At 48.8% G+C, this 55733-nt stretch carries 60 protein-coding genes and 1 riboswitch (1 of these 61 running past the window's edge); of the genes, 32 read left to right on the top strand and 28 right to left on the bottom strand.

The features are described 5' to 3' along the window. The 4 genes from argJ to AC1RRX_RS04425 form a co-directional block, all read right to left on the bottom strand. Positions 1-231: the start of a bifunctional ornithine acetyltransferase/N-acetylglutamate synthase gene (argJ, locus tag AC1RRX_RS04440; protein ID WP_053104213.1), read on the bottom strand. It extends 987 nt beyond the left edge of the window; only the first 231 of its 1218 coding nucleotides appear in the window; its start codon is at positions 229-231; its stop codon lies beyond the left edge, outside the window. Between the two features lie 22 nt (positions 232-253). Next, on the bottom strand, positions 254-1291 hold the full coding sequence (argC, locus tag AC1RRX_RS04435; RefSeq protein ID WP_042635047.1) for an N-acetyl-gamma-glutamyl-phosphate reductase: 1038 nt from the start codon (positions 1289-1291) through the stop codon (positions 254-256). 165 nt (positions 1292-1456) lie between these two features. Next, entirely contained in the window at positions 1457-1999 is a 543-nt protein-coding gene (locus tag AC1RRX_RS04430; protein ID WP_144464046.1) for an MFS transporter, read from the bottom strand. Further along, a complete protein-coding gene (locus tag AC1RRX_RS04425) occupies positions 1996-3432 on the bottom strand; it encodes an FAD-binding oxidoreductase (protein ID WP_042635046.1) in 1437 nt (478 codons plus the stop codon). Before AC1RRX_RS04425 ends, AC1RRX_RS04430 begins: the two co-directional genes overlap by 4 nt. A 320-nt stretch (positions 3433-3752) precedes the next feature. Between AC1RRX_RS04425 and fosM the strand changes: the two genes are divergently transcribed. Beyond that, positions 3753-4196 (top strand): FosM family fosfomycin resistance protein, encoded by a 444-nt coding sequence (fosM, locus tag AC1RRX_RS04420; RefSeq protein ID WP_080130442.1) that lies wholly within the window; start codon positions 3753-3755, stop codon positions 4194-4196. A 131-nt stretch (positions 4197-4327) separates the two neighbouring features. Here the strand turns inward: fosM and AC1RRX_RS04415 are convergent, their stop codons facing one another. Continuing rightward, positions 4328-4636: a metal-sulfur cluster assembly factor gene (locus tag AC1RRX_RS04415; protein ID WP_003155088.1), complete on the bottom strand. Its 309-nt coding sequence runs from the start codon at positions 4634-4636 to the stop codon at positions 4328-4330. A 62-nt stretch (positions 4637-4698) separates the two neighbouring features. After that, positions 4699-5466, bottom strand: a complete 768-nt coding sequence (locus AC1RRX_RS04410; RefSeq protein WP_007409140.1) for a prolyl oligopeptidase family serine peptidase — start codon at positions 5464-5466, stop codon at positions 4699-4701. Between the two features lie 120 nt (positions 5467-5586). On the opposite strand from AC1RRX_RS04410, the gene AC1RRX_RS04405 reads away from it, so the two are divergent. The 3 genes from AC1RRX_RS04405 to AC1RRX_RS04395 all read left to right on the top strand — a co-directional run bounded on the left by AC1RRX_RS04405 (position 5587) and on the right by AC1RRX_RS04395 (position 6831). Beyond that, positions 5587-6399, top strand: a complete 813-nt coding sequence (locus AC1RRX_RS04405; RefSeq protein ID WP_007409141.1) for a Cof-type HAD-IIB family hydrolase — start codon at positions 5587-5589, stop codon at positions 6397-6399. A gap of 85 nt (positions 6400-6484) precedes the next feature. After that, the gene (locus tag AC1RRX_RS04400; protein WP_003155094.1) at positions 6485-6634 is read left to right on the top strand and encodes a hypothetical protein; all 150 of its coding nucleotides are present in this window, start codon (positions 6485-6487) and stop codon (positions 6632-6634) included. Then, positions 6634-6831: a DUF3813 domain-containing protein gene (locus tag AC1RRX_RS04395; RefSeq protein ID WP_003155097.1), complete on the top strand. Its 198-nt coding sequence runs from the start codon at positions 6634-6636 to the stop codon at positions 6829-6831. The genes AC1RRX_RS04400 and AC1RRX_RS04395 overlap by 1 nt, the downstream gene beginning before the upstream one ends. A gap of 36 nt (positions 6832-6867) precedes the next feature. Here the strand turns inward: AC1RRX_RS04395 and AC1RRX_RS04390 are convergent, their stop codons facing one another. Together AC1RRX_RS04390 and AC1RRX_RS04385 are read right to left on the bottom strand one after the other, a co-directional pair. Next, a complete protein-coding gene (locus tag AC1RRX_RS04390) occupies positions 6868-7329 on the bottom strand; it encodes a BsuPI-related putative proteinase inhibitor (RefSeq protein WP_007409142.1) in 462 nt (153 codons plus the stop codon). A gap of 14 nt (positions 7330-7343) precedes the next feature. Then, complete coding sequence (locus AC1RRX_RS04385) at positions 7344-8186, bottom strand: YitT family protein (RefSeq protein ID WP_007409143.1); 843 nt, start codon at positions 8184-8186, stop codon at positions 7344-7346. A gap of 125 nt (positions 8187-8311) precedes the next feature. Between AC1RRX_RS04385 and AC1RRX_RS04380 the strand changes: the two genes are divergently transcribed. Together AC1RRX_RS04380 and AC1RRX_RS04375 are read left to right on the top strand one after the other, a co-directional pair. Beyond that, on the top strand, positions 8312-9163 hold the full coding sequence (locus tag AC1RRX_RS04380; RefSeq protein ID WP_020955621.1) for a DegV family protein: 852 nt from the start codon (positions 8312-8314) through the stop codon (positions 9161-9163). Between the two features lie 48 nt (positions 9164-9211). Continuing rightward, complete coding sequence (locus AC1RRX_RS04375) at positions 9212-9334, top strand: DUF3941 domain-containing protein (protein WP_003155105.1); 123 nt, start codon at positions 9212-9214, stop codon at positions 9332-9334. A gap of 48 nt (positions 9335-9382) precedes the next feature. Here the strand turns inward: AC1RRX_RS04375 and cypC are convergent, their stop codons facing one another. From cypC to AC1RRX_RS04355, 4 genes are all read right to left on the bottom strand, one after another. After that, positions 9383-10633, bottom strand: coding sequence for a CYP152 family fatty-acid peroxygenase CypC (gene cypC / locus AC1RRX_RS04370; protein ID WP_032866207.1), 1251 nt, complete (start codon positions 10631-10633; stop codon positions 9383-9385). A 131-nt stretch (positions 10634-10764) separates the two neighbouring features. Further along, positions 10765-12414, bottom strand: a complete 1650-nt coding sequence (locus AC1RRX_RS04365; RefSeq protein ID WP_032866154.1) for a methyl-accepting chemotaxis protein — start codon at positions 12412-12414, stop codon at positions 10765-10767. Then, on the bottom strand, positions 12411-13388 hold the full coding sequence (locus AC1RRX_RS04360; protein ID WP_144464048.1) for a BMP family lipoprotein: 978 nt from the start codon (positions 13386-13388) through the stop codon (positions 12411-12413). Before AC1RRX_RS04360 ends, AC1RRX_RS04365 begins: the two co-directional genes overlap by 4 nt. A gap of 170 nt (positions 13389-13558) precedes the next feature. Next, on the bottom strand, positions 13559-14455 hold the full coding sequence (locus tag AC1RRX_RS04355) for a CvfB family protein (protein ID WP_172615145.1): 897 nt from the start codon (positions 14453-14455) through the stop codon (positions 13559-13561). A 99-nt stretch (positions 14456-14554) separates the two neighbouring features. On the opposite strand from AC1RRX_RS04355, the gene AC1RRX_RS04350 reads away from it, so the two are divergent. The 4 genes from AC1RRX_RS04350 (at position 14555) to AC1RRX_RS04335 (ending at position 18544) form a co-directional block, all read left to right on the top strand. Continuing rightward, on the top strand, positions 14555-15046 hold the full coding sequence (locus AC1RRX_RS04350; protein WP_012117263.1) for a YajQ family cyclic di-GMP-binding protein: 492 nt from the start codon (positions 14555-14557) through the stop codon (positions 15044-15046). A 100-nt stretch (positions 15047-15146) separates the two neighbouring features. Then, positions 15147-15268: riboswitch (SAM riboswitch) on the top strand. 89 nt (positions 15269-15357) lie between these two features. Beyond that, positions 15358-17199 (top strand): bifunctional homocysteine S-methyltransferase/methylenetetrahydrofolate reductase, encoded by a 1842-nt coding sequence (locus AC1RRX_RS04345; protein WP_020955616.1) that lies wholly within the window; start codon positions 15358-15360, stop codon positions 17197-17199. 82 nt (positions 17200-17281) lie between these two features. After that, positions 17282-17722, top strand: a complete 441-nt coding sequence (locus AC1RRX_RS04340; RefSeq protein WP_007409151.1) for a GNAT family N-acetyltransferase — start codon at positions 17282-17284, stop codon at positions 17720-17722. 195 nt (positions 17723-17917) lie between these two features. Next, positions 17918-18544 carry a pentapeptide repeat-containing protein gene (locus AC1RRX_RS04335; RefSeq protein ID WP_040238296.1) on the top strand — a complete coding sequence of 209 codons (627 nt, stop codon included), beginning with the start codon at positions 17918-17920 and terminating at the stop codon, positions 18542-18544. A gap of 14 nt (positions 18545-18558) precedes the next feature. On the opposite strand, the gene pdxR is transcribed toward AC1RRX_RS04335, so the two are convergent. Further along, positions 18559-20001, bottom strand: a complete 1443-nt coding sequence (gene pdxR / locus AC1RRX_RS04330; protein ID WP_144464050.1) for a MocR-like pyridoxine biosynthesis transcription factor PdxR — start codon at positions 19999-20001, stop codon at positions 18559-18561. Between the two features lie 125 nt (positions 20002-20126). On the opposite strand from pdxR, the gene AC1RRX_RS04325 reads away from it, so the two are divergent. Both AC1RRX_RS04325 and AC1RRX_RS04320 read left to right on the top strand, forming a co-directional pair. Beyond that, complete coding sequence (locus tag AC1RRX_RS04325; RefSeq protein ID WP_040238301.1) at positions 20127-20735, top strand: LysE/ArgO family amino acid transporter; 609 nt, start codon at positions 20127-20129, stop codon at positions 20733-20735. A gap of 53 nt (positions 20736-20788) precedes the next feature. Then, positions 20789-21283, top strand: a complete 495-nt coding sequence (locus AC1RRX_RS04320) for a DinB family protein (RefSeq protein ID WP_015239546.1) — start codon at positions 20789-20791, stop codon at positions 21281-21283. Between the two features lie 143 nt (positions 21284-21426). Here the strand turns inward: AC1RRX_RS04320 and AC1RRX_RS04315 are convergent, their stop codons facing one another. Further along, positions 21427-22290, bottom strand: a complete 864-nt coding sequence (locus AC1RRX_RS04315) for an AraC family transcriptional regulator (RefSeq protein ID WP_007409155.1) — start codon at positions 22288-22290, stop codon at positions 21427-21429. A 122-nt stretch (positions 22291-22412) separates the two neighbouring features. Between AC1RRX_RS04315 and AC1RRX_RS04310 the strand changes: the two genes are divergently transcribed. Then, complete coding sequence (locus AC1RRX_RS04310) at positions 22413-23780, top strand: MATE family efflux transporter (protein ID WP_144464052.1); 1368 nt, start codon at positions 22413-22415, stop codon at positions 23778-23780. Between the two features lie 35 nt (positions 23781-23815). Here AC1RRX_RS04310 and AC1RRX_RS04305 read toward each other — a convergent pair whose 3' ends face one another. Next, positions 23816-24556 carry a squalene/phytoene synthase family protein gene (locus tag AC1RRX_RS04305; protein WP_108725057.1) on the bottom strand — a complete coding sequence of 247 codons (741 nt, stop codon included), beginning with the start codon at positions 24554-24556 and terminating at the stop codon, positions 23816-23818. Positions 24557-24641: 85 nt separating this feature from the next. Next, a complete protein-coding gene (asnB, locus tag AC1RRX_RS04300; protein ID WP_144464054.1) occupies positions 24642-26483 on the bottom strand; it encodes an asparagine synthase (glutamine-hydrolyzing) in 1842 nt (613 codons plus the stop codon). A 175-nt stretch (positions 26484-26658) separates the two neighbouring features. On the opposite strand from asnB, the gene AC1RRX_RS04295 reads away from it, so the two are divergent. Both AC1RRX_RS04295 and AC1RRX_RS04290 read left to right on the top strand, forming a co-directional pair. Next, positions 26659-27201 carry a DUF2777 family protein gene (locus AC1RRX_RS04295; RefSeq protein ID WP_061046965.1) on the top strand — a complete coding sequence of 181 codons (543 nt, stop codon included), beginning with the start codon at positions 26659-26661 and terminating at the stop codon, positions 27199-27201. 35 nt (positions 27202-27236) lie between these two features. Further along, on the top strand, positions 27237-27470 hold the full coding sequence (locus AC1RRX_RS04290; protein ID WP_186302953.1) for a hypothetical protein: 234 nt from the start codon (positions 27237-27239) through the stop codon (positions 27468-27470). On the opposite strand, the gene AC1RRX_RS04285 is transcribed toward AC1RRX_RS04290, so the two are convergent. After that, positions 27467-27823 carry a YisL family protein gene (locus AC1RRX_RS04285; RefSeq protein WP_007409161.1) on the bottom strand — a complete coding sequence of 119 codons (357 nt, stop codon included), beginning with the start codon at positions 27821-27823 and terminating at the stop codon, positions 27467-27469. The two genes, AC1RRX_RS04290 and AC1RRX_RS04285, sit on opposite strands and share 4 nt — an antisense overlap. A 93-nt stretch (positions 27824-27916) precedes the next feature. Continuing rightward, complete coding sequence (locus AC1RRX_RS04280) at positions 27917-28822, bottom strand: fumarylacetoacetate hydrolase family protein (RefSeq protein ID WP_007409162.1); 906 nt, start codon at positions 28820-28822, stop codon at positions 27917-27919. Positions 28823-29039: 217 nt separating this feature from the next. On the opposite strand from AC1RRX_RS04280, the gene AC1RRX_RS04275 reads away from it, so the two are divergent. The 7 genes from AC1RRX_RS04275 (at position 29040) to AC1RRX_RS04245 (ending at position 31394) form a co-directional block, all read left to right on the top strand. Next, positions 29040-29255, top strand: coding sequence for an aspartyl-phosphate phosphatase Spo0E family protein (locus AC1RRX_RS04275; protein WP_007409163.1), 216 nt, complete (start codon positions 29040-29042; stop codon positions 29253-29255). 189 nt (positions 29256-29444) lie between these two features. Then, positions 29445-29666, top strand: a complete 222-nt coding sequence (locus tag AC1RRX_RS04270) for a spore germination protein (protein WP_003155135.1) — start codon at positions 29445-29447, stop codon at positions 29664-29666. A 12-nt stretch (positions 29667-29678) separates the two neighbouring features. Next, the gene (locus AC1RRX_RS04265) at positions 29679-29915 is read left to right on the top strand and encodes a spore germination protein GerPB (RefSeq protein ID WP_007409164.1); all 237 of its coding nucleotides are present in this window, start codon (positions 29679-29681) and stop codon (positions 29913-29915) included. 35 nt (positions 29916-29950) lie between these two features. Beyond that, a complete protein-coding gene (locus AC1RRX_RS04260; protein ID WP_003155139.1) occupies positions 29951-30568 on the top strand; it encodes a spore germination protein GerPC in 618 nt (205 codons plus the stop codon). Further along, on the top strand, positions 30565-30741 hold the full coding sequence (locus AC1RRX_RS04255) for a spore germination protein GerPD (protein ID WP_003155141.1): 177 nt from the start codon (positions 30565-30567) through the stop codon (positions 30739-30741). The genes AC1RRX_RS04260 and AC1RRX_RS04255 overlap by 4 nt, the downstream gene beginning before the upstream one ends. Next, entirely contained in the window at positions 30741-31136 is a 396-nt protein-coding gene (locus AC1RRX_RS04250) for a spore germination protein GerPE (RefSeq protein ID WP_007409166.1), read from the top strand. The genes AC1RRX_RS04255 and AC1RRX_RS04250 overlap by 1 nt, the downstream gene beginning before the upstream one ends. 39 nt (positions 31137-31175) lie before the next feature. Further along, on the top strand, positions 31176-31394 hold the full coding sequence (locus AC1RRX_RS04245; RefSeq protein ID WP_003155143.1) for a spore germination protein: 219 nt from the start codon (positions 31176-31178) through the stop codon (positions 31392-31394). A 43-nt stretch (positions 31395-31437) separates the two neighbouring features. Here the strand turns inward: AC1RRX_RS04245 and hlpB are convergent, their stop codons facing one another. The 5 genes from hlpB to addB all read right to left on the bottom strand — a co-directional run bounded on the left by hlpB (position 31438) and on the right by addB (position 43564). Next, positions 31438-31731 carry an HNH nuclease-like protein HlpB gene (gene hlpB, locus AC1RRX_RS04240; protein WP_061046912.1) on the bottom strand — a complete coding sequence of 98 codons (294 nt, stop codon included), beginning with the start codon at positions 31729-31731 and terminating at the stop codon, positions 31438-31440. Between the two features lie 15 nt (positions 31732-31746). Continuing rightward, a complete protein-coding gene (sbcC, locus tag AC1RRX_RS04235; RefSeq protein WP_144464056.1) occupies positions 31747-35139 on the bottom strand; it encodes an exonuclease subunit SbcC in 3393 nt (1130 codons plus the stop codon). Beyond that, the gene (gene sbcD, locus AC1RRX_RS04230) at positions 35136-36308 is read right to left on the bottom strand and encodes an exonuclease subunit SbcD (protein WP_007409169.1); all 1173 of its coding nucleotides are present in this window, start codon (positions 36306-36308) and stop codon (positions 35136-35138) included. Before sbcD ends, sbcC begins: the two co-directional genes overlap by 4 nt. 64 nt (positions 36309-36372) lie before the next feature. Further along, positions 36373-40077 carry a helicase-exonuclease AddAB subunit AddA gene (gene addA / locus AC1RRX_RS04225; protein ID WP_144464120.1) on the bottom strand — a complete coding sequence of 1235 codons (3705 nt, stop codon included), beginning with the start codon at positions 40075-40077 and terminating at the stop codon, positions 36373-36375. Then, the gene (gene addB, locus AC1RRX_RS04220; protein ID WP_144464058.1) at positions 40064-43564 is read right to left on the bottom strand and encodes a helicase-exonuclease AddAB subunit AddB; all 3501 of its coding nucleotides are present in this window, start codon (positions 43562-43564) and stop codon (positions 40064-40066) included. Before addB ends, addA begins: the two co-directional genes overlap by 14 nt. Before the next feature lie 140 nt (positions 43565-43704). On the opposite strand from addB, the gene AC1RRX_RS04215 reads away from it, so the two are divergent. The 5 genes from AC1RRX_RS04215 (at position 43705) to AC1RRX_RS04195 (ending at position 48381) form a co-directional block, all read left to right on the top strand. Further along, positions 43705-44418 carry a DUF421 domain-containing protein gene (locus AC1RRX_RS04215; RefSeq protein ID WP_144464060.1) on the top strand — a complete coding sequence of 238 codons (714 nt, stop codon included), beginning with the start codon at positions 43705-43707 and terminating at the stop codon, positions 44416-44418. Positions 44419-44486: 68 nt separating this feature from the next. After that, positions 44487-44996, top strand: coding sequence for a ferritin-like domain-containing protein (locus tag AC1RRX_RS04210; protein WP_007610501.1), 510 nt, complete (start codon positions 44487-44489; stop codon positions 44994-44996). Positions 44997-45223: 227 nt separating this feature from the next. Further along, positions 45224-45844, top strand: coding sequence for a TetR/AcrR family transcriptional regulator (locus AC1RRX_RS04205; RefSeq protein WP_144464062.1), 621 nt, complete (start codon positions 45224-45226; stop codon positions 45842-45844). Positions 45845-45859: 15 nt separating this feature from the next. Then, positions 45860-47056, top strand: coding sequence for an MFS transporter (locus tag AC1RRX_RS04200; protein ID WP_007409175.1), 1197 nt, complete (start codon positions 45860-45862; stop codon positions 47054-47056). 167 nt (positions 47057-47223) lie between these two features. Further along, entirely contained in the window at positions 47224-48381 is a 1158-nt protein-coding gene (locus AC1RRX_RS04195; protein ID WP_025284526.1) for an AbrB family transcriptional regulator, read from the top strand. A gap of 36 nt (positions 48382-48417) precedes the next feature. Here AC1RRX_RS04195 and AC1RRX_RS04190 read toward each other — a convergent pair whose 3' ends face one another. The 4 genes from AC1RRX_RS04190 to AC1RRX_RS04175 form a co-directional block, all read right to left on the bottom strand. Further along, complete coding sequence (locus AC1RRX_RS04190; protein ID WP_012117244.1) at positions 48418-48939, bottom strand: MarR family transcriptional regulator; 522 nt, start codon at positions 48937-48939, stop codon at positions 48418-48420. An 88-nt stretch (positions 48940-49027) separates the two neighbouring features. After that, on the bottom strand, positions 49028-50506 hold the full coding sequence (locus AC1RRX_RS04185) for a monooxygenase (protein ID WP_061046916.1): 1479 nt from the start codon (positions 50504-50506) through the stop codon (positions 49028-49030). A gap of 147 nt (positions 50507-50653) precedes the next feature. Next, on the bottom strand, positions 50654-51169 hold the full coding sequence (lepB, locus tag AC1RRX_RS04180) for a signal peptidase I (RefSeq protein WP_003155158.1): 516 nt from the start codon (positions 51167-51169) through the stop codon (positions 50654-50656). After that, positions 51166-51792 (bottom strand): TVP38/TMEM64 family protein, encoded by a 627-nt coding sequence (locus AC1RRX_RS04175; RefSeq protein ID WP_144464064.1) that lies wholly within the window; start codon positions 51790-51792, stop codon positions 51166-51168. Before AC1RRX_RS04175 ends, lepB begins: the two co-directional genes overlap by 4 nt. A 152-nt stretch (positions 51793-51944) precedes the next feature. Here AC1RRX_RS04175 and AC1RRX_RS04170 point away from each other — a divergent pair, with 152 nt between their 5' ends. The 4 genes from AC1RRX_RS04170 (at position 51945) to AC1RRX_RS04155 (ending at position 54450) form a co-directional block, all read left to right on the top strand. Beyond that, positions 51945-52304 carry a YhjD family protein gene (locus tag AC1RRX_RS04170; RefSeq protein WP_012117241.1) on the top strand — a complete coding sequence of 120 codons (360 nt, stop codon included), beginning with the start codon at positions 51945-51947 and terminating at the stop codon, positions 52302-52304. Between the two features lie 120 nt (positions 52305-52424). After that, positions 52425-52625, top strand: a complete 201-nt coding sequence (locus AC1RRX_RS04165) for a DUF3311 domain-containing protein (protein ID WP_007409181.1) — start codon at positions 52425-52427, stop codon at positions 52623-52625. Next, positions 52622-54091 carry a sodium:solute symporter family protein gene (locus AC1RRX_RS04160; RefSeq protein ID WP_144464066.1) on the top strand — a complete coding sequence of 490 codons (1470 nt, stop codon included), beginning with the start codon at positions 52622-52624 and terminating at the stop codon, positions 54089-54091. The genes AC1RRX_RS04165 and AC1RRX_RS04160 overlap by 4 nt, the downstream gene beginning before the upstream one ends. A 41-nt stretch (positions 54092-54132) precedes the next feature. Beyond that, positions 54133-54450: a YbjQ family protein gene (locus tag AC1RRX_RS04155; RefSeq protein ID WP_003155166.1), complete on the top strand. Its 318-nt coding sequence runs from the start codon at positions 54133-54135 to the stop codon at positions 54448-54450. Positions 54451-54481: 31 nt separating this feature from the next. Here the strand turns inward: AC1RRX_RS04155 and AC1RRX_RS04150 are convergent, their stop codons facing one another. After that, positions 54482-54748, bottom strand: coding sequence for an excalibur calcium-binding domain-containing protein (locus AC1RRX_RS04150; protein ID WP_144464068.1), 267 nt, complete (start codon positions 54746-54748; stop codon positions 54482-54484). 195 nt (positions 54749-54943) lie between these two features. Between AC1RRX_RS04150 and AC1RRX_RS04145 the strand changes: the two genes are divergently transcribed. Next, positions 54944-55654 carry a YrpD family protein gene (locus AC1RRX_RS04145; protein WP_039252080.1) on the top strand — a complete coding sequence of 237 codons (711 nt, stop codon included), beginning with the start codon at positions 54944-54946 and terminating at the stop codon, positions 55652-55654. Positions 55655-55733: the final 79 nt, after the last annotated feature.

Genomic DNA, 55733 nt, shown 5'->3' with positions numbered 1-55733 from the left:
CGCCTGAAGCATACCCTCTTTTTTCAGGCTGGCTTGCGTCACTTTCAGCGGCGCTGCCTGAAAATGGCTCTGCGTATATACCGCTGCACTGACTGCAGGCGCTTCGCTGATAATCGCTCCGAGATCTTTTTTTGAATAGCGCAGACCGCAATGCACGCCCTTTGCCTCAAACCCTTTCGGCGAGGATACGCCGCCTTTTATTTTCGTGATTTCCTCACTCAGCTGAATCATATTTTTGAATCCCTCTTTCGTTCTATGGATAGACTGGCGTCATCGTAAGTCCCGTTTCTTCCTGCCAGCCATTCATGATATTTAAATTTTGAACCGCCTGCCCTGCGGCGCCTTTCATCAGATTATCTATGACAGAAACGATGGTGGCACGGTTTGTTCTTTCATCCACGGTGACACTGATATCACAAAAATTGCTGCCGTATACCTCTTTCGTCGCCGGAAATTCACCTTCCGGCCTGATTCTGACAAAATATGAATCTTTGTAGAATTCGGAATACAATTCTCTTACCTGTGCAGCAGACATACCCGGGGGAGCCTCCGTATACATCGTCGCCATAATGCCCCTTGTCATCGGCGCCAAATGTGCGGAAAACGTGATCGGGCCTGTGCCGGGCTGCCAAGCCGCTAATTGCTGTTCAATTTCCGGAGTATGCTGATGCTCATTAACCTTATAAATTTTGAAATTATCATTCAGCTCAGAATAATGAGTGCCCATGGATGCTTTTCGGCCGGCGCCGGATACGCCCGTTTTCGCATCAACAATCAGAAATGAATCTTGTAAAAGCTTATTCTTCGCCAGCGGGGCGAGCCCGAGCAGCACAGCCGTCGGAAAACATCCCGGATTGGCAATCAGCTTTGCAGTCTGAATCTCTTCTTTTTGCAGTTCAGCTAAACCGTAAACCGCGCTTTGAATCGTTCCTTTCGGAGCGGCCTTCCGCTTATACCACTTTTCATACACGGCCGGGTTTTGAATCCGCAGATCGCCGGATAGATCAATGACCGGAATGCCCGCCTCCGCCAGCTTGGGCGACCACTCTCCGGAAACGCCGGGCGGCGCGGCTATAAACATGACATCAATTTCGTTTCGGATCGTTTCTATATGAAGCGGCCGAAGTGATTGTGACGCTATATTCCTCAAATGCGGATATGAAGCGGCATATTCTTTTCCTTCGTCGCTCGATGAATATAATATACAATCTTCTGCATAAGGGTGATGGTTAAGAATCCTGACAAGTTCGGCGCCTCCATAACCAGTCGCGCCTATAATACCTATTTTCAACGGGTTCACCTTCTTGGTTTTTGTGAAATTATTTAACATTATAACATGAATAAAAATTAATTCAATTGTATATTTAATATTTTTTCATTCATTTTCCATCTGTTTTCGCTGACAAAAAATCCCCTCTCGATCGAGGGGGGCATAAGAAAAAACAGGCTGCTCGGATCAGCCTGTTTTTTTCAGCATCATCAGCCCGCTTATAAAAAACAGCACGGAGCTGGCGTAAAAAATAATATAAACCGTAAAGAAATCAGCGAGAAACCCGCCGAGAATAATGGCGGCAGCTGAAAATACAGCCGTCCAGAAATGATAGCTGCCGACTTTTTTCCCCCGCTCCCCGCCGTCGGTGTAATCGGCGATCATGATTTTCTCGCCGTGTTTTTGCATCGCGCCGAACAGGCCCAGAAGCACCTGCACAACATAAACCTGGTGCACGCTGGTAATGTGCGGGAGCGTCAGAAGAAGCACCGCCATCCCCCACGAATTTGCCATAAGGAACCAGCGGGAATCCAGTCTTGCCGACAGCCGGCCGAGCAGCGGATGAATCAATGCGCCGCTCAAGCCGAACAAGCCGTATGAGAGACCGAATTGCGTGTAGCTGGAACCGATGTTTTTAATAAATAAAATATAAAACGGAAAGATCAGGCTGCCGGCAAAAAAGACACTGCTCTGTGACAGGATCAGCCATTTTAAATGGTTGTGTTTCATGATTTGTACCTCTGATAAAAATAATTCATAAACAAGTCATCCGGATCATATTTGTGTTTTTTCTGAAAGAACATATCGCTTTTCGGATATGCCTCACGCATCTGCTCTTTCGTTTGATACAGCATATACGGGAGATAATAACTGCCGCGGTGGCGCAATGCCGTATCCGTCATTTTTCTGACAATCCGCGCCGCACTCGCCTGGCTGTCTGTTGAAAACCCTTCATTGATTAAAAGAACGAGTGAAAACATGTCTTCCTTTGCGTATGACAGATCGGCTTTTTCATTTTTTTGCACGTAGCGGATCGTAATATTTACGAGGTTGAGATCTTCATGTGACAGCGTCTTGCGTAAATCATGAATGTACGGCGCAAATTCGCCGACGGGCACGAAGTATTCTTGCAGCACATCGGTGTTGTCCGTGTTTTCATATTCCAAAAATTTCGATTCTGACCGCATGACATTGTTCCTGGAGACTTTCACACCGTTTTGTCTGAGAAAATAAGACTGCTGGGTTGACCAGAACCAATTTCTTCCCCAGTCATACCGGCGGGAGAGGCCGAGCGCGAATTTCGTCAGCGCCGGATGCTCATCTTCTTTCAGTTCATTGTGCCGCTTTAATTCTTTCTGATTGTCTGAGAGTGTGTAATCAGTCACATACATATCGTGCAAAAAGCCTTTATCCCCTGTTGCGATCCGCGCGAGATGCATGCGCACGGCGGGGTTGCGCCGAACATGCTGCGCAAAATATTGACTGTATGTATCAGCGTTCATGCGTTTCGTTTTCATTTCATAAAGCTCATCATCCGTCAGCTCAATATCCGCGTCCAGGATGACGCCGAACAGGCCGTAGCCGCCGATGACGGCTGAAAACAGGTCATCTTTCGGAGTAACGGTGATGACTTTGCCGTCCGCCTTTAAAAGATGAAACGATTTGACCGTATCAATCAGCGAACCGTACCGGATATCCCGGCCGTGGGCGTTGGCGCTCAGTGAGCCGCCGATCGTAAAAATGTTTTGCGATTGCATGACTTTTACCGCGAGCCCGTACGGATTGACATAGCGCTGAATATCATTCCACGTCGCTCCCGCCTGCACCCTGATGATTTTTTTCTTTCGGTCGAGACCGAGTATTTTGTTGTAGCCCGTCATGTCGAGAACGATACCGTCTTCATAATACGTCTGGCCGCCCATTGAGTGCTGGGCGCCTGCGATTGAGATCTTCAGGTGCTTTCTCTTGGCTTCCTTAATCGTTTCGACCAATGTTTCTTTCTCTTTTCCTTTGACCGTCTGCTTAATTTTCACGGGCATGAGACGGCTGACATCCGTCATTGTCCCTGCCTGCTGCTCCGGCTCTTTGTGAAAAGCGGAAACAGCGAACAGCGCCGTATAAACAAGGATGCTAAGGATAATGAGAAGTAATTTTTTCTTCATGGATTCCTCCCTCGCATGCAGCCGGTCTATTATATCATGCCTCACGTCCGTTTTTTTCCTTTTTAACCCGATACCGCAAAAAACCCCGAATGGTGGGAAACTCGGGTTTTTTTAGTGTCTTGCGTTCTTTCCGCACGCCGGTCTGCAGCGGCAAAGCAGACAGAACGGCGCCCGACAGAATCATGTTTAGTACAGCTCGAAACGGTCAGCCGGAAAACATCGGGCATAAAAATCCACAGAAATCCTTAAAATGATTTTTTAGTCAGTATATAATCGATATATATGCAGATGTATTACCAAAGGGATTGTTTCAAACAAACATGTTAAATGAGGTGGGGAAAATAAACATAAAAGGAATCAATCATCTTCTTTTTTCTGTTTCAAATTTGGAAAAATCTATAGAATTTTATGAAAAAGTATTTCATGCACAGCTCCTGGTTAAAGGACAAAAGACAGCATATTTTGATCTGAACGGGCTTTGGCTTGCACTTAACTTAGAGGCGGATATACCAAGAAATGAAATACATAAATCTTATACGCATATGGCCTTTACAATTGACCCAAAAGATTTTGATGCAATACATCAAAGGCTAAAAAATCTAAATGTAAGTATATTAAATGGGCGTCCTAGGGATAAGCAAGATCAAAAGTCAATTTATTTTACTGATCCCGATGGACATAAATTTGAATTCCACACAGGTACACTCCAAGACAGACTGTCCTATTACAAAAAAGATAAACCTCATATGAAATTTTATATTTAAAGGTTTGTTTGCGATCCAAAACAAACCCTCACTGTCGCTTATCCGCGTTGATTTTTTCCTTGTAAATGCAGACAAAAGAAAAGCACCTCCAAACTTTAGGATGTACCTAAAATCCGAGGTGCATTTTCTTATTACTGAATCCCTAATGCGATTTTTGCGTAGCGTGACATTTTGTCTCTTGTCCAAGGCGGATTCCAGACGATGTGGACCTCCGTCTCTTTTACATCCGGAATGTCGGCGAGCGCTTTTTTCACCTCGTCGACGATGATCGGAGCGAGCGGGCACCCCATTGATGTCAGTGTCATCGTAACATGCGTCAGGCCGTCGTCATCCATATCAACGTCGTATACAAGGCCGAGATTGACGATATCGACGCCGAGCTCAGGGTCAACAACCTGCTCCAAGGCGCCCATGATGTTTTCTTTTAATGCTTCTTCCACGTTCCATCACTCCTTTTTCCTCAGTATAACGTAAAAGCGGGTTTTGTTAACACCTTTGTGCTTTATAAATGCTTATCGAACCAGGCGACGGTTTCTAAAACGGCGTATCTCGGGACTTTATGATCAGCCCGTTCGTCTTTCAGAAACTGAAGATGGTCAGGCCGGCTGCTGTAATGAGGTTTAATCGTCTCATAAAAGCCGCGGGTCGGTGCATACGGAACGACTTTGTCTTGAACGCCGTGCCAGAACAGCAGCGGGCGGCTGCGGAGTTTTTCCGGTTCCAGACTGAGATCGAACGGTTTGAGCCGTGCAAACAGTTCATCGACCTGTTCTTTTGTGACGTCAATGTCGATGTCCTGCTTTTGAATGTGGTCAATCTGCTGCTGAAAAAATGCCGTATAGTTCGGGCTTCCCATCAGACTGACGCCGGCTTTGACCCAATCATACGCGGCCATCGCGCCGAATGTCGTAATTCCGCCCATTGACGTGCCCGCAAGACCGATCCGCCCGTCTTCAATCAGACCGCGCGCTTCAAAATCCTTTTTCAGCACGTCAAGCTCCTCGATTTCATTTAATACAATGTCCCAAAAATGGACGGCGAGCTCTTCTGCTGACAGCTGTTCAGCGCGTTCACCGTGGTAAAGAGCTTCCGGCAGCACGGCCCTGAAGCCCTTTTCAGCAAGCAGGTAAGCGAAATGAAGATTATGCTCCTTCGCGCTTGTAAAACCGTGAATAAAGAAAACAAGGGGAGCGGGACGGTCCCGATTTTCTTCTTTTACAATATGTAAAAACGGAATGCCTGATACGGTTTGATGATCAATAAGAATCACGTTGACTCCCTCCTTAGGATAACCATAATCATAAGTGTAACATGTAGACAATAAAGATGGTAAAAAGCTACACTGTACATAAGTGAAAAACAGCAAATTATATGACAAAAGGAGTTATTTATGGAGACAAAACCTTATCTCATCGCCTTAGATCTGGATGGAACTTTATTAAAAGACGATAAAACCATTTCCCCTGAAACGGCACGGACGATTCAGAAGCTGAAAGAAGCGGGCCATCATGTCTGCATCTCAACCGGGCGCCCGTTCCGTTCCAGTTCGATGTATTATGACGAGCTTGGGCTGACAACGCCGATTGTCAATTTTAACGGGGCGTTTGTCCACCATCCGAAAGACGAATCATGGGGACGATACCACACGTCTTTATCGGTCGATGTGGTCAGACAGCTTGCCGAACTTACAGAGACCTATCAAATACATAATGTGCTCGCTGAGGTCATTGATGATGTGTACTTCCATTATCATGATGAGCATTTAATTGAGGCGTTTCATATGAATACGGCGAATGTCACATTCGGCGATCTGCGTGAAACGGTCAAGGAGGATGTAACGTCCGTATTGATTCATGCAAAGGAAGAGGACGTCGCGGATATACGCGCACATTTATCCGATGTGCACGCCGAGGTCATTGACCACAGAAGATGGGCGGCTCCGTGGCATGTGATTGAAATCATTAAACACGGGATGAATAAAGCGGTCGGCCTGAAGAAAATCAGCGACTATTACCAAGTGCCGAGAGAACGGATCATCGCGTTCGGCGACGAAGACAACGATCTTGAAATGCTCCGGTTTGCCGGGTGCGGCGTAGCGATGGGAAACGGCACGGATGAAGTCAAACAGGCCGCCGACCGCGTCACGGGATCAAATGAAGCGGACGGAATCGCCGAATTTTTAAAATCCTATTTCTCCCTGTGAGGTTTTGCCGCTCATAACACAAAGCCTTCCGCCCATACTAAAACAGACGACTCATCTCGTCTAAATATGGAAGGGGGACATTGCAATGGGTAAACGAAACAAATCAAAACGGTTTATTCAGCAAGGCAAGGACTCTGTCAGTCTTCATGACGCAAGATTTCCATATCGGTCTACATTAGAGGAAGCACAGCATGATGCAGCAAAAGATTCGGCTGAAAGGCAGGTTGACTTTTAATGAGAAACGAACTGTTTTCTCAAGCCAAGTCATTTGTCCAGCAGGCCGTCATGATTGCTAACGGTTTCGAGGACGGCGATCAGGAAAAAGCTGTCTCACGCGCCAAAAACGCCGTGTCTTCCGCGTACGCCAATTCGACGGATGCAGAACGTCAGCAGCTGCACCAATTTCAGGATCAGCTGGAGAAATTGCAATAAAAAAAGGCGCCCCGTTTAGACGAGGGCGCCGCTTTTTTATTTTACTTCAAATGTTTTTACCGTTTTCAGTCTTTTTCCGATCTGATCGGACTTCCCTAAAAACGTCACCGTCACCGTGTATGTTCCCGGACCGGGCACGTTCTTCCACACATCTGAAAAGTCATACGTTTCATTCGGCATTAAGGTCACGGTCTGAAACGCCTGAGTAAACATTTTGTCTTTTGAATAGCGGTACAGTTCTTTGTGATGTTGGTCATGTACGGTCAATTCGAATTTCTGCCCTGAGCTGAATGTGAAATCGATCGGGCTGCCGCTCTTGTTTTTTAAAGACATTTGAAATTCGATCTGCTGATCCGTCTGCACAGGGTTTACGGCTAATTCCGCTTGCTGTTCATTCATCTCTCCGGATACCTCCTCAGCGGGCTCCTTCTGCCCGGATTGACTGCTGCATCCGATCAGTAAAATGACCGGTAATAACAGGCCAAACAGCCACTTCATTCTATCCGCTCCTATCAGTCTTTTCTGAAGAAACCAAAGATCCCCGTCGTTTGCACGATGTTTGTGAAGGCTTTCGGGTCGACTTCTTTCACGATTTTCTCAAGGTCATACAATTCGTACCGCGTGATGACGATGATCATCATTTCTTTCTGTTCGTTTGTGTAAGCGCCTTTTGCCGGCACCGTCGTAATGCCGCGGACCATTTTCCCGTAAATCGCTTCTTTGATTTCATCGGCTTTTTTTGTAACGATCATGGCGGTCAGTTTCATGTGGCGGGTGTGAATGGCGTCAATCACCCTTGTTGTGACATACAGAGCGACAAGGGTATATAATGCTTTCTCCCATCCTTGCAATAATCCTGCCGTCAAAATGATAATCCCGTTCAAAATGAAGAAATATGTGCCGACCGGCTTATCCTTCCATTTGGCCAGCACCATCGACACGATATCAAGACCGCCTGTCGAAGCGCCGAATTTCAGCGTTAAACCGATGCCGATAGCTGAGATGACTCCTCCGAATACGGTATTCAGAAGAATATCGTGCGACAGTCTCATTTCCGGGAGAATTCCCATAAAGACGGACGTCAGCGCTACGCTTAATATGCTGTATACAGTGAATGATCTGCCGACTTTCAGCCACCCTAACACACCGATGGGAATGTTTAAGAGGAACATGAGAACTCCTGTCGAAATATAAAAAGGGGCGTATTGATCAACGACGCTTGACAGCAGCTGGGCGACACCGGTAAAACCGCTGGCATATACATTCGCCGGTATCAGGAATAAATTCAGTCCCGCCGCATACAGAAACGCGCCGATGACGACGATTGCTAATTTTTTTGCTTGTTCTAGTACCATGGCTTGCTCCTCCGCTCATTTTCATTATTAGCTTTTCCCTTAAAATAAAGTTTTGAACACTATTTTGCCACATTTATATGATATAGTTGGCATCACTCTCACCAATCGGAAAGAAGGGAATTATGATGACAGTTCACCTTATTGCTGACAGCGCCTCTGACCTGCCGAAATCTTATATTGAAGAAAACCGGATCGGGTTCATTCCGCTGCACGTAACACTTGACGGAAACGAATATGAGGACACGGTCACCATTCAGGCGGATCATATATTTCAAGCGATGCGGGACGGGAAAGTTCCGAAAACATCCCAGGCATCACCGGATACGATAAAAAAAGTATTTTTACAATACGCGGAACTGGGAGACCCGGCGATATACATCGCCTTTTCCTCAGGTCTTTCCGGCACCTATCAGACGGCCGTAATGATCGCCAATGAAGTAAAAGAGGAATTTCCCGATTTTGATTTACGGATTGTAGATTCCAAATGCGCTTCATTGGGCTGCGGCCTCGCGGTGATGCACGCGCAAACACTCTGTGTTAACGGGAATACAATACAAGAAATCGAAACGTCTGTAAAGAGCTTTTGCGCACGGATGAAACATATATTTACGGTCGATGATGTCGCTTATCTCGCGCGGGGCGGCAGAATTTCAAAAACGTCCGCTTTTGTCGGGGGGCTTTTGAACATTAAACCGATTCTGCATGTGGATGACGGCAGGCTCGTGCCGCTCGAAAAATTGCGCGGACAGAAGAAACTGTTTAAACGGATTATAGACATGATGAAGGAAGAAGGCGGCGATTGGGCGGATCAAACCGTGGGGATCAGCTATGCAGATAACGAGGAGACGGCGCTTCGGATGAAGGAAATGATTGAAGAAGCGTTCCATCCGAAAGAGACCATTCTTCATTCAATCGGCTCTGCGATCGGCGCGCACTCCGGGCCGGGCACGCTCGCGATTTTTTTCCTGAAGCCATAATTTCAATGCGGGCGGGCATCCTAACGGACAGAAGGGAGGCTTTGCCGCATGAAAGATGATGACAAAAAACCGTTGGACAATAACGCCGTAAATCAGAAAAAGAACCGGCTTGCCGAAAAAAACCGGCAGGCGGGAAAAAACCAGAATTCCAAAAAACCGGACCATCTGTAAAAGCAAAACAGCCCTCTTGTGGATGAAGATAGAGGGCTGTTTTTTGTTCTATATGCGTCTAACATCACTTATCACGAATCCGCTTTCAGGCAATGCCGGCATTCTGGACAGGCTGAAGCTCAAATCTTGGGACGGAACATCGTACTCTATTTCATTGGCAAGAAACGCAAGGGAAGTTTTCATGACTTCCACGGTCATTCCCTCACCCGGACAGCGGTGGCCGTTAGCCGGATCACCTCCGCCCTGGGGAATGAAATCAAATTTATTTTCCTCCCGCCCCTGAAAACGTTCCGGGCGAAATTCATTCGGATTCTCCCAAAGCCGGGAATCATGGTTTGTCCCATATAGGTCAAGCATGACGGATGCACCCTTTTTAAACTCACAGTTCTTCCATACGAAATCTTTTTTCACAACGGCTCCTAAAAACGGGGCAAACGGGTAATACCGCCGAACTTCATGTGCAAATCTTTCAGCCTCCTGATCATCTCTCGATCCCAGTTTGCCCCGATATTCAGGGTAATCATGCAATGCAAGAGCTGAAAACGTAATGAAGTAAGAAATGGCGGCAATCGGGCGCAGAACATTAATCAGCTCAACAGCAGCCATGTGAGAATCAAGTCTGTTCCCGTCAAGTTCTGTATGACAAGCCATTTCATACAAGGCTGAGCACTCCGGCGTTTGCAGCTTGCCGGACCGCACATCCTCAATGACCTCCTCTATCCATTTCTCCGTTTTCAGCCTCGCCCTTCTGCCTTTCCAATGACGCGGTCCGACAGCGCCGAATGCGTCTACCATATCGGTGAAATCCTCCGCCCGCTCTTTCACTTCTGAGTCTTTCAGCGGGACGCCGGCCCACTCACAGGCAGCCCGGCACAGCACTTTCTTCGCTTCATCAAAAAGGACAATTCGGTTTGAACCCTCCCACTTTTCCGCAGATGCTTTCCACTGTTTTGCCACCGCTTCCGCAAGCCGTTTTTGCCGGGGCGGCGTCATCAGCGACATAAATAGAAGCTTCCTGTGCTTATGCCGTTCACCGTCCATTGACTGGATTGCCCCTGTTCCGAATAACGTTTTCTGCACCCGTTTGGGGAGGGCATGCTCCCGCTGAAATCGTTCTGTGTCATAAAAAAGCTTTGCGGCTTCCGCTCCGCTCATACAAATGAATGTCTTCCCTAATAAACGGGCGCGAAACACATCCGAGCGATAATTCTCCGCTCTGTTTTTCACAAATACATATCCATCGCGTAATAAAGCCAGACTATTATCAAGACCCTTATCATGCGGAATTTGTTCATTCATCCCGATTCCTCCCATCTTTTTTCACCTTTCACGAAAAAGAATAAATATAAACACAAGTATATTCAGTATTTGTGTTTCATTCAGAAGTTACTCATGTCAGGCTGCAAAAATCAGGGGCGGGCATAAGCCCGTTACAAAGTAAACCGGCGGACCTGATCGTTTAATCGCTCTGTCAGGCTCACCAGATTATCGACGCTTTCCGCCATTTTATGAAAAGAAGACAGCTGCTCAAGCGCGGAGGCAGAAATCTCTTCGCTTCCCGCAGCCGTTTCCTGAATAACGGCGCTGATGCTTTCGGCATGATGCAGCACTTGCTCACCAAGCTGTTTCGATTCGATGATCCGTCCGTCCAATTGAGTAAGCTCCGCTTTAATATGGGCGGCTTTTTGTTCAATATGGACGAATGATTCTGACGTTTTCTCCATCAGCTCCTGCTGTCTGTCCGCTAAAGCGACGCCGGTCGTGACAGCTCCGGTAATAGACGTGATGCCGTCTTCAATTTGCTTTACCATATCGAAAATCTGCGCGGTCGCTTTGGCTGATCCGTCTGCGAGCTTCCGTATCTCCTCGGCAACGACGGCAAATCCTTTTCCGGCCTCGCCTGCTCTGGCCGCCTCGATTGCGGCGTTTAATGACAGCAGATTGGTCTGGCCCGCAATGTCAGAAACGGTCTGCGCCATCATACTGATGCCTGCCGCATGCTCTATGAAGAGATCGGCGGCTTCGGAAATCTCTTTTGATGTCTCATTGCTTTTATCAATGGCTTGCTTGGTCTCGGCTAAAGCACCGCGCCCCGCAGCCACCGCCGCAATCGTCTCTTCGCTGCTTCTCGTCGTTTGTTTTGAACGTTCGGCGTTCGCCTTTGAATGTTCATCCATTTGTTCAATGAATTGCACCGTATGCTGCAGATCTTCTGAAATGGTTTGGGAGCCTTTCGCCATTTCTTCCGTCGACACGGACACCTGCTCGGTCATGTCCTTCAGCGTCTGGTTTTCCTTCGTCAAACCTTCCGCGAAAGTCTCGACTTCACGGCCGACCTCTCCGATCGCCTGAATTAAGGTGCGGAGCTGTTCAGCCATCATTCCGAATGAGTCATTCAGCTCTTTCAGTTCGTCCTTCCCTTTATAATCAAGCATTTCAACAGCAAGGTTCCCTCCTGCAATACGACGGGCATTTTCAGCCATGCGGCGGATCGGCCCTGCAATTCTCTTCGTCAGCCTGATGGAAGATATGACGGTGACGGCAAGTATCACGATGGTCAGCACGGCTGCGCTGTAAACGATAAACTGAATCTGGTCAGCCGTCTGCTTCTGCATGTCTTCATAGTGATCCCGGCTTTTCAGATTCAGCATATAAATATCATTCAGAAGACCGTTGATGCGGGCCGCCGTCCTTGTCGCTTCAGCCGGGCTTTTCGAATCAAGAGCAGCGTCCGCCTCCGCCTGCCATGATTCGTATTTTTTGGCGAGTTTGTCATAAGCGGCTTTGTCTGCACCGTCCGTCATCGTTTTTTTGAGCGCCGCCAGTTTGTCTGAGCTGCTTTTCATATAGCTTCGCACATCTTCTTTCTGGGCGTCTGCGAGCGTATAGGAATAGCCGGTGATGCTTTCTTTTAACGTATTAAGGTCAGCTTTTGCTTCCTGAACGTTTAACAGCGCGTCCACTTCATCTTCATTTGAAGCCTGAATCTTCATCATGTTTACGATGGTAAAGCCGATGACGGCGGCGAAGCAAATCATCGTAACGGCTGCGTTAACGAGCAGCCTTGTCCGTAATGTCACTTCAGATCGCCTCCTTTTTCAATCAGACTGTTTTTCATATCCGTGATCTTTTTCGTCAGCCCGCCTGCGTTTTTGACAACTCTGATCTTAGCTAAGTCCATGCCGTTTTTCTTCAGTCCGTAAACGATCTCTCCGCTTTTGATCTCCTTGTTGTCTTTTAAATCTTTCGCCAATTCATAGATGACATGGTCGACGTTTTTCACTAAAGAAGAGATAACGGCGTGCTCGGCGGTGTAATATTGATCGCTGTCAACACCGATGGCGTATACTTTTTGCGCCTCCGCTTCTTTCAGTGCGCCGACACCCGTGAAGCCGGCCGCCGTAAACAGGACATCGGCTTTTTTTCGGATCATGTTTTGGGCGATGCCCTTCCCGAGCTTATCATCATCAAACGTACCGCTGATGTCCGACAGCACGCGGATATTCGGTTTGACTGATTCCGCGCCTTTCAGATAGCCTTTTTTAAACCGTTTAATGACGTCGGCATCTGAACCGCCGATAAATCCGATTGTGCCGGTTTTGCTCGTCATGGCCGCCAGCGCTCCGGCTAAGAAGCTTCCTTCATCCTCTTTAAACGTGACGGAGGTGACATTATCCAGGCCTGATACGGAATCAATCAGCACAAACCGCTGCTTCGGATATTTTTTAGCGACCTTTTCTAAATCCGCCTGCATGCTGTAACCGAGCCCCACAACAAGGTCATTGCCTTCCCGGACAAGCTGGGTCAGTCCTTTTTCGTATGTACCGGTGTCTTTTATTTCCCGATAGTCAAATGTGATGCCGAGCTCGTCTCTCGCTTTCATCAAACCTTGAAAGCCTGAATCATTAAATGATTGGTCGCCGAGGCCGTTGTCTGTCAGCATGATGCCGATTGTTTTCGTTTTTTCGGCCGCCGTTTCCTCAGATTTGCCGGCACATCCCGCCGTGCTGAGCGCAAGCAGCAGTACAGCCGCAAATATCGCCATTTTTCTCATTGAAACTCTCCTTTTGTTTTTTTCTACAGTTATATATCGGTTCGGATGTCAGAATATTTTATTTCAATAAAATATGTATGTTCGGCAGGATGTTAAACAAATGAGGGTATAGGAGCTTTTGAGAAAATAAAAAACATCGGTTTTGGTTCACCGATGTTTTTGCAGAAAATTTATTGTTTTTCGTATGTCCAGCCGTCTTCCTGATAGACCTTGCCGTTTTTCATCAGATGCCCGAGCGCCCGCTTAAAGGCGGCTTTGCTTAAATGAAACCGTTCGCGGATATCGTCAGGATGGCTTTTGTCTCCGTAAGGCATCGCGCCGTTTCTTGATCTCAGATAGGTCAGAATTTCTTCCGCGTCAACCGAAAGCGCATCCTGCTTTCTCGGCAGCAGGGACATGTTGACGGAGCCGTCTTCCTTCACCTCGATGACACGCCCTGTCACGCGGCTGCCGAGTCTCGGCTCTTCTTTTCTTTCTGAAGGGTGAATAAACGCGCGGATGCCTTCATCGGTAATCAGAAAAGAGCCTGATGCAATCAGTCTGTACACCGTGCCCGTCAGGTCTTTATTCATGACGTCTTCCCCTGCATCCGTAAATAATTCACTGATGATATCCTCAGGCGCCGGCTTGGCAAACATGCGCCCGCGGCTTGTCACCTTCAGCATGCAATACAGTCTGTCTCCTTTTTGCGGCCAGACGGATTTGTACGGAGGCAGGTGCTCCGTTGCGACGAGCGCGTCTTTTGACAGACCGACGTCGACGAATACGCCCATATCTTCCACAGCGTCCGTCACTTCCACCCATCCGTAGTCATAAAAGCTGATGAGCGGCTTTTTCATCGTCGCCGCGAGTCTTTCCTGATGATCGACGTAAATAAATACGTCCACTTCATCTCTGTCTTCGATATCCTCTGTGATTTCACTGTTATGTAAAAGAACCGTATCCTCGCCGTCGGTTAAAAAATAACCGAAATCGGTTTGGTGATCTATACTAAGCGTGAGCTGCTGCCCTGGTCTCATGTTATCGTCCTTCCTGATTCGCCCGTATGAGGCTGATGTTTTTCTCATTTTTTCCAATATGCATAAATTCATGCTTTATGCTGTTGGACATTTCTCTTTATTCTACTATAATCAACTCATAAGTGAAATGTTATAGGAGGTTTTCTCATGGCAAAAGAAAGTTCTTTTGATATTGTATCCAAAGTTGAATTTCCCGAAGTGCAGAATGCGATTCAGATGACGCTGAAAGAAATCGGCACGCGCTATGACTTTAAAGGATCGAAAAGCGATGTAACTTTAGAAAAGGAAGAACTTGTCCTGATTTCTGATGACGAGTTTAAACTGAATCAGCTCAAAGATGTGCTGAGCGGCAAGCTGATCAAACGGGACGTGCCGACGAAAAACATTGAATACGGCAAAATCGAAAATGCATCGGGAGGCACGGTGCGCCAGCGTGCGAAGCTTGTACAGGGCATTGATAAAGACAACGCCAAAAAAATCAACGCGGTGATTAAAAACTCCGGCTTGAAGGTCAAGTCGCAGATTCAGGACGACCAAGTGCGCGTCACCGGAAAAAATAAAGATGATCTGCAGCAGATTATTGCAGCCGTCCGCGGAGCAGACCTGCCGATTGACGTTCAATTTATTAATTTTAGATAAATTATGTGATTCCTATTGATTATTGTCTCTATTTTCGGTAAATTTGGAGAAAGGGATTTTCACAGTTAAGTTTTGGAAACCCATGACAATTACATGAACGTTCTTATCAAGAGAAGCCGAGGGACTGGCCCGACGACGCTTCAGCAACCGGTGTAGTGGTTTACCCAAACCATGACCAAGGTGCTAAATCCAGCAAGCTAAAAACAGCTTGGAAGATAAGAAGAGAGACAAATGATTACAAAGTCTTCTTCTTAAGAAGACTTTTTTTATTTCTCTTTTTTCCTTGCTGAATGTGACGAAGGAGGCAAACAATGGGACTATTACAAGACTTAAAAGAACGGATTTTAATCGGAGACGGCGCGATGGGCACTCTCCTCTATTCCTACGGCATTGACAGATGTTTTGAGGAACTGAACGTATCAAAGCCCGAAGAGATCAAGCGGATACATAAGGCTTACGTGGAAGCCGGGGCAGACATCATCCAGACAAATACGTACGGCGCGAATTTTATTAAGCTCTCAAGATACGGACTTGAGGACGAAACGAAAAAAATCAATCAGGAGGCGGTCAGAATCGCGCGCGCTTCCTCAGACGGCGCTTATGTATTGGGAACGATGGGCGGCATCCGCACCTTTAACAAAAACGCCTACAGCCTGGAGGAGATTAAACGCAGCTTTCGGGAGCAGCTTTATTTATTGCTGCACGAAGAGCCGGACGGTCTGCTTCTGGAAACATACTATGATTTAGAAGAGGCGCGCGAAGTGCTGAAGATCGCGAGAAAAGAAACGGAACTTCCGATTATGCTGAACGTATCCATGCACGAACAGGGCGTGCTGCAGGACGGAACGCCGCTTCGGGAAGCCCTCAGGTCCATTGCCGATCTCGGCGCTGACATAACGGGAATCAATTGCCGGCTCGGCCCGTACCACATGATTGAAGCGCTCACCGAAGTGCCGATTTTCAGTGACGCTTATTTATCGGTCTATCCGAACAGCAGCCTTCCGTCTTTAGAAGAAGGCCGGCTTGTTTATGATACGGACGATGCCTATTTCCGGGAGAGCGCCGTACAGTTCCGCACTCAGGGCGCGCGCATTATCGGCGGCTGCTGCGGTACGACGCCAAACCATATCAGAGCCATGGCTGAAGCGGTCCGCGGCCTTTCCCCCGTCACTGAGAAAGAAGTGAAAATCAGACGGGAAGAAGAAGTCATCTCAGTCAGCAACGAACGAATCGAACCGGGTTTAAACGAAATCGCCGCTCAAAAACGGTCAATTATCGTAGAGCTTGATCCGCCGAAAAAATTGAATTTTGACAAATTTCTGCAAGCGGCGGCTGAATTAAAAGAAACCGGCATAGAAGCGCTGACGCTCGCCGACAATTCATTGGCGACACCGCGGATCAGCAATGCAGCCTGCGGTTCATTGCTGAAAGAGCGCCTTGATATCCGTTCTCTCGTTCACATTACATGCAGAGACCGCAACATCATCGGCCTTCAGTCACATTTAATGGGGCTGGATACGCTCGGGCTCACCGACATTTTAGCCATCACGGGTGATCCTTCAAAAATCGGCGACTTTCCAGGGGCTACCTCCGTCTATGATTTAACGTCCTTTGACTTGATCAGGCTGATTAAACAATTCAACGAGGGCATTTCTTTATCAGGGAAACCGCTCGGCAAGAAAACGAACTTTTCCGTAGCCGGAGCATTTAATCCGAATGTCCGCCATCTCGATAAAGCAGTAAAACGGCTGGAGAAAAAAATCGAGTGCGGAGCTGACTACTTCGTGTCCCAGCCTGTCTACTCGGAGCAGCAGCTCATTGACATTCATCATGAAACGAAGCATCTCAAAACACCGGTGTATATCGGAATCATGCCGTTAACGAGCAGCCGCAACGCAGAGTTCATCCATCATGAAATCCCGGGCATTAAGCTGTCAGACAGCATCCGCGAAAAAATGGCGCTCGCCGGCGAAGACAAGCGGAAGCAGAAAGCCGAAGGCCTCGCCATCGCCAAGTCGCTTCTCGACACGGCGTGCGAACTGTTTAACGGAATTTATTTAATCACCCCGTTTCTCCGTTCTGATTTGACGTCAGAGCTTGCAGCTTATATTAAGCAAAAGGATGAAAAGCGGGCTGATGTATATTTGCATTAACGCGGAAGAGGCCGCCTGATATGACAGGCGGCTTTTTCATGGTACGATACAGAAAAAGAATCAAGCAAAGGAGGATTTTTTCATGGTTGAAGTAAAACCCATCACCGCAGAAGACACATACGCGATCAGACACAGCGTGCTGCGCCCCCATCAGACGATTGAGGATTGTAAATATGATCAGGACAGCGTCAAAGGAGCCTTTCATCTCGGAGGTTTTTACGACGGGACATTGATCAGCATCGCTTCTTTCTACCCGCAGAACCAGCAGGCTTTACAGGCAGCGCCCGCCTATCAGCTGCGCGGCATGGCGACGCTTGAGGAATACCGGACGCAAAAAGCGGGAAGCACGTTAATCGCCTATGCAGAACGAAAACTGGCAGATATGGGGGCGGCGCTTGTCTGGTGCAACGCCAGATGTCACGTAAAGGGATATTACGAAAAGCTCGGCTGGAAAAGCACGGGCAGCCCCTTTGACATACCCGGCATCGGCCCGCATGTGATCATGTATAAAGAACTCGCCTGAAACAGACAAATGCCCTTGGGGACATGTCTCTAAGGGCATTACCTTGAATGTCACGCCTGCTTTTATATGCGGTACTATTGACGCCCTCCCGCTTTTTTAATACCCTTTGTACATTACACAACAGCAAGGATGGCAGGCAGAACGATATCTGTCAATTGCCGTTTTCAGCTATTAATTCAGAAAAGGAAGTATGAGATGAATACGATCCAAAAACCGAAAATCCCGAAAGAATTGCCGGTGCTTTCTTTCACAGAAGCGCTTCAGGACGACCTCATAAAAGAAGTCGCCATAGAAAACGCCGTCGTAAACAGCAAACTGGACGGCCTGCGCGCCGAAAAAGTCATTTTCAGAAACACCGTTTTTACGGATGTCTCTTTCAGACATATGGAATGTACGGATGTCCTGTTTGACAAATGTGATGTCTCAAACGCTGATTTCAGCGGAAGCATCATCCATAGAACGGCGTTTCAGCATTCAAAACTTCTCGGCTTGAATCTGGCGGATTCCGCCATGCGTCATGTACGGTTTGAAGACTGCCTCGCAAATTACAGCTCCTTCAGCTATTCCAATATGAAGCATGTCCGGTTTGACACGTGCGCTCTTACAGAAAGCGAGTGGAATGATGCCGTTCTTGAATACACTGATCTTGACGCCTGTGATTTGAACGGCTCAAATTTTATCGGCACGTCTCTTTTTAATATGGATATCAGCACGTGCACATTTGATCATCTGCACGTCTCACTTGAGAAGCTGAAAGGATGCCGCATCTCTCCGGCGCATGCCGTTACATTCGCAGAAGCGCTCGGAGCCATTGTGACGTGATCTTTTATCTTTTATCAAACGAAACGGCGGGCGATGTCCGCTATCGTTTGAATGCCTTTTTCCAAGTCCGGTAAGGATGCGTATGAATAGGAAAAACGCAGGCTTTGCCGGTCTTCGGGAAGATAGAGAGCTCCCGGATTGATCAGCACGCCGGCCTCCAAGGCACGGGTGAAAAGCGTCTGAACGGCGATTGCTTGATGAAAAGTGACCCAAATATAAAAGCCCCCCTCCGGCACACGCCACTCCGCAATATCTCCCGCGTATCTTTCAAGAGAACGCAATGCCGCATCTCTTCTGATTTTGAGTTCCTTTCTGAGACGCAAAAGGCGCGCTTCATAGCGGCCGCTTGACAGCCATTGACATGCCGCCCATTGAGATAAAGCACTGGAGCCGTAATCCGTCTGCATTTTAATATCGGCGAGCCTGTCTGCAACCGGCTCAGGGGCGACGACCCATCCGATGCGCAGACCCGGGCTTACGGTTTTTGACAGCGTGCCGATATACAGCACATTCCCCTCACCGTCCATCGATTTTAACGGAAGCGGCGGTTCTTTATCGATCCATAAATCACCGTATGCGTCATCTTCAATGACAGGCAGGCGGTGATTTCTTGCGAGCGCGATGAGTTCCTTCCTCCGCTTGAGTGACATCACCGTTCCGGTCGGATTATGGAATGACGGAATGGTGTACAGCAGCCCTGCTTCGTATTGCCGCCGGTAAGCGGGAAGATGATCCGTTTTGATTCCACTCCCATCCATCGGCACTCCCTTAAGCCTGACGCCCGCTGATTGAAACACACGCAGGGAATGGAGATACGACGGGTTTTCAGTCAGCATGACGGAGTTTGGTTTTAGCAGCCCGATTGAAATGAGCTGAAGCGCCTGCAGTGCGCCTGAGACGATTACGATGGATGCCGGGGACGCGTGAATCCCCTTTGTTTTCAAATGTTCCGCGACGCTTTGCCGAAGCTGCAGGCTGCCCTTCGGTTCTTCATAGCCGAGCGCAAAAGTGTTAGTTCCCGCTTCACGGAACAGTTCGGCCATCTCCTGCTCAGGCAGCAGCTCTTGACTCAGTTCACCCGTCCCCAGCCTGATCAGATCCGGACGCGGCTCGTTTTGATTAATGGCCTGAATCAAGGATGAATTCGGCTGATGACTCCCCGATGTAACGTATGTGCTCCAATCAAGGGGCTTAGCCGCTGCCATGATGCTCCACGTATTGTTGACGACCTTAGTGCCTCCCCCTCTTTTTCCTTCCAGAAGACCTTGGGCGATTAACTCATCAACTGCTGCCGTCACTGTGCTTCGGTTGACCTGAAGCTCCTCGGCGAGCTTTCTTTGTGAGGGAATTTTCGTGCCAATGGTCCATTCGCCATGAAGTATTTTTTCTTTTATATGCTGTTCGATCTGGAGATAAAGCGGTATGTGCGACTCCCGATCCGGACGCCAGCTGTTCATACGTCATCCCTCCTTCTTTATTTATTATACATTTGGCTGGTTTAAGTACCAGCCAAATGGCCGGAGACATCAGCACACAGTGCGGCTACAATGAGATTTAGTTGACGATTGGAGGGTTTTACGATATGAATGCCATTCTTCACGGAGTGATGCTCGCTTTCGGCCTTATTTTGCCATTGGGCGCGCAAAACGTGTTTATTTTTCAGCAGGGAGCCTGGCAAAAACATGTGTGGCAGGCGTTTCCCGCAGTGATTGCCGCCGCGGTATGCGATACGATTCTCATCAGCGCGGCCGTCGCAGGCGTGTCAATGATTATTGCAGAGATTCCCGTTTTTCAGACCGTCATGCTTATAGGCGGCTTTTTGTTTCTCAGTTTTTTAGGCTGGCAGACTTGGAGAAGCAAACCGCAGGCCGAACAGGCGAGAAAAACGATTTTCACGGCAAAAAAACAGGCGGTCACGGCCGTCATGGTATCCCTTTTGAACCCGCATGCGATTTTGGATACCGTCAGTGTCATCGGCACAAGCTCCGCCGCCTATCCGGGAATTGATAAATGGCTGTTTGCCGGTGCTTGTATCGCGGTTTCCTGGGTATGGTTCGCCGGACTGGCATTCGCGGGACGGCTCGTCCAAACGGCGGATACAGGAGGCCGGCTCCTCGGCATCCTGAATAAATGCTCGGCATTGGTGATGTGGGGTGCTGCTTTTTATTTTGCTGCGCTTTTGTTTCGATAAAAGGAATTCGGCCAGGCCATGTTGAATGTACCGGAAGAAGAGGGGGAATTGGAATGTCAGACATTTTAAAGCTGTATCACTACCACAGATGGGCAAATGAGCAAGTTATTCAGCATCTGAAGACGCTGCCCGCGGTCAGCTTACAGCAGAAACTGAAAAGTGTTTTTCCGACTGTGAACGCCGTGCTTGTGCATATATACCGGGCTGATTACATTTGGCTTCACGTGCTTTACGGAGAAACTTTCGAACAAATCGTCTCGCAGTTTGATCAATTTGAAAAGCTTGACGGAGATTTTGAGGCGATTGAACATAGAATGACTGAACTGGACAAAGAATTCAGCGAATTTTTAAAAGAAATGGAGAACCCGGAAGGTCCGATCTCTATTTCTCATCCGCGCCTGGGGACGCTTCAGACGACATATGCCGATGTGATCCGGCATGTTGTGAATCACGGCACATACCATCGCGGCAATATCACCGCGATGCTTCACCAAATGGGCTATAAAGGCGTGCCGACTGACTACATTTTTTTCTCATACGAATCATAAAAAAGCAAAGGCCTCCCGGGCCTTTGCTTTTTTACTTCGAATCTATCATAATCCGATATAGCTGGAGACGCCCGCTTTTTCGGCCACATCGTAAATTGTCATTTTCATGCTTACTGATCCCTCTTTTGTTCTCTGGTTTTGGGTCAGTCCGTTTTCCGGCTTACGAATTTGCGGTATTCAAGCGGCGAAATGCCTTCAATCTGTTTAAACAGTTTGGAAAAATAGGTTGGGTCCTCCATACCGATGGCGTCCGCGATCGCCCCCATTTTGTCATTGGTTGCAGACAAAAGACGTTTCGCCTCCGTCATTCTGACTTTGTTCGTATACTGGCCGGGCGTGACGCCGAGCACCTGCTGCATGCAGCGGGTCACGTAGTCTTGGTTGTAATGAAGAGCCGAAGAGAGCGCTTTAATGGTTGTTTTCTCCTGATAGTGCTCCTGCAGGTACCGGGCGGCCTCCCATGCGACTCTTTCCTTTGCGGACGGGATTTGGAACGCTTCTTTCTGAAGATGGAGCAGCAGCTCTTCAAACAGAATCTGCTTTCTGAGCGGCAGATCGGAGTTCTCGGCGCTGTCATCTGTCAGGACACTGAATTGCCCGGCCATAAACTGCGGGCGTCTCACCTTCCCTTTTTGCGGCAGGGACAGGCGGTAGCGGGACGGCTCTTCAAAGCTCCCTTTTTTTCGCCTCAGCTCCGACCAGTTGTTCCCGGTTGTTTCCGTCACCTCATAAGCCGCTCCTTCAAAATGAAGCCACGAATAGGATGTCGTTTCTTCACTGCCTTTTGTTCCGTAATGTTCAAGGCCGGGAGAAAGCAGAATATATTCTCCCGCTTCAACGGAAAAGGCGTTTTCGTCTTCTGTAATGTAGAGGACGCCTTCTTTCACATACAGCAGATCAAACACCGGAAAGACCCGTCTCACATGGGTTTCGCCTTTTTTGAACACTCCTTCTCCCGCAGCGATAAAGACCGGGAACGGAGGAACTGTGAACTCGAGAAAGGACATATTTTCGGCCCTCCTTTTTAAGTCGGATTTTTGCAAGAAGTTTCGTTTCTCTCCCTTTTTATTATAAGAAAATGGAGGTACACTTTTAAACGTTGATTTTTTCAGGAAAGGGGTTAAAAGAAATGAAACAAGCGATTTTAAAACGGGCTGCATTCAAACAATCCTCTGATCACAAACTCTCATTATACGCGCTGACTTGGCCGATATTTATTGAGGTTTCATTATATATGTTTATGGGAAACGCCGACACTCTTATGCTTAGCCAATACTCCGACAACAGTGTGGCGGCCGTGGGTGTCAGCAATCAGATTTTAAATTTAATTATCGTGATGTTCAGCTTTATCGCAACGGGTACGACAATTGTGATTTCACAGTTTTTAGGATCTAAACAGAAAAAAGAGGCGCAGGAAGTGGCTTATGTATCAATAGGAGCGAACTTTGTCATCAGTCTCGCCATCAGCGCCGCCATATTTTTTGCGGCCGTTCCGCTGCTTCATGTGATGGGTCTTTCCAATGAATTGATGCCGGATGCCAAAGTCTTTTTGCAGGTGGTCGGCGGGCTGTCCTTCATTCAGGCTTTGATTATGACGTTCAGCGCCATTTTAAAAAGCTACGGTCATACGAAGGATACGATGTTCGTTACGATCGGGATGAATATTTTAAATATTGCCGGAAACTTTCTTGTCATTTTCGGGCCGCTCGGCCTTCCGGTGTTAGGCGTCGCCGGTGTTGCGATGTCAACGTCCTTTGCGCGGATCATCGGGCTGATCGCGATGATTGTGATCGTCAAAAAACGCATCGGACTCGGTCTGACATGGGAAAAGATTTTTCACGTCCATAAAGAGCACTTGCGGAAACTCCTGAAAATCGGGATTCCGTCTGCCGGCGAACAGCTGTCTTACAACATTTCACAAATGGTTGTCACTTATTTTATCGCTATTATGGGCGCTCAGGCACTTACAACAAAGGTTTATACGCAAAACATCACCATGTTTATCCTGCTGTTCGGAACGGCGATCAGCCAGGGCACACAGATTTTGATCGGCAGATATATCGGCGCCAAACGGTTTGACGAGGCTTATGACCGCTGCATGAAAAGTCTGTACTGGGCGCTTGGCATTGCCGCTTTGACATCCGTGATCATGACCTTGTTTTCAAAGCAGCTGATCGGAATTTTCACAAGCAGTCCTGACATTATTGCGACGGCGAGCATGCTGATCGCCATGACGATCATTCTTGAGCCCGGCCGTTCATTTAATGTCATTATCATCAACTCGCTGCGGGCTGCCGGAGATGCAAAATTCCCCGTCTACATGGCAATGATTTCCATGTGGGGTATCGGACTGCCTCTCGCTTATCTGTTCGGCATCCATTTCGGATTAGGGCTTATGGGCATCTGGATTTCATTTATCGCGGATGAATGGGTCAGAGGCATTCTTATGTACAGAAGATGGCGGTCGCGGATTTGGATTCAAAAAGGGATTGCATAAACGCCCGAAGCTTCGTTATGAAGCCGGGCGTTTTTTTATGCTTGCGAAAGCCGTTGTCTCATGTCACCGAGCTCTGACCGATAATGTGCCAGCAAACCGGTAACGGCGGGCCTTGAGTATAACGGAAACAGCTCCAGCTCTTCAGACGCCTCCTCGAAATACGCCTCGGCCTCGAATGCGATGTACTCCCATACATTCATAAAAGCTTTGTTGACGGTATGGCTCTCCAGCTCTTCTTCCGTATAGCCGAATTGCTTCATCACCTGGCGCGGGAGACGCTTTTTCGCCCGCTCGTCCGTATGGACCTCCAGAAGCACCCGGGTCAGCTGAATGGCTGCTCCTAATGAAACGGCTGCATGGCGGAGTTTCTCTTGGTTCCGGCGCGCACAAACCGGCAGCAGCAGCAGGCCGAGGGCTCCGCCTGTTTGGCCCGCATACATCAGCAGGTCATCAAACTCTTGATACGTTACTTTTTCTCTGTCAGAGATTTGGCCGGCGATAAACTCACGTAACGGCTCTTCTTCAAGCGCAAATTGCTGCCGCACATCGGTGAGCGCCTCCCACAAAAAGCCGTCGGCGCGTGACCCGTTCAGAACGTCTTGTGCCGCCTGTTCAAATCCTCCAAGTTCCTGCACATCAAGCCGGTCAGCTTCGTGAAACAAAGCAAGCACCGCCCATGCGGCCCGCCTGTTTTTTGGCGGCAGGGATGAGAAAGTCCGTTTATATAAAGGAAAGTGCGCCTCGGCAAGCTGGGCGCATGTTTCGTATTCGGTCATGGTATCACTCCTCTGTTTTTTAGTGTACCATATGTTTCACAATAAAAAGACCGATATCCTTCAGCGGAAACCGGTCGCGGCACTGTTATTCTTCTATATCGATACGGTACGCCTCAAACCATGTATGGATCTGGGCAAGATGGGCGATCAGCTGCGGGCCTTTCATCAGCTGGCCGAACCACGGAACCTGAAAAGATGAACCTTCTGTCTCCAGCAGCATTTCCAGCTTCTTTCTGTCAAGCAGGGTGTGAAGCACGGAATCTTTCTGTTGTAAAATCGTTTTCAGCCATTCTGTGACCCCCTGCGTGTATTTCGGGTGATGCGTTTTCGGATAAGGACTTTTTTTGCGGTACAAAATATCTTCAGGAAGCAGTCCTTCAAGCGCTTTCCGCAAGATACCTTTTTCCCGGCTGCCATGCATTTTCATTTCCCAAGGAATATTCCAAACGTATTCCACAAGTCTGTGGTCGGCGAACGGCACCCGTACTTCAAGACTTGCGCCCATGCTCATGCGATCTTTGCGGTCGAGCAGATTTGTCATAAACCAAAGCATATTTAAGTAGAACAGCTGCCGTCTCGCTTTATCTGTTCCCGTCTCACCATCTAACAGCGGCGTTTCCGCAATGGTTTCTTCATATCTCGCATTCACGTATTCTCTAAGATTCAGCCGTTTTTGCCACTTTTCATCCAAGAGCGTGACCCTCTCCTCAGTCGACCTCATCCAAGGAAATCCCTCTTCTTCTGCCGCTGTGTGAAACCACGGATATCCGCCGAAAATTTCGTCCGCACATTCTCCGGAAAGGCTCACGACAAAATCTTTTTTAATTTCCCGGCAGAACCATAATAGCGAGGAATCAACATCAGCCATGCCCGGCAGGTCTCTGACGAGAACGGATTCCTCCAGATGTTCAACCAGCTGATCCTGCGTAATCACGCACTTATGATGCTGTGTGCCGAATGCATTTGTCATTTTATCGATCCACGGGCCGTCATCATTCGGCTGAAAGGCGCTCGCTTTAAAAAATTTGCTGTTCTCCTCATAATCAATGGAATAAGTATGAAGGGGATCTCTGCCTTGTTTCTCAAAATGAGCGGCGGCTATCGCGGTTATCGCGCTCGAATCAAGCCCCCCTGATAAAAACGTGCAAACCGGCACGTCAGATACGAGCTGGCGTGTCACTGCATCCTGAAATAAGTACCGAATGTGAGCCGCGGTTTCATCGAAGCTGTCTGTATGCTTTTCGCTCTTTACATTCCAATAACGCCATATGGACAAACCGTCCTTTGAGAAAGTGAACGCATGGGCGGGACGCACCTCGTGAATTCCTTTAAACACCCCGCAGCCCGGAGTTCTGGACGGCCCGAGTCCGAATACTTCCGCAAGTCCGCCGCTGTCTGTGCGGGCTTTCACATCAGGATGAGCAAGAATGGCTTTCAATTCCGACCCAAACAGAAAGGAAGAGCCGTGTTCTTTATAAAAAAACGGTTTGACGCCGAGCCGGTCTCTTGCCCCGAACAGCCGCTTGCGCTTCTCATCCCAGATGGCAAAAGCGAAAATACCGTTCAAGCGGTCCACGCACTCCTCCCGCCACTCAATATAGCTGTGCAGCAGCACTTCTGTATCAGAGGTCCTCTCAAAACGGTGGCCCCTCGCCTGAAGCTCCTTCCGCAATTCCTCCGTGTTATACAGCTCTCCATTATAAATGATGGTGTACGTTTCCTCTTGATGCGTGCAGGCCATCGGCTGGCGGCCGCCTTCAATGTCAACGACCGAAAGTCTTTTATGTCCGAATAAAACATGGGGCTCTCCCCAGACGTTTGAATCATCAGGCCCTCGTTTTGAAAGAGTGTCTATCATATTGTTCATAATATGTTTCTCTTGGACGAGCTGCTTTTGAAAATCGACCCAACCCGCAATTCCACACATGTGATATCAGCTCCAATCCCGTTTCTGTCGGTATCAAATTCGTTTCTATCAGCACTTTACCCAGTTTATGCAAAGAAACGCAGATAGTTGATTTGTCCCACTAAGAGTTGTATGAGACAAGCCCGATTTGGAAAGAACGGAAGAGAAGAAACAAACAAAGGAGACCGGCACGGTTATGAAACGAAAACAGCTTTTCTCAGAAAAAAACAAATGGGGGCGCGGCACCCTGATGATAGAGGACGGCATCTGCCTCATCGAAAACGATGAAGGCGATATCCTGCTTGCAGACAGTCTAGGAAACGCAGACGTATTGATGAAACGCGACGGCAGATGGCAGGCGGCACGGATTTGCGGCGGCGCGGCCGAAATCGGTGCAGACACCATCCCCCTGCTCGGCGGGGAAGAAATCCGTTATGAAAAGGCGGTCAAACGTCCGCTGTTAACCTTGCTCGATTCGCTGGACGATGAAACGTTCCTGCTGTTTCTCAGCCATCTGCACGGGTTCGGCCTGTCTGTATATGATTGCGTATTTTCCTACAATCAGGCGCTGTTTTCCGGTGAAGGCGTTTCGTTTTATCACTTCTCGGCGGATGACGCACAATGCGCCCTGCAGCATCACCGCGGCAGCTCGGGTAAACACGACAGATTTGAATGGACGGCATCTGACGGGCGGCGCTCCATTATGTATTCAGCGGCAAGACAAGACGGCACCGCGTAACAAACAGGCGGCACCTTTTAAATAGGTGCCTCCTGATGTATTTAGCTTTGTTTTTCACGCTGATTGACGCCCGGCGTTTGCTTTTACCCTTCACAGCCGTAGCTTTTGCGGTAGCAAGAGTGATTGACGCTTTTGGCATCCTGCAAATCTCCTTCGCCTCATCAACATCCCCCTGTCACGGCATTTCTCATTCAGCGGCACAGTTGCGCAGAATGTATGCGCAACTAAAAAAACCCGGATGCATCCGGGTTTTTCAAGCGATTGATTAAAATACGTGAAAGCCGATCGGCAAGTGAAGGCCGAGCAGCACTGTCAGGACGAGCACGATAATAAAACCGATCCACAGTCCGCCGGTTGATTTGCCTTTTTTCTTGCGGATGACGAGCATTTCCATCAGTCCGATGGTAATGATGCCGAGCAGCATTTTTCCGGCGTACTCTCCGTTCCAATTCGCAAAACGGACAAAAAGCTCAGCTCCGGTCAGAATAATAATAATGTAGAATAAGCGCAGAATCATATGCGTAATTTTTGCGCCCTTCGCTTTTCCGGAACCGTACAGCCCGTAGCTGACAAATACCAGGATAAGCGCAACGACCCATGAAGTAATATGCCAATGTGTCATTATGTTCAATTCCCCCTATCAGATCAATCTGCCTCACTTATGGTACCACAACAAGCCGATCGGAGCATTATCAATCGTGCGAAAGACACACAATTATCCGATTTGGTTCGACAGCGTGCCGATCGGTTCAATTGTAATGTCAATGCGGTCCCCAGGCTTTAAAAATTTCGGCGGCTTAAACCCTTTTCCGACACCGGACGGCGTCCCCGTCGCTATAATGTCACCGGCTTCAAGCGTCATCCCTTTTGACAGCGTTTCGATTAATTCAGCTATCGGAAAAATCATGTCACCCGTTGATCCTGATTGGCGCAGTTCTCCGTTCACCCGCGTTTCAACTTTCAGGCTTTGCGGATCACTGACGGCCGACTTATGTACAATGACCGGGCCCATCGGGCATGTCGTATCGAGGCTTTTGCCGATAAAAAACTGTTTATGTTTCTTCTGCAGATCGCGCGCTGTTATATCATTTACAATTGTATAGCCGAATATATGATCAAGCGCATGTTCTTTGGAGATGTGCGATCCGCTTTTAGATATGATTACCGCAAGCTCCCCTTCATAATCAAGCTGCTCCGTTACGTCCAAGTGGCTGTTCACTGTTTCTCCGTGACCTGTAACGGCAGCGGGGGCTTTCGTAAAAACCATGGGATGCTCCGGTATATCAGCCTCACTCCCCATTTCAACGGCATGATCACGATAATTTTTCCCGATGCAGATCACGTTCTTTGAAGGTCTCGGAATAGGCGCGCAAAGCTTTACGTCAGACAGCGCATACATAAATGAACCCGACTCGTCATTCGGTTTTTTCGCCCATTCCGCAAGCTGTCCGGCATGCGCGACAAACTTATCTCCTTTTTGAATGCACTCGATCAGCGAACCCGGAATCGTCTCAAGTTCAAACAATTTTTTTTCAGCCTTTTGCAGATCTAAGATTTTGTCATCATCAATGATCAGACCGACAAATGTTCGGCTGTTCAGTTCCCCTGTCGCAAATTTCATGTTAATCCCCCATCATTTTTAAATCTGGCATTCCTTTATGTATTCTTCCTCCGGGCGGGAAATTCCTCTTTTAAACAGGCTGAAAATAAGTGTAAAAGAGTATCAAAAATTGTCACTTTTTTAGTCATATTGACGAAATAAAACCTTCTTGGCCAAAATGGGTTATACTATTATCATCCTATGTTTTCCAAAATAATCGAGAATTGGAGATCACACGATGAACAAAATTGAAGAAAAAAGATTAACTTTATTCGAGACAGCGCAAAAATTCGGAATCAATGCGACGGAGACCATCAGGTGCAGCCAGGAGCTGGACAGCCTTTTAAACGGGTGCCGGGGCGGGCTCATCCAACAAACGAAAGACAGCGGGCTGAACCCGGCCGCACAGATTGAGCACGGCCGCACCGCAGGAAAAAAAGAGGCTTTCTCATAAACGTGATATGTATATAAATCTGTATCATTTATGTATAAGACCCGGCATGCGTAAAGCGCCGGTGTTTTTACGTCTAAAGTTTTTTCCGCTCACAAAAATGTGCATTTGTCATAAGCTATTTTAGGCAGGCAGCCCAGATCAGCTCTTGGAGTGTAGTCATGAAAATCTTCACGAAAAGGATGTGCTCGTATGCCCGCAATTGTCGGAGCGTTTAAAATTAATGCCGTCGGTACGAGCGGAGTCGTTCATATAGGCGACTGCATCACCATTTCTCCAAAAGCAGAGGTTAAGACATTTGCCGGAGCGGGCAGCTTCAATACCGGAGACAATCTCACACTGACGAATTACAGGAATTCAACGAATGTGTACGATAATGATGTAATCGATCAGCCGATGGCAGGAAACGCATAAAGGAGGCGCCGTATGAATTTTTACGTCAATCAGTCGATCCATATCAATTACATGCGTGTAGAATCTGTCAGCAATTCCTCCATACTGCAAATCGGAAGCGCCGGTTCAATTAAATCTCTTTCCAATCTGTACAACACAGGGAGTTATGTTGAGCCGGCGCCGCCTGTCACCGCGGGGCAGCAGACTGTAACAACAGGGGGAGGTCCCGGCACCTCATCATTTGTACCGCTCCAGCCGCCAAGCCGGTAGTTTTAATGAAGGAAACGAGACGCGAGGTGAATGTCATGTATGATCAATCCGTTTCATCCTACCTGCAGAATTTAAATTCTTTCGTCCAGCAGCAGGCGCAGCAGATTCAGGAGCTCGAACGGCAGCTGAAAGAATTCCAAAATGAAATTTCAACGCTGAAGCAGCAGCCTTCTACAAGAATCGATCGGCTCGAGTATAAATTTGATCAGCTGAAAATTGAACGGCTGGAAGGAACGCTGAATATCGGATTGAATCCGACTGATCCGAATGCCGTGCAAAACTTCGAAGTCGGCCAGACATCTCCGCAGGTCGGAATGATGCAGCAGGAACAGGCGGGCCAGCAAATGCAGCAAATCCGCCAAAACGTCGATATGTACCTGAATGAAGAAATCCCCGCGCTTTTAGAACAGCTCGAAACTCAGTATGAGAGCAGGCTGGACGAAACGAACAAATATCATATTATTGAAGATATCAGAAAGCAGATGGACAGCCGGATTCAGTATTATCTGTCCCATGTCCCGAAAGAAGAAAATACGGCGCCCGCGCAATATGCCGAGCAGATTGCCGAACATGTGAAGCGTGATATTGTCAGGGCCGTCGAGCACTTTATTAAGCACATACCTGGTGAAATGAAAGGTGATGATCCGTCATGATTTTTACAGTGATTAACCGGAATATTGAAGTCGGCGACATCCGGTCTACCGGTGTGTCCAGTTCTTCCTTATTATTAATCGGCGACACCGATTCCGTCTATCTGTCTTCCATCTTTGACACGCCTCCGGAATCTCTTATTATCGGGCCTTATGTGCCGCTGGCGCCGGAATAATGTTAAAGCGCATTTCACGCCTCCGGAACGCCAAAATCAATTCAGTCGGGATTGCGAGTGTTTTTCAAGCAGGCGATACGAATGAAATCAATATGCGGATCAAAGTATTGGCCGATCAGCGTAGTCTTGCTGTATACAGAGATGATGAAGGCTCATTTAACAAAAAAGAATACCAGATTTTTCGGCAGCCGGCCGTCATGCCGTTACCGGAAACGGGAGTCCAAAGCGCATTCTGCCATGAAAACCCTTCAATTCGGGTAAGGAATGTGAAAGTTCAAGGGGTATCGTCAGCGTCCGTGGTTCAAATCGGATCGACGTCGATCGTTCTGGGAGATTCGCGGCTGAAACATATTAGGCAGATCTTCACGCCAAGCTCACAATCACAGCAGCCCTGACATATAATGACGGTGAGACTTCTATAAAGGGTGTCGTTTATGCCAGCAATTACCGGACCTATAGCTATCAATTCCATATCGGGCGGAGTCGTAAACTTTGGTGATTCCTTTTACCTTTCTCCAAAAAGCTCTTCTAAATCTGCGCTCGGTTCGGGAGCAGGCAATACCGGAGATTTCCTGTTATTAAACAACGTTGTCAATGCGACAAACTATATAGACCCCGATGTCAGCGATCAAAATGTGGTCGGAAACGCCTAAAAAGCAGCCGCTCTTTCAGAAGAGGGCTGCTTTTGGTTCAGCGTTATTTTCGTTCATTTGCTTTTTTTGTTTTTACAAGCTTTTCCGGCGGCTGTTTTCTGATCCATTTCACAAACCTCGCGAGTTTCGGGTCACGCCGCAGCTCTTCTATTCCCGCGAGCCTTGCCGCAAGCTCCTGATTCGTATAGAGCGCGTGAACCTGTTTATGACAAGGGATGCAGAGCATTGCGGTCGGAAGGAATGTCCCGCCTTCTTCCTTAGGCATTAAGTGGTGCTCCGTCAGCCGCACATGATGGCGGCCGCATAATTCACATGTGCCCTCGGCAGAATCGGCCATAATTCCTTCTCCTTTCTACATGATCTCCAATGTGACCCGGGTGCCTTTCCCGCCCGGTTCGGACGGATGAACGATTAATTTTTTCGGCAGACGCGCTCTCAGCTCCTGCACATGGCTGATCACTCCGACGGATAAGTTGTCCGATTGCAGCTTTTCGAGCGCTGTGACAACGGTGTCTAAGAGCCCTTGGTCAAGAGTTCCAAATCCTTCATCTAAGAAAAAGAATTGCAGCGGGTATTGCCCCCGCAGCTGAATCTGGGCGGACAAGGCAAGCGCAAGCGACAGCGATGTCAGAAACGTCTCTCCGCCGGAAAGGCTTGATACGGGCCGTTTGACGCCTCCGTTCGCGTCATCACGCATGACGAAACCGCCTTCTGAATCGACTAATATGGCATACCGCTGCCTTGTCAAAGCTCCGAGACGGGCAGAGGCGTCTCGAGCCACGCTTTCCAGCTGTTCTTCCGCTAAAAATTCGACGAATGTATTGCCTTTACATACAGACTGGAGCTTATCAAGCCTGTCAATCTGTGTCTGCCAGCTTTTCAGTTCGGCTTCAATCTCTTTAAAGCGCTTATGCTGTTTTTGCATAACCGCGAAGGCTTTTGCCTGTGCTCCTTTTTCCTCCATGGCGGCGCCTGACTCAGCCTCTGCCTGCTTCAGCAGAGAAACGGATGCTGTCCATTCTTCCTCCGATATCCGGCGCTCGGCTAATTTATCAGTAACACGGCTGATATTTGCCGATAGCTGTTTTGAGGTGTCCAAGAACTCATCTATTTCTTTTTTCATTTCCTCTGCACGCCCTTGCGGAAGCAGACTTTTTTTGACTTGGTCCGGGTCGGCAAACCCGGTGTCTTTTGACCTCACGCGCCAGTCGTTTTGCGCTTTCTCAAGGGAGGTCTCAGCATCCCTGAGTGACATGAGACTCCCGGATTCCCGGCCTTTTGCGTCATTCAGTGATTGCTGCGCCTGCTTCAGCGCGTCGAATAGGGACTGTTCTTTGGATTTTAACAGCTGTAATTCCTGCCGCACCGCTTCAAGCTTTGCGGAAATTGATGTTTCTTCGGCTGCTGTTCCGAGCTCTTGTTCATATCCGTCAATCACCAGCTGCAGGCGCTCAGACGCATAGTGAAGCTCGAGCCGTTCCCGTTCAAGCCGATGCTTCATCTCCTGCAGGCGTTCTTTCTCCTCTTCATGTTCCTTGAGGAATGCGATGCTTGTTTCAATGCGCTTCTCACATTCTTCTGCCTGCCTGTCCTTCTCATCTATCGAAGCCTGCCAGGCGTCAATCCGGTTTGGCGGAATATCACCGCAGACTTCATTGTACTGATTCAATCGGCTTTCTGACAGCGATTCAAGCTCTTCTAATGAATGTCTGAGACGGCCGGCTTCTTTTTCCTCGTAGCGGATTCGTTCGGCAAGCTGCTCAGCTTGTTTCACCGTCTGCTGATGCGCGCTGATCAGTCTTGTGACCTTCTCTTTTACCGACAGCATATCCTGTTTCATTTGTTTCCACTCCAAGCGGACGGCGCTGAACGCTTCATCAAGCGGGCGTCCGCTGATGGAGGAAGCGGCTTCCAGCTCCGGAACCCGGGCGCTTTGCAGAAACGGACATTCTTCGGTAAAACGCCCCGACTGCTCTTCTAATGCAACCTTGGCTGTCAGCACCTCCTGAGAAAGAGCCGCCGCCTCAGAAAGCAGCGCTTCAACCTGCTGCAGCTGTTCCTGTACAGCCGTATCAGGCGAGAATGTTTCATGAGCGGAACGCGGGCGGTCATGCTGCGTCGAGCCGCATACAGGACAAGGCTTTCCTTCGATTAGTTTTTCCGATAATTCTTTTGTTAATGCAGCCGTTCTCGCTTCCTCTGAGCGCCTGCGGAGATCGGCTTGCGTTTTGTCAGCCCGTTCGGCTGCGGCTTTCAGTGAACGTTCCGTTTCACAGATCATATGGTAAACGGTTTGAAGCGTTTGATAAGCGTGCGTAATGTCTTCCTCTTCCGTTTTCGCTTTCGCTGTGAGCGACTCGCTTTCTCCGTTCAGCTTCTCCACGTTTTTCAGCTGCGTTGTCAGATTGGCCCGCTCTTTCGTGATTTGTTCCTGTGTCTGCTGAAAGCCCGCCGCCAGCTGTGCGGCGGTCTGGCATTTTTTCCGTTCATCGGCGGTCACTTGAACTGCTTTCAGCTCTTCTTTCAGCTCATTCTGCCTGTTTTGGCCGCGGGTCAGGCGGTCTTTCACTCCGGCCAGCTGTTTCGAGGCGGCTTCGTATTCTTCCTCTTTTTTGCTGTGTTCCGCATTTGTTTTTTCCGCTTCTTTTTTCGCTTCAAGCAGTTTTTGTTCAATGGCTGAAAGTCTTTGATACAGCTCTTCTTCCTTGACAAGCTTCGGCTCCTGTTCGGCCTTATGGGCCCGCCATGCTTCATAGGCTTCATTTTGCCGGGTAAATGAAACGGTTTCCGCCTCTGATTTCCGTTTGGCCAGTTCGTGTTCCTGTTCGGCGCGCTGCTTCCGGCGGACGGCTTCTGTGTAACGGTCTGCGTACGGCTCAAGGGCGAGAGCTGTTTCCGCCTCTTTAAGACGCTCAGTCAAATCCGTGATGTACGGGCGTCTTTCCTCAAGCTTTTTCTCCCGGCGCTCATATTCATCTCTTTCTGTCTGCAGGTTCCAAATTTCCTGGTGATTCTCAAAGCGCTCTTTTGCCCGGACCCGTTTCTTCTCAGCTTCTTCAAGCCGTTCGTTCGCTTCGTGAAACTGCTGTTCAGCCTGCTTCAGCGCATCTTCTCCTGCGTCTCCGAGGCCGGATTGTTCGGCCAGCATTTCATTTTTTTTCGCTGCCGCTTCCTGCGCCCGCCGCCGCAATTTTTTGACAAGCCTGTCCCCGTACTGTTCCAGATTAAACAGGCGCTGGAGCATATGTCTTCTTTCCGCGCCTTTAAGTGACAGAAACTCGGCAAACTTTCCTTGCGGCAGCACGACGGCTCTTGTAAAGTCGTCAATGGTCAGGCCAAGAAGCTCTTCCACCTTTTTGTTCACTTCATTCGCTTTATCGGCCAGCACCGTTTGTTCGTCTTTGATTTCAATCAAGCGGCAGAGGGCGGTTTTTACTTTCGTTTCATCCGTTCTCTTAAAAACGCGCTCGACCTTGTAGGAAACCCGGTGGCCGGATTGAAGCGCGAATGTAAATGAGACGGCGAGCTGATCTTCGGCATGATTCAGGATGCCGTGCGTATTATTTGCGGCGCGCTCCACTTTTCCGTATAAAGCGAGTGTCATGGCATCAAGGATTGATGATTTTCCGCTTCCGGTCGGCCCGAAAATCCCGAACACCCCGGCTCCGGACAGTCCGGCAAAATCAATGGTCTGTTCCTCCCTGAAGCTGTGGAGCCCTTTTATCGTTAACAGAATCGGCTTCATGTCGCATCCTCCTCATCATCTGCTGACGCAAGCTCTAAAAACAGCTTGACCATCTCCTCATCCGGCACGCCGCCGCCCGTTTGTTTTTCATAAAACTTCTTAAATCGATCCTCAATTGATGTGTGTTTCACTTCAATCCGGTCATTTTCGGTCTCTTTTTCTTCAAAAACCGGCCTGATATGGATAAAGCCGGGATGCGCCTTTCTCAGCCGATGAATTTCCTCGAGAGAAAGCTGATCCGTCAAATGGATATCAAGATCGATCCAGGCATTCCGGTCACGCCCTTCATCAAGCCAGCCGTGAACCTCGCTCAGCCCCTGCGCTTTCCATTTGACGAGCGGTTTACCGGAAGACAGGAAAATCTCTTCCCACTTCGCTTCTCCGCCGGGCTTCGCTTCTACCACCGTCACCGATTTGGCATAACCGGCTTCCGAAAAGCTGTATGCGAGCGGAGAGCCTGAATAACGGGCAGCCGTCTTGGCGCGCTTGATCGTTTGCGGACGGTGGAGATGGCCGAGAGCCACGTAAGCCGCATCAGCCGGCAGGCTGTCAGCGGCAACTGTGTAAGCGCCCCCGACTTCAATCGGACGCTCTGAATCGGTCTGATTTCCCCCCGCGACATAAATGTGGCTCGCCGCGATTTTCACGGCATCGTCCCGGCACAGTCCGCACATGTGAGCAAACGCCTCTCTAATTTTGACATCGTAATGATCGCGAAGAAGCTTTTCCTCAAACGTATCAGAAAGCACTTCGTTTAATCTCGCCTCTGACGGATATGCCAGCGCGGCTACGGCTAACAGCTCGTCCGCCGACGGCACCTCAATATGGACGGGCTCTGTCCGCGGATAGCCGATTAAATGAATGCCGCGCTCATTTGTTAACGGAGAAGCCGCCGCCAGCCTGTCGGGATTGTCATGGTTTCCGGCAATGACGACAACCGGGCGCTTTCCGCCGTCAGAAAGCGCGGAAAGACTTTCGTAATACAATTGTTCAGCGAGCGCAGGCGGGTTGACCGTATCAAATACATCCCCCGCCATAATGACCGCATCAATATTTTCTTCCTTGACAATGGTATTCAGCTCTTCCAATACCTCGGCCTGCTCGCTCAGCCGGCTTCTGCCTTCCAGCGTTTTGCCGAGGTGCCAGTCAGCTGTATGTAAAATGCGCATACCGCATTCACCTCACTTTTTGATAGAAAAAAAGATCCGCTCCAAAAAGGAGCTTCGGATCTTGTTACAGTGTAAGAACGTGACCTCCATCGAAGAAATAGAGCGCACGCCCTTTCACTTTCGTTTTTGTAATTTGTTCAACCGCTTTTGTATACAATTCGATTTGTGTTTCATACCTTTTTTGCAGAATCGGAGCCGCGCCTTCAAATCCGTTCCGGAATTTCCCCTCTATCCGATCAGTTTTATAGTCCAGCAAATAGAGACCGTCCGCAGTTTCATAGAGGCAGTCAATAATCCCCTGCACGAGCAGCGGTTCACCGGCCGTTTCGGCATCCTTGTACACCTCGCCGGCCGGAAGCGCCATACTGAACGGCACTTCCCGGTCAATCCGCAGCGCCCCGAGAAGGTCTTTCCCGATTTCAGTTCCGAAAAACTGGACAATTTCTTCTATATCAATAGCTTCCTGCTGTTCTTCTGTCAGCAGCTCTTTTTCGTAAAGCATCCGGACCGTCCGCTCCGCTTCTTCGGCAGTCGGAACGTGCGTCAGCGGTATGTGCTGCATCACCGTATGCATCGCCGTCCCTTTTTCGGCGGCTGTCAGCCCTTTTTTCATCATAAAACCGGGACGCCTGTATAAAAGCGTGTCTCCTGACGGTTTGATGAGAGAGCGGCCGCTGTATTCATCCTCGTATTCTTGCTTTCTCTTCAGCTCAGAAACTGACTGCTTCGTTCTGATAGCCGTCAGCTCTCGGTACGGATATTCCCATTCAAGCAGACGGCGCGCCTGATCATCAAATGAAAACGAATCAGGAATCGGCTCGCCCTGCTGAATCGCTTTGAGACGTTTGTTCTTTTCTTCAGCACGTTCTTTCGGATTCTCTTCCAGCAATTCACTTTGCTGCAGCATCCGGATATGAAAACGCGACGGGTCGCGCGCGATATCCTCAGATGAGGAAAGTCCCGGCGTCCTGTGCGCCTCCATGTCACGGTGGCGGATGAGCGCCGGCCCGATAAAGTCCAAATAAGATGACGCCTGATAGCGGTCGAATTCAGAAAGAAGCCAATCGGCCCGGTCTGCTTGCGCCTGCCATTTGGCCAGCTGTTTTTCCCGGTTTTTGCAGGAACCGACGAGAAACAGCTTTTCCTTCGCTCTGGTCAGCGCCACATACAATACGCGCAATTCTTCGGATAAGAGCTCTCTGCGCATCTTTTTCTTCATCGCCACAAGCGGAAGAGTCGGATAGCTGATTCTGAGTTCCGGATGAATATACTTCGTGCCGAAACCGAGCTCTTTATCAAGCAGGTATGATTTGTTGAGATCCATCATATTAAAACTTCTGCCGAGTCCGGCGGTGAAAACGACGGGGAATTCAAGTCCTTTGCTGCTGTGGATCGTCATCAGCCGAACGACATCCTCCTGCTCGCTGAGCGCCCGGGCCGTCCCCAGATCATCGCCGCGCTCCTGCATCCGTTCAATGAACCGCAAAAAGCGGAATAACCCGCGGAACGCCGTCGCTTCGTACGAGCGCGCCCGGTCATACAAGACGCGCAGATTGGCCTGGCGCTGCTTTCCGCCTGGCATGCCGCCTGCATAGTCAAAATATCCGGTATCGCGGTATACTTCCCAAATCAGCTCAGACACCGAATGATTCGTCGAAAATGACCGCCACTTTTGCAGACTGTCATAAAAGGTTCTCAGTTTTTGATACAGGTCATCATGCCTGTCAGCGTTCGCTATATATGCTTTCAGCGCTTCATAAAACGGCGCTTTTTTCTTTTCAAGGCGTATCAGCGCAAGTTCATTTTCGTCACAGCCGACGATGGGCGATCGCAGCACGGAAGCAAGCGGAATATCCTGATACGGATTATCAATCACCTTCAAGACTGAAAGCGCCGCAGCTACCTCCACGGCTTCAAAGTAACCCGACGTCAAATTGGCGTACACCGGAATGCCCTGGTTTTTCAGCTCTTCCATTAATTGCGGCGCCCACGGCATGGAGCGCAGCAAAATTACGATATCCCGGTACTGGATATTCCGGTGTGTTTTTGTTTTGCCGTCATATACCTTAAACGGAGATGAGACAAGCTTTCGGATCTCCCCGGCTATCGCTTTCGCTTCCCAATGCACAGTTTCAAAGTCTTCGGCATCCTCGGAGCTGTCTGCGCCATCAGCGCTGTCAATGAGCAGCAGTTCCGTTTTTGCCGCGTCATTCGGCGGATACGATGCGCCGAGCTTCAATGCCGCCTGTTCATCGTAATCCACTTCGCCGATTTTTCCGCCCATCAGCTGCTTAAACAAGAAATTCGTACTGTCCAAAATATCGGAGCGGCTGCGGAAATTTTGGTTCAGGTCAATTTTCTGCCCCGCGCCTTCCCCGCTTTCTGTAAACCTTTTATATTTCCCGAGAAACAGCAGCGGCTCAGCAAGTCTGAAACGGTAGATCGATTGTTTGACGTCGCCTACCATAAACAGATTTCCCGCCTCTTCATTCCCGCTTTTAACAAGCTGCAGGATAGATTCCTGCACAAGATTGGTATCTTGATATTCATCAACCAGAACTTCATGGAACTGGTCTTGATAATAAACGGCCGCTTCGCTCGGCACCCGCCGGCCTTCTTCATCAACCGCAGTTAAAATCGCCAGGCAGTAATGTTCCAAATCTGAGAAATCAATAATTGATTTTTCTTGTTTCGCCGCTTCAAATCGTTTTCCGTACGATATCACGAGCTGAACGAGCGTTTCGATGACAGGCTTCATATCTGCTAAACTCTTTAAGTGATCTTGCGGACTTCTTGTAAAATAATCGGTCTTTACCTTTTCGATCAGTTTCTTCGCGCCGTTTCGCAAATCGGTCGCTTCGTCCAAAAGCGCTTTGTCAAATTCATCACCCTTTACCGCCTTCGCCCGCTTAAAGGAGACTGCGGGAACCCGTTCATACAGCGCATCGAAGTCATGCCGGCAGCTGATCAGCTCTTCTATCTGCTGAAGGTCATCCAGAAAATTATCAGCGCGCGGGGCCGGCCCGCCGGGCGCTTTTGTCAGTTCAAGCGCCTTTTCAAGCTTTTGTTTTGCCCCGAAGAGCGCCATTTCAGCATCTTCTTTCACATACTGGTAAAACGGAAGCTCTTCCATTTTGCTTTCTTCCGTCACATCATACAGGCGGACAAAGCTTTGCAGCCATACTTCCGGGTCAGGATGCGACCGGGAATACTCGTACACCCGTTTGACAAGGTCTTGAAGATCAAGATCATGCCTGTCTGTCGTATATCTGTCCGCAAGCTCAAAAAACGCCTGATTCCCTTTTGCGTATTCATCTTCAAACAGCTCATCAAGCACTTCGTCTCCGAGCAATTCGCCTTCCGTCTGGTCAGCCATCCGAAAACCGGGGTCAAGATCAATCATATAATAATATTTTTTAAGCACTTGCAGACAGAAAGAGTGAAGCGTCGAAATGCTCGCCCGATTCAAGAGAGAGAGCTGCCGTCTGATATGCAGAGATCCCGGATTTTTGGCGAGCTCTTTTTCTAATGCTTCCGCGATCCGATGCTTCATCTCCGCTGCTGAGGCGTTTGTAAAGGTCACCACAAGGAGCCTGTCAACATCAACCGGATCTTCTTCCGCGGTTATCTTTCTGATCATCCGTTCCACGAGCACGGCCGTTTTACCTGATCCGGCTGCGGCAGCGACCAGAATATCGCGGCCGGAAGAAACGATGGCGCTCCATTGGTCATCCGTCCATATGCTGTCTTTCGGTTTAGGAATTTGCATCATCATCCGCCTCCTTCTTCAGCCAATCCAGTATGGTGCCGTCTTTTTCCGCTTTCAGGCTGCGGTATTCATTTTCCTTAAGCGACTCATCAAACTGGCACACCGATTGAAACGCACAGTACGTACAAGGCGTCTTATCTTTCAGCTTATACGGGGTAATGGACACAAGCCCGTCCGTTATCGCTTCGCCCGCCTGTTCAAATGTCCGCCGCACATGGTCTGTCAGCAGATGAAAATCCCGTTCGCTGACCGCGGCTGAGTCGGATCTTAAAGAACCGTCCTTTTTCAAACCGGCATTGACGATATTTGAACGCCCTTCCTCCAAAGTCGTGTCCATCAGGCTGATCGCCTCCCGGTCACCGAGGAGAAGGCCTTTCATTTTAAATTTCTTAAAAATTTCCTGCTCGATTTCATCAAGCCCCATCGGCAGACTGGCCTGAATCATCGGATCATGAATATGGAAATACAAAACGCCTGCCGGGGTCGCTTTCATACCGAGCCAATCTTCGGAATGTGTAATCGATAAGTCAAGATATGTGAGCATTTGCAGAGCGAGCCCGTAATACACCTCAGCCAGATCAAGCCCCCTGTCGCTTGATTTATAATCAACGATTCTCAGCAGCAGGCCTTTTGAACTTTCCGCTTTATCCACGCGGTCGATCCGTCCGACGAGTTCCATCGTACAGCCGTTTTTCAGCGTGAAAGTGAGCGGAGGCAGCGGCCCGCTTCCGCCGAAACCGAGTTCAAGACCGACCGGGACGAAACCGCTCGCCCTCGCATGCTCGCTTAATATGCCTGAAACACGCGTGACGATCTTCTGCAGTTTTTCCTTCACATAAAAGTGTCTGTTTGAGCTGAGCAGAATCTCTTTTTGCAGCTTTGGCGCAAGCCGTTCCACCGCTTCATAGGAGAAATTCTGGCACTGATCTTTCGTCAGATCGCGCCATTCCAGCTTCTGCTCACGAAGCCGGTCTGAAATCAGCTTCAGGCTGGAGTGAAACAGCTGGCCGATATCAGGCGCGTCCAGCTTGAAAAACTGCCGCTCTTTTAATTGAAGCCCGTGAGATGCAAAATGAGAAAACTGGCAGGCATTAAACGCCTCCATCCGGGAGACGCTTCCTTTAATATGCTCGCCGTAAAGCTGGCGCGAAACAGACCGTTCAAGACGCTTCGCCTCATTGCGGAAAAACAGGCTTGAAAACAGCTTTTTCGCACGCTGGTGATCAGGCTCTTTCATCAGCACATTGTATGCGCTCCACCATACGTCACTGATCTCGTACTCTCTTGTCCACAGCCTGAGCTGGCTTGCCGTATATGTCTGAGCCACCTGTTTATTGACGAGATACTGAAGCTGCTCTGCTTCGCTTACCTGCTCGGGATCAGCCGCTGACAGCTTTTCCTGATGATCGGGAAACAGCTCGCCAAGCCTGTTTACAACGATTGACGGCAGGAGCGTTTTTCCTTCCGCATCGGCAATCGGGTATGATACATAAAGACGGTCAGACGGACTCGACAGCGCCATATAGATGAGAAAATGCTCATCAAGCAGCCGCTCACGCCCCGCGGAAGACAGCTCCACTCCGACCGCTTTCAGCCACTCCCGGTCATCATCAGACAGCACGCCGTTTTCATCCGGGCGCGCCGGAAGAACGCCGTCATTGGCCCCGATGACGAATGTGCAGGACGTGCCGTACATTCTTGAGAGATCCATATTCCCTACAAATACTTGGTCAAGCGCAGGCGGAATTAAAGAAAAATGAAGCGATTCCGTTCCCGTTTCAAGCATTTGCTGGAACAGCGCCAAAGATATTTCATCTTCACCCATCATGCCGGCAAACTCCTCGAGAAGCTGGATAACGGCATCCCACGCCTGGCCGTGCTGCTGCGCTTCGATCATGTTTCCGGCCTCTTCGGCCCGCTGCCTTTTCCGGTCCAGCTTCAGGGGAACATCGGTATCTTCCAAAAAGAGATAAAGAGCCTCCGCCATGCTTTGAACCGTTTTCGCTTTTTTCATCCGGTTTTGAAGCCGGACAAGGGGCGCGGCCATCCACTCTTTCGTCTCATTCAGCATGTGCTCCATCTCTATTTCCTGATCTGTCTGCGCGAAATCCTCATCGAGCGATACGAAGCGCCTGTATACAAACCGCTCGCCGCTCGTCCAGCGCTCCCCTTTAATGCCGTAGGCGATACAGTAATTTTCAAGCTGATCAACCTGCTCCCTTATTTTCTGCTCCGGCTGATCAAGCGGGAATAACAGTTCGGTTTTCGCACAGCGGAACACCGCTTCATATCTCCAGTTCCCCTTCACGACATCCAGGCTTGAACGGATGAATTCAATAAGCGGGTGATGCTGCATAGAAGCTTTTCCGTCAATAAAATAAGGAAGCCCGTAATCGGCAAACACTTCCTTCAGCAAATCTTTATAATCTTCCGGCTGACGGATGAGAATCGCCATATCTTTGTACCGGTATCCTCCATCCCGGACAAGTGATTGAATTTCCCGGGCAATACCTTCAAGCTCAGCTCTTCTGTTTTGCGCCTGCATGACGGTAAAAGCTTCCTGTCCGCCGGTATACGCCGCGGCGGGACGCACATCGTACTGCGACTCTATACAGGCAAGCTCCGGCGCATACTGATGCCGCTTCGTGCCATGCAGTTCCTTGCAGGAAATATCGGCATTCAATTCCTTTGCCGTCTGATAAAGCTTATAGTATGTGCTTCCCGTCATTCTGAACAGATCGAGCTCATCCGGTGCCTGTTCCGCCGAAGGGCTGTCCGCCGTCAGCGAGAATGTGACATGTTCAGCATGCATGAGCAGCTGCTCCAGCACCCTTAATTCCTGCGGCGTAAATTGATAGAATCCGTCGACGTAAACACGGGCGCCTTTTACAACGTCCGCCAAAGGAATCTGCTGAGCGAGCAGCGTCAAATAATCCTCTGAATGCAAATAGTGTCCGGCGAGGCTTCTTTCCATCTGCTGATATAAAATGCCTAAATCATGAAGTTTTTCAGACAGCATCCGCTCTCCGCGATATTCTGACGCCGTTCCGCTTTCCGCCATGCGGCGGACGTCTTCAGGCTCAATACAGTACCGCTTAAACTCTGTCAGCATCCGTTCCACCTGCTCAGTGAACCCGGTTTTGTCACTCGCTTTTTGATACACTTTAAACTCGTGCTTATATTCTTCAATCAGTTTCCTTAAAAGCATCTGCACACCCGTCGTCGTCACAAACGGGCGGTTCATGCCCCCGGTATGCTGAAGCACGCGCCACGCCAAACGCGAAAAACTGAACACTTGAGCGCGTATCATGCCGCCGATATCCGGCGTTTTAGCAAGCTCATATTCCATTAAAAACGTCATTTGATCCGGGACTAGAAAAATGATCGGTTTCCCGAACGGCTCCCGGCGCAGTTCATCTTGAATGCTGTCGATAATCAGCCTCGTTTTCCCACTCCCCGATCTGCCTACTAAAAACTCAACACCCAAATTAAAAGACCCCTCTCTTTTTATCTTTCTACATTTTATCGAAAGTTGACGAAAATGACCAATCTCATCTGCTGGTAAAAACGGGATGACTGTTTTAAAACATATCGTTTTTGACCAAATTAAAGAAAAAAGGATTAAATATGATGTCAGAATATCCCGAAGTGATTGTGCGAACGATTCTGTCGTTCAGCATTCTGTTTATCGGCGCCCGGATACTCGGAAAACAAACCATTTCACAGATGACGCTTTTTGATTTCATTGCGGCCATCTCGCTCGGCGCCATCACGGCAAATCTGTCGTTTAATACAAAACTGCCGATTCATTTTACTGTCAGTGCTTACACGATTTTCGTGGCAATCATTTACCTTGTCGCATATCTTTCTATGAAAAACAGGGCCCTTAGGGGTTTCTTTGCAGGCAAACCGACCATTATCATTCAAAACGGTAAAATACTTGAGCATAATATGAAAACGATGCGTTATACCATCGACTACTTGAACCAGCAGCTGCGTGTAAATGACGTATTTGACATTTCTCAGGTTCAGACTGCCATCATTGAAACAAACGGCAGCATGTCAGTGGAGGTCAAACCGGAATTTGCGCCCGTTACAAGAAAGGATCTCGGCATCTTTGCCGGACATGAAAAGAACTTTGCCGTTGAGCTGATTATGGACGGCCGGCTGGTGATGAAGAATCTGGAAGAAAACCACGTATCGGAAAAATGGCTGAGAGAAGAATTGGACAAGAGAAACCTCAAACCGGAAGACGTCGTATACGCTGTGCGCGGAAGCAACGGCCGGCTTTTTGTCGACACATACGACGACCATATTACATCGCCGCTAGATCAAGAATAAAAATGACATCCGCACATGTCACGGGCTGCCGCCGTATAATACCCTATAAACATCCGGGGGTGAGTCCAATGCACGAGAATTTTTTTCATTATACAGCCATCTGCAGTGACGATTCTGTGCTTATCAAGGATCTGGTAAAATCCATAAACGGTGAATACAGCGCTGTGATTTGCTACTCAATATTAGCCGAAAAAGCGCCGACCGCAGAAATCAGAAGACGAATCGAACATATCAGAGAGGAAGAAGTGCGCCACCTGCACGCTTTCTCTTCACTGTATACGTCAATTACCGGAAAACAGTTGACGCCGAAACAGACGGAGCATTGTCCGCACACATACAGAGAAGGACTGAGGGCGGCGTTTTATGATGAGCAGAAAACGAATGATTTTTATTTGCAGGCATCCGATAGAGCGGTGCATCCGGAAGCGAAGCGGTTATTTGCCCGCACAGCATTTGACGAGCAGCGTCATGCCGTCTGGTTTTTATACGATATGGCCCACTCTCCTTTCCACCATACAGGGGGAACGGTATCAAACGCGCCGAACACAAGCTACACCGAGGTAAATACCGGCAAATAACGGTTCAGGCAGATCACGCTCCCCCGCCGGGAGTCTTCAGACCGCTGACAAACCCCGTTCTTTCAACATGAGAGAATGGGGTTTACTTTTCGAGCCGTTTTATACTCCCTCTAAACAATGGATACCTTCTTCATTGTATAATCAGCAAAAACCCTTTATAATAAAATAAACCAACTGGTCGGTTTTTAAGGAGCCGAACCTCATTTGGCGGAAAGGATCTGTGTGAAGTGACAAATACAAAAGGCGGTGCCGGAAAGAGCGAAAAGACGAAGAACAGGCTCGTATCCGCTTCGCGTGACTTATTTGCAAAAAAAGGATATTCAGAAACATCGATTCGGGAGATTTTAGAGGCGGCCGAAATCAGTAAAGGCAATCTATATCACCATTTTAAAGGAAAAGAGTTTCTGTTTCTTCATATCATGGAAGAGGATCACCGTGTGATGATCGAGACGTGGAGGGAAATGGAAGCTGATCTGAAAGATGCTGCCGAAAAACTGGCGGGCTTTGCGGAGCTGCTCAGCCGGATGAGCATCAATTACCCGCTTATGAGAGCAAGTGAAGAGTTTTATGCGAGTGCGTTTACGTCAGAGGAGGTCGTAAAGCGGCTCAACAAAATTGATATTGAATATGACGATGTGATGAGAGAGATCTTAGAAGAGGGAAATCAAGACGGCAGCTGGTCCATTCATCATGTCGAATCAAAAGTAAAAATCCTGCTATCCGTCTTCTACGGTTTAGATGTGTTATATAAAAACGATACCATTCAGCAAAGAATCGAATTGCAAAAAGAAGCCATCTCCGTGTTTATTCACGGGTCGATCAGCGCTGATAAACAGAATGACAGCTGACAAAGGAGAAACAACATGCAAAAACCGATCAGAGAACAAAAGGCTGTACTCATCATCTTATTAAGCAACATATTTATTGCGTTTTTAGGCATCGGATTGATCATTCCCGTTATGCCGCTGTTTATGAATGTGATGCACTTGACGGGCAGCACAATGGGATACCTTGTCGCTGCCTTCGCCGTTGCGCAATTAATTGCATCCCCCATTGCGGGGAGATGGGTTGACCGCTTCGGCAGAAAAATCATGATTCTCGCCGGACTGTTTTTGTTCGCATTATCCGAACTGACCTTCGGATTGGGCACACATGTCTCCATTTTATATTTCGCAAGGGTGCTGGGGGGCATCAGTGCCGCTTTTATCATGCCCGCTGTTACAGCGTATGTCGCAGATATTACGACGGTGCAGGAAAGATCGAAGGCGATGGGCTATGTATCTGCCGCCATCAGCACAGGGTTTATCATCGGGCCCGGCATAGGAGGATTTATTGCCGATCACGGCGTTCGTATGCCGTTTTTCTTTGCGGCGGGAATTGCATTTATCGCAGTGATTTCCTCTGTCTTTATGCTGAAAGAGCCGTTAACTAAAGAAGAACGCGCAAAGCAGCTGGAAAGCGTCAAAGAATCAACCTTCTTAAAAGATTTGAAAAAGTCGATTCATCCAAACTACTTGATCGCCTTTATCATCGTTTTTGTTTTGGCATTCGGACTGTCGGCGTACGAAACGGTATTCAGCTTATTTACAAACCATAAATTCGGCTTCACGCCAAAGGATATCGCCATTATTATTACGTTCAGCTCCATTGTGGCGGTCCTCATTCAAGTACTCGCGTTCGGAAGACTTGTCAACTTCCTCGGGGAGAAAAAAGTCATTCAGCTTTGTCTGATCATCGGCGCTGTGCTGGCTTTCGTTTCTACGGTGATGTCAGGATTTTTGCCCGTGCTCGCTGTCACCTGCATCATTTTCCTTGCGTTTGATTTACTGCGCCCGGCACTGACTACTTATTTATCGAAAATCGCAGGAAATCAGCAGGGGTTTGTTGCCGGTATGAACTCAACATACACGAGTTTGGGCACCATTTTCGGCCCGGCTCTGGGCGGTATTTTATTTGATATGAATATTCACTTCCCGTTTCTGTTCGCAGGTGTGGTTTTATTTCTCGGTCTGGGATTGACCTTTGTGTGGAAAGGAAAAGCGGGCGAGGTTTCGGAGTAGGGTGCACTCACCCATCCCCGGAGCTTTTTTTGCGTTTGCGATAAGAAAAATGAATGGATTATGAGAAATAATTCATTATTTATTTATCTCAAAATCTATACTATAGTAATAGTAAGGTTAACGAGCTTAACAATTTAATATGAATGTTTCAGGAAGAAGGGTTTTCATTGAAGAAAGACAAACATCTCCTTACGGATATCTGGTTTATTCTCATCAGTGCGGCAGGGGGGTTTCTTCTTTCGCTTACAGGGATGTCGATCGCCTGGATGCTCGGAACGCTGGCCGCCGGCTGCATCCTCTCCATGACGAGGCCCCGCTGGCTGTTCATGGCGCCTGACAGAAGAGGGATTCACCGCAGATGGCTTGCAGCGGGACAAATGATCCTCGGCATCGAACTCGGCCAGAAACTGAACCTGTCCGTTCTGTCGGTTTTACGGGAGCATTGGCTTCCGGTAGGCTTCATGCTGATTTTTTCTATCGTGATGGCGCTTGTTTCCGGATATGTGCTCTTTCGGTTCAGCCGGACGGACATGATGACAAGCTTTGTAGGCACGGCGCCGGGCGGTTTATCCGCCATGCCGGGTATCGCCCAGGAAGTCGGCGCAAACACCGCGATTGTAAGCCTTATTCAGCTGACGCGCGTCCTTTTGGTCGTCATGACAATACCGTTTCTCGTCATTTTCTTATTTACCAAACAAAACGGTGCAGCTCAGACATCAGCCGGAGCCGTTTCGGCAGGAGCTTCACATCCGGGCCTTACTCCCGTCTTGTTAACGGCCGGATTTATTTTGGCTGCCTGGCTTGCAAGCAAAGGCGCAAAACGGCTGAAATTTCCCGCCCCTTGGCTGCTCGGCAGCATGATCGGCGTTGCTGCTGCGGAAATCGGCGTGTCCGCCTTGGCGGGCAAAGACATGCTGGCCTGGTGGCCGCCGGAAGCGAACCAGCTGTCACAAATTTTTCTCGGCGCCACAATCGGATCAAAAATGTACAAAAGCATGTTCACCGGTGTGACGAGAGTGCTGACCGTCGGATTTATTTCTTCCGTCGGATTAATCGCCGCCATGATTCTGAGCGCGGTTGCGGTTTCTAAATTAACGGGCATCTCCATGATTACATCTGTTCTCGCCTTTTCTCCCGGCGGGATCGCCGAGATGGCGGCGACTTCGATCACCCTGCACGAAGACTCGACTTTCGTCGTCGCGGTTCAGGTCATCCGGATCGTTCTCGTCATCGCCATGCTTCCGCCCTTCTATCGGCTGCTGCACCACCTTTCTCAGCTGAAACGGGCACACGGTGAAAGAGGCCGGGCAGAAAGAGGAACATGAGCCGAATAAAAAAACACGCATCCATATGCGTGTTTTTTATTTGAACAGCTCTCCGCCGCCATTTACAGACCGCCAGTTTGCTGAAAGATCACGGAACAGCCGTTCAGCAAATAACAGTTCTTCATCTGTATAGCGGTCTAAAAACGCCAAGAGCCGCTTTTTTATCAATTCATGATATTCATGATGAAGGGAATGCAGCTCTTTCCCGGCAGGAGTCAGCCGGAAATAGACTTCTTTTTTATTGTCGCTCAGCCGGGTCCTGCGCAGAAAGCCGGCTTCCAAAAACTTCGCGCAGCTTCTCGACACGGTCGGCTTTGTCGTCTTCATTTTTTCCGCTATTGACGTGACATTGATCGGTTCATGATCTCCGATACACGACAAAATGTGAATTTCCGTCAAGGTCAGCTGTAATTTTTTTCCGTTTTCTTCACGGAGTTCGTCCATCCGTCCGGCCAACGACGCCCTGATGTCCTCCTGACACCTCTCCTGCTCGTGAAAAATATCTGTCAGCCCTTCAAGAATCATGTGTTTTGCATGGTCTGGCTGTCTTCTGTCCAACTGCTGAATCACCCTTCCGTATTGATTGTTTCTTTTACTATAACGTTTTGTTACACAAGAAACAATCACACAGGCGCATAAAAGGGTATCAGATGAATCCCCATCTCTCCAAACCGGCCAGAACAGCTTCTTCCGCTTCACGTCCCGAGCCGCCGGCTGCCCATGCCGCGTGGCCGTCCGGCCGGATTAAAACGGTGTGGACGTCATCCCAATCGGCACGTGTTTCAGCAAGCTCCGCCCTGACAGCTGCCACGCTGTCCGTATCAATACCGGCGGGAATGCTCCCTCTTAATGATAAAAGCACAAAGGCGCCCTTATGAAGAAAATCATACAGCCGGGTCAGCCGCCCGTCATGAAGGATCAATTCGATATCCGGCAGGCGTTTTCCGTTTAGGATATGCGGCGGCAGCTCCGCATCCGGTTCATAATGCAGATCAAGCGCGGATACTTTTCCCGCCAATAAACGGTTGGACTCCTGAAAATCCAGCAAAGCGGTCATCGTTTCTCTTAATGCCATCCCCGACTCGGTAAAATCCATGAGCTTTATCTGGGTTTTTATATTGTGCAATACTTCTTTTCCTGTGCTTTGCCTTTCCTGATGATAGCTGTCCAGAAGATGAGGCGCCGCTTTCCCCTTCATTTGCGCCGCCAGCTTCCAGCCGAGGTTGAAGGCATCCTGAAGCCCCGTGTTCAGCCCTTGGCCGCCTGCGGGAAAATGAATGTGCGCCGCATCACCGGCCACAAAAACCCGGCCTGATCGGTATTGTTCGGCCTGACGCTCGGCATTGCCGAACCGCGACATCCATACCGGATCACTCAATCCGAAATCAGTGCCGCATATCCGCCGCAGGTCTTCTTTCAGCTCATTTTCGGTGACCGGCTCTTCCTTCCGCTTTTGCGGAGCGTGCGGAGAAACGATGAGAACGCGGAAAAGTCCGTCCGTAAGAGGGACAATCACAACCGATCCCTCCAGGCGGCACGTTGAAAAAAAGGAAGATTCGGGCGGATGTGTCAAAGCGGCATCACAGAGCGTTCCTGTTAAGTCGGCATCAGTGCCCGAAAAAGCGATGCCCGCCTGTTTCCTGACAATGCTCCCCGCTCCGTCTGTACCCGCGGCATATAAGCTGTGAAGAGTGCGGATACCGCTTTCGTCCCGGAACACCGTCTCCACTCCGTCATCCGTCTGGGTGACAGCCATCGCTTCCGCCCCGCGGATGATGTCTGCGCCGAGACTTGATGCATACTCCTCCAAAATCCGCTCCGTTTCTGCCTGAGGCAGCATTAACGAATAATTCTGCTTCGTATCCAGCCGAGAAAAATCCAGCCGTGTATCCAGCATGGAAAAATGGCCGGAAGACACCTTCGTCCCTTTTTCCAAAAAGCGTTCCAATATGCCTCTCATGGCAAAAAGCTCAAGTGTTCGCGGATGCATAATAAGCGCTTTGGAATATGGCACCGTCTTCTTCAATCGTTCAATAACAGTCGTTTTCACTCCGGCCAGCGCCAGTTCTGATGCAAGCATAAGCCCGACCGGACCTCCCCCGATAATGGCAGCCTGTGTTTTCATCTCATCAGCCCTCTTTCATATTTTTTGTTACACGAGTAACAAAATCACCAAAAAATAAAACGCCTCCTTTTTGTTTCGCGCGTAACAATTTTCATTATAGTCTTCCCTCTGCTTTTTTACAATCATTTCCGAAAAAAAAGACGCCGTTTACTTGGCGTCTGATTCACTGATGACTCCGACAATGTCTTTATCCTTAATCGGACCGAAATGACGGCTGTCGAGGCTGTATATGCGGTTGTCGCCAATAACAAAGTATTGTCCCTTCGGTATGCTTTTGCGCCCGGTCGTTTCCTTCAGCGTATAATCACCGGTCACATGGCTCCCGGCGGACAATGATGACTTTAACGGTTTTAAAAACGGTTCCGCCACCCGTTTTCCATTCACATACAGCTGATCCTCCCTGTATGCGATTGACTCGCCGGGGAGCCCGATGACACGTTTGATCAGCACTTTGCGGTGCGGGCCTTTAAACAGGACAATATCGAAACGGCGGATCGTTTTGTAACGATGGGAAAACTTGTTGACCATCAGCTCATTTCCTTGTTTAAAGGTCGGATTCATGCTGATTCCTTCGACTTTATAATCAATAAAAATGGCATTCTTTAATTGTATGGCCAAAACAACGATAAGCACGCCGGCTATAAACCAAAATCGTTTTTTCAAGATTCCTGTCTCCCTCCGTCTTTCTCATGCTGACTGATTCTCATCTGTAAACGCCGTTCGATATGCTTTCCGACATACCACAGCACCGCGATCACCATTATGGCGCCCGCCATCCTGAAAGGCTGTGTCATGAGTGCGTGAAGATCATACCCGATAAAGCTGATCATAAAGATCATGACCATTTTCCCCATAGCGGCTGCTGATATAAACTGCAGCGCCCCCACCCGTGACAGGCCGGCAACGATATGAACCGCAGCGGACGGCGTAAAGGGGAAGCAAAGTAAAATAAACAGCGGACCGAAACCGTGCCGCTCAACCCAGAGCATCATCCGCCTTATGGTCTGATGCCTGCGGATGAAACCGAAAGCTCTTTTCTGTCCGAAACGGCGGACGGCATAAAACATCAGCATCGATCCTGCCGCAGACCCGAGCCATGACAGAAAAAAACCTTCCCACAAACCAAATGCATTCGTATTCGCCACCACAAATACAACGAGCGGCAAAAACGGAAGAAACGCTTCAATAAAAGGCAGTGCAACCGCAGCCGCCGGGCCGAAAGCTCTATAGCTTTGGAACCATTCCGTCAGCTGTTCCTCAGTCAAATATGATAAAAATTGCTCCAACGTTTATACTCCTTAACGAGTTTGTCTATCCTTATTCTACACATTATCTCCAAAAAACGAAAATGTTTACGAGATTTTCCGACTTGAAATATCGTGTAAGCGAGTATAAAATAAGAACAAACGTTCTCTTTTTTAAGAAAGAAGGAGTATTTATGCCTGACATCCGGAGCGGCACCCGCGATCTCATCGAAAAAGGGCTGTTTCTGCCCATGGCGGCTGCCATCCTGAACCGGGACCTCGAAGCGCTTGATTCGTGCCCGTTCAAATTAAAACAACCCTATAAACAGCTTATCAGCTGCTCTTTAAAATTAGCACAAAAGGATTTGAGTGATGTTCGAAAAGAGTTAAGAAAGCGTAAAATTAAAATATACGAAGCGGAAAGAGACGAAGCATTTACGCTTTATATATGCACCATTAACGGCTATGAAGAAAAACACCGTTATTTCAACCCGAGAATACGGGAACAGGTAACCGCCTTATTAGAATATTACCTGTCTCTTGCGACCATTTAAAAAGCAGCCGGGACTGCTTTTCCTTTTCAGTTGATAAATTTCAGACTATTCACACTATACATTCGACATGATTTTCTTTATAATCGGGACACGCTGTTTTCAATGAAAAGGAGGAATGTTATGAAACTGATTCATGTTCTCGCCGCCCTGCCCTTTTTCGGAATTCTCGCCGGCATTCCATTTGCCAACCGGGTGACGCCTTATGTTTTCGGAATGCCTTTCATTCTCGCGTATGTCGTCATCTGGGCGGTGCTGACTTCCGTTCTGATGGCCGCCGTTTACAAATTGGACAAAGAAAACAAGGCGGGTGAGGCGGAATGAACGCAGCATTTCCCGTAATGGCCGCCGTGCTCCTGTTTTGTGTGTATCTCGGAATCCGGGCCCGAAAAGGAAAACATATGGACCTTGAACAATGGACAGTGGGCGGACGCGGCTTCGGCACGATGTTTGTCTTTTTATTAATGGCGGGAGAAATATACACGACCTTTACATTCCTCGGCGGAAGCGGATGGGCTTACGGAAAAGGAGGCCCCGCCTTTTATATTATCGCGTACGGCTGCCTTGCCTACATTTTGTCATATTGGCTTCTGCCAGCCGTGTGGACTTACGCCAAACAACACAAACTGATGTCGCAATCAGATTTTTTTATTTCAAAATACAACAGCCCGCTCCTCGGCATTCTCGTATCGCTCGTCGGCATCGCATCCCTCATCCCCTATCTCGTCCTGCAGCTGAAAGGGCTCGGATTAATTGTTTCAGCAACGTCATACGGACAGATTCCGCCCTCCGCCGCTGTCTGGATCGGCGCTGTCTCCATCACGATTTATGTGATGATATCAGGAATCCACGGTTCAGCGTGGATATCAGTCGTTAAAGATATCATGATTTTAGGCATCGTCCTGTATTTAGGCATTTATCTGCCCATTCATTACTATGGCGGGTTTACGGAGATGTTCAAACAAATTGAAACCGCAAAACCCGGTTTTCTCACGCTGCCGGAAACCGGACAGAGCGTTTCCTGGTTCAGCTCAACGGTTTTGCTGACCGCCCTCGGCTTTTATATGTGGCCCCATACATTTGCCGCTTCCTATTCGGCGGAGCATCCGCGGGTGTTTCGGAAAAACGCGATCATCATGCCTCTTTATCAGCTCGTCCTGCTGTTTGTCATCTTTACCGGATTTGCGGCGATTCTGCAGGTGCCCGGTTTAAAAGGGGCGGACACGGATCTCGCCTTATTAAAGCTGTCTGTGAAAACCTTTGATCCCTGGTTTGTCGGACTGATCGGATCGGCGGGCATTCTGACGGCGCTTGTACCCGGTTCAATGATATTAATGGCCTCAAGCACGCTGTTCGCCAAAAATGTGTACAAAGCCATTCTGCCCGGCACGACTGACGACAAAGTCTCACGGCTCGCAAAATACGCCGTACCCGTCATCGCGCTGATATCCGTATATTTTACGCTGAAAGGCGGAAATACCATCGTCACCTTGCTTTTAATGGGCTACAGCCTTGTCACCCAGCTTTTCCCCGCCCTCTTATTCAGCCTGCCGAAGCGGCGTTTCATCACAAGCCACGGCGCTTTTGCCGGCATAACGGCCGGGGTCGGAACGGTGGCCTTCATTACGCTGACCGAATCAACCATCGGAACCCTCTTTCCGTTTCTTCCGCAGATCGTTAAAGATATGAATACAGGCATCATCGCACTGGTTCTGAACATTGTCGTCATGTTTGCAGTCAGCGCCGCAGTCAGAAAAAAACAAATCAGCGCAGCCGAAAAGGCGGCTTAAATGGTAAGATAGCGGTAAGATACACGAAAGGGGAAAAACGCATGATCATGACAACGACCGAAACCGTCGCCGGAAAACAGATTACAGAAGTGAAAGGCTTGGTGACAAGCAGTATCGTCCAGTCCCGTCACATCGGAAAAGACTTGCTTGCAGGCTTAAAATCTGTCGTCGGCGGCGAATTAAAAAGCTATACCGAAATGCTGGAAGACTCCAAAAAAGCGGTGAAAGAGCGGCTGATCAGAGAGGCGGAGCAGCTCGGAGCGAACGCCATCGTCGGCCTGCGGTTCGAACTGACCGCAGGACAGAACACATCCGAATTAATCGGATACGGAACCGCCGTCACCGCCGAATCCATTTAAAAAACAAGCCTCTTTAAAGAGGCTTGTTTTTTTATTTCTCACATGCGATATAGTCTTTATCTCGGTCAAGTCTTTTATTTGCATTGTAAAGCGCTTTTGATACATACGGCTTGTACTTTGTTCTGCCGCCCTTGTTTTTCACTTTCGACGATTTGGCCACGCCGCCCTTATACACCTTGTTCAGCGCCTTGCAGTTTTGATACGTTTTTACCTTTGTTTTCGCTTCTGCCGTCTGCCCCGCTCCATATGAACAACCGAACACAAGACCGAAAGACAAAAGCACAGCCGTCTTTTTCATTTCTATCCTATCCCCTTTCCTGAATCATGCTGTATTGCTGAACATATCATAGTTCAAATAATCTCCATTTACAAGATAAATAGGAAAATAGGTTTAATTTACGTCCGCCCGTATATCTTTTATGGAATTTTTCCCAAAACCTTTTATAATATGAATTGATAGCGCTATCTGACTATGATGATAGGAGGAGAAATGATGATGAAAAAAGGGCTTCTTGCGGGTGTTCTCACTTCAGCCGTTCTATTCGGCGCATGTACGGCGGATATTCCGGGGGTGATCAGTCCCAATACGGCGGAAGCGGCGTCCCAGCTCAGCAAAGGAATCGGCGGAAGGGCCTACCTGAACAGCACGGGCTCAGTTCTCGTCACGAAAATTCAGCTTCCAAGCTCGATTCAGGTGTCAAATGGGACAGCCTATATTTACTCAGGGTTTACCGGAGGCACAGAGGCTGATATCGGACTTCAGTACAGTGACACCTATCATGTATGGAAACCGATCATGAAAGTCGGTTCAAAGGGACAAGGCCAGGTCCGGTATCTGGAAGGAGAAAGCCAATTCACCTATACGAAAGGCTTCCGGCCCGGCAGCACCGTACAGCTGACCATTTACAAAAATCTGAACGGCAATACCCGCGCCACATATTGGGGCACAAATAATGACGGATACACCGGCCGCATCATCTCAGAACTCTCCCAAACAAATGTAGGCTCTGTCTCAAAATGGAAAGCGCTCGCCACCGTCGCGGTCACATCAGAGGATCAGCGCCCTTACATCAAATCAAACTTCTCAACAGCCTTTACGAACATCACGATTGACAATAAAGCAGTCACACCTGTGATTGATACACAGGATTTTGCCAAATTGACAGTGTCAGGCAGCAGCGTCAGCATGTCTGTGGTCAAATAAAGAATTTTGAACGCAAGATTTCTGACATCGTGCGTTTCGTGAGGGTCTGCCGGATACGCAAATCCCTTATTTTTCGGAT

The organism is Bacillus sp. GW821-FHT11D08, assembly GCF_058808515.1.
Note: the sequence above shows the minus strand (reverse complement) of the source record. Positions and strands in the feature narration are given on the sequence as shown.

What these genes read in the sequence shown, in the direction of transcription:
- pdxR (WP_144464050.1), bottom strand. Translation starts at nt 20,001, where the DNA reads ATGAACAGCTGGCGTCCGGATCGGGAGTCGCACATACCGCTTTATCTC.
- AC1RRX_RS04385 (WP_007409143.1), bottom strand. Translation starts at nt 8,186, where the DNA reads ATGGTACTAGAACAAGCAAAAAAATTAGCAATCGTCGTCATCGGCGCG.
- AC1RRX_RS04265 (WP_007409164.1), top strand. Translation starts at nt 29,679, where the DNA reads ATGAATTTTTACGTCAATCAGTCGATCCATATCAATTACATGCGTGTA.
- AC1RRX_RS04395 (WP_003155097.1), top strand. Translation starts at nt 6,634, where the DNA reads ATGAGAAACGAACTGTTTTCTCAAGCCAAGTCATTTGTCCAGCAGGCC.
- AC1RRX_RS04155 (WP_003155166.1), top strand. Translation starts at nt 54,133, where the DNA reads ATGATCATGACAACGACCGAAACCGTCGCCGGAAAACAGATTACAGAA.
- AC1RRX_RS04405 (WP_007409141.1), top strand. Translation starts at nt 5,587, where the DNA reads ATGGAGACAAAACCTTATCTCATCGCCTTAGATCTGGATGGAACTTTA.
- AC1RRX_RS04210 (WP_007610501.1), top strand. Translation starts at nt 44,487, where the DNA reads ATGCACGAGAATTTTTTTCATTATACAGCCATCTGCAGTGACGATTCT.
- AC1RRX_RS04160 (WP_144464066.1), top strand. Translation starts at nt 52,622, where the DNA reads ATGAACGCAGCATTTCCCGTAATGGCCGCCGTGCTCCTGTTTTGTGTG.
- AC1RRX_RS04185 (WP_061046916.1), bottom strand. Translation starts at nt 50,506, where the DNA reads ATGAAAACACAGGCTGCCATTATCGGGGGAGGTCCGGTCGGGCTTATG.
- AC1RRX_RS04350 (WP_012117263.1), top strand. Translation starts at nt 14,555, where the DNA reads ATGGCAAAAGAAAGTTCTTTTGATATTGTATCCAAAGTTGAATTTCCC.
- AC1RRX_RS04245 (WP_003155143.1), top strand. Translation starts at nt 31,176, where the DNA reads ATGCCAGCAATTACCGGACCTATAGCTATCAATTCCATATCGGGCGGA.
- AC1RRX_RS04315 (WP_007409155.1), bottom strand. Translation starts at nt 22,290, where the DNA reads ATGTCCTTTCTCGAGTTCACAGTTCCTCCGTTCCCGGTCTTTATCGCT.
- AC1RRX_RS04295 (WP_061046965.1), top strand. Translation starts at nt 26,659, where the DNA reads ATGAAACGAAAACAGCTTTTCTCAGAAAAAAACAAATGGGGGCGCGGC.
- AC1RRX_RS04310 (WP_144464052.1), top strand. Translation starts at nt 22,413, where the DNA reads ATGAAACAAGCGATTTTAAAACGGGCTGCATTCAAACAATCCTCTGAT.
- AC1RRX_RS04170 (WP_012117241.1), top strand. Translation starts at nt 51,945, where the DNA reads ATGCCTGACATCCGGAGCGGCACCCGCGATCTCATCGAAAAAGGGCTG.
- AC1RRX_RS04150 (WP_144464068.1), bottom strand. Translation starts at nt 54,748, where the DNA reads ATGAAAAAGACGGCTGTGCTTTTGTCTTTCGGTCTTGTGTTCGGTTGT.
- sbcC (WP_144464056.1), bottom strand. Translation starts at nt 35,139, where the DNA reads ATGAAGCCGATTCTGTTAACGATAAAAGGGCTCCACAGCTTCAGGGAG.
- AC1RRX_RS04375 (WP_003155105.1), top strand. Translation starts at nt 9,212, where the DNA reads ATGAAAGATGATGACAAAAAACCGTTGGACAATAACGCCGTAAATCAG.
- cypC (WP_032866207.1), bottom strand. Translation starts at nt 10,633, where the DNA reads ATGAATGAACAAATTCCGCATGATAAGGGTCTTGATAATAGTCTGGCT.
- asnB (WP_144464054.1), bottom strand. Translation starts at nt 26,483, where the DNA reads ATGTGTGGAATTGCGGGTTGGGTCGATTTTCAAAAGCAGCTCGTCCAA.
- AC1RRX_RS04250 (WP_007409166.1), top strand. Translation starts at nt 30,741, where the DNA reads ATGTTAAAGCGCATTTCACGCCTCCGGAACGCCAAAATCAATTCAGTC.
- hlpB (WP_061046912.1), bottom strand. Translation starts at nt 31,731, where the DNA reads ATGGCCGATTCTGCCGAGGGCACATGTGAATTATGCGGCCGCCATCAT.
- AC1RRX_RS04340 (WP_007409151.1), top strand. Translation starts at nt 17,282, where the DNA reads ATGGTTGAAGTAAAACCCATCACCGCAGAAGACACATACGCGATCAGA.
- AC1RRX_RS04325 (WP_040238301.1), top strand. Translation starts at nt 20,127, where the DNA reads ATGAATGCCATTCTTCACGGAGTGATGCTCGCTTTCGGCCTTATTTTG.
- AC1RRX_RS04145 (WP_039252080.1), top strand. Translation starts at nt 54,944, where the DNA reads ATGATGAAAAAAGGGCTTCTTGCGGGTGTTCTCACTTCAGCCGTTCTA.
- AC1RRX_RS04345 (WP_020955616.1), top strand. Translation starts at nt 15,358, where the DNA reads ATGGGACTATTACAAGACTTAAAAGAACGGATTTTAATCGGAGACGGC.
- AC1RRX_RS04290 (WP_186302953.1), top strand. Translation starts at nt 27,237, where the DNA reads ATGTATTTAGCTTTGTTTTTCACGCTGATTGACGCCCGGCGTTTGCTT.
- AC1RRX_RS04305 (WP_108725057.1), bottom strand. Translation starts at nt 24,556, where the DNA reads ATGACCGAATACGAAACATGCGCCCAGCTTGCCGAGGCGCACTTTCCT.
- AC1RRX_RS04285 (WP_007409161.1), bottom strand. Translation starts at nt 27,823, where the DNA reads ATGACACATTGGCATATTACTTCATGGGTCGTTGCGCTTATCCTGGTA.
- AC1RRX_RS04390 (WP_007409142.1), bottom strand. Translation starts at nt 7,329, where the DNA reads ATGAAGTGGCTGTTTGGCCTGTTATTACCGGTCATTTTACTGATCGGA.
- sbcD (WP_007409169.1), bottom strand. Translation starts at nt 36,308, where the DNA reads ATGCGCATTTTACATACAGCTGACTGGCACCTCGGCAAAACGCTGGAA.
- AC1RRX_RS04215 (WP_144464060.1), top strand. Translation starts at nt 43,705, where the DNA reads ATGATGTCAGAATATCCCGAAGTGATTGTGCGAACGATTCTGTCGTTC.
- AC1RRX_RS04320 (WP_015239546.1), top strand. Translation starts at nt 20,789, where the DNA reads ATGTCAGACATTTTAAAGCTGTATCACTACCACAGATGGGCAAATGAG.
- AC1RRX_RS04280 (WP_007409162.1), bottom strand. Translation starts at nt 28,822, where the DNA reads ATGAAATTTGCGACAGGGGAACTGAACAGCCGAACATTTGTCGGTCTG.
- AC1RRX_RS04335 (WP_040238296.1), top strand. Translation starts at nt 17,918, where the DNA reads ATGAATACGATCCAAAAACCGAAAATCCCGAAAGAATTGCCGGTGCTT.
- AC1RRX_RS04425 (WP_042635046.1), bottom strand. Translation starts at nt 3,432, where the DNA reads ATGAAGAAAAAATTACTTCTCATTATCCTTAGCATCCTTGTTTATACG.
- AC1RRX_RS04380 (WP_020955621.1), top strand. Translation starts at nt 8,312, where the DNA reads ATGACAGTTCACCTTATTGCTGACAGCGCCTCTGACCTGCCGAAATCT.
- AC1RRX_RS04430 (WP_144464046.1), bottom strand. Translation starts at nt 1,999, where the DNA reads ATGAAACACAACCATTTAAAATGGCTGATCCTGTCACAGAGCAGTGTC.
- AC1RRX_RS04275 (WP_007409163.1), top strand. Translation starts at nt 29,040, where the DNA reads ATGAACAAAATTGAAGAAAAAAGATTAACTTTATTCGAGACAGCGCAA.
- AC1RRX_RS04400 (WP_003155094.1), top strand. Translation starts at nt 6,485, where the DNA reads ATGGGTAAACGAAACAAATCAAAACGGTTTATTCAGCAAGGCAAGGAC.
- AC1RRX_RS04260 (WP_003155139.1), top strand. Translation starts at nt 29,951, where the DNA reads ATGTATGATCAATCCGTTTCATCCTACCTGCAGAATTTAAATTCTTTC.
- AC1RRX_RS04255 (WP_003155141.1), top strand. Translation starts at nt 30,565, where the DNA reads ATGATTTTTACAGTGATTAACCGGAATATTGAAGTCGGCGACATCCGG.
- AC1RRX_RS04355 (WP_172615145.1), bottom strand. Translation starts at nt 14,455, where the DNA reads ATGAGAAAAACATCAGCCTCATACGGGCGAATCAGGAAGGACGATAAC.
- AC1RRX_RS04200 (WP_007409175.1), top strand. Translation starts at nt 45,860, where the DNA reads ATGCAAAAACCGATCAGAGAACAAAAGGCTGTACTCATCATCTTATTA.
- fosM (WP_080130442.1), top strand. Translation starts at nt 3,753, where the DNA reads ATGTTAAATGAGGTGGGGAAAATAAACATAAAAGGAATCAATCATCTT.
- AC1RRX_RS04165 (WP_007409181.1), top strand. Translation starts at nt 52,425, where the DNA reads ATGAAACTGATTCATGTTCTCGCCGCCCTGCCCTTTTTCGGAATTCTC.
- AC1RRX_RS04270 (WP_003155135.1), top strand. Translation starts at nt 29,445, where the DNA reads ATGCCCGCAATTGTCGGAGCGTTTAAAATTAATGCCGTCGGTACGAGC.
- addA (WP_144464120.1), bottom strand. Translation starts at nt 40,077, where the DNA reads ATGCAAATTCCTAAACCGAAAGACAGCATATGGACGGATGACCAATGG.
- AC1RRX_RS04360 (WP_144464048.1), bottom strand. Translation starts at nt 13,388, where the DNA reads ATGAGAAAAATGGCGATATTTGCGGCTGTACTGCTGCTTGCGCTCAGC.